General features: G+C 71.3%; 51 protein-coding genes (2 of these 51 cut by a window edge). 25 read left to right on the top strand and 26 right to left on the bottom strand.

The genetic code is table 11. The features are described 5' to 3' along the window. The 4 genes from G4D86_RS32175 to G4D86_RS32160 all read right to left on the bottom strand — a co-directional run. Positions 1-129 carry the start of a DUF2381 family protein gene (locus G4D86_RS32175; RefSeq protein ID WP_163997913.1) on the bottom strand. 786 nt of this gene lie to the left of the window's left edge, so only the first 129 of its 915 coding nucleotides appear in the window; the start codon lies at positions 127-129; the stop codon falls past the left edge of the window. 55 nt (positions 130-184) lie between these two features. After that, on the bottom strand, positions 185-2,200 hold the full coding sequence (locus G4D86_RS32170; RefSeq protein WP_163997912.1) for a serine/threonine protein kinase: 2,016 nt from the start codon (positions 2,198-2,200) through the stop codon (positions 185-187). Between the two features lie 231 nt (positions 2,201-2,431). Beyond that, positions 2,432-3,613: a TfuA-like protein gene (locus tag G4D86_RS32165; RefSeq protein WP_163997911.1), complete on the bottom strand. Its 1,182-nt coding sequence runs from the start codon at positions 3,611-3,613 to the stop codon at positions 2,432-2,434. Then, a complete protein-coding gene (locus G4D86_RS32160; protein ID WP_205519918.1) occupies positions 3,610-4,719 on the bottom strand; it encodes a YcaO-like family protein in 1,110 nt (369 codons plus the stop codon). Before G4D86_RS32160 ends, G4D86_RS32165 begins: the two co-directional genes overlap by 4 nt. A gap of 808 nt (positions 4,720-5,527) precedes the next feature. On the opposite strand from G4D86_RS32160, the gene G4D86_RS32150 reads away from it, so the two are divergent. Further along, positions 5,528-5,986: a peroxiredoxin gene (locus G4D86_RS32150; RefSeq protein ID WP_163997909.1), complete on the top strand. Its 459-nt coding sequence runs from the start codon at positions 5,528-5,530 to the stop codon at positions 5,984-5,986. An 18-nt stretch (positions 5,987-6,004) separates the two neighbouring features. Here G4D86_RS32150 and G4D86_RS32145 read toward each other — a convergent pair whose 3' ends face one another. Continuing rightward, positions 6,005-6,583, bottom strand: a complete 579-nt coding sequence (locus G4D86_RS32145; RefSeq protein WP_163997908.1) for a TIGR02265 family protein — start codon at positions 6,581-6,583, stop codon at positions 6,005-6,007. Positions 6,584-6,756: 173 nt separating this feature from the next. Here G4D86_RS32145 and G4D86_RS32140 point away from each other — a divergent pair, with 173 nt between their 5' ends. The 3 genes from G4D86_RS32140 to G4D86_RS32130 are packed head-to-tail and all read left to right on the top strand — an operon-like array spanning position 6,757 to position 8,455. Beyond that, complete coding sequence (locus G4D86_RS32140) at positions 6,757-7,398, top strand: RNA polymerase sigma factor (protein ID WP_163997907.1); 642 nt, start codon at positions 6,757-6,759, stop codon at positions 7,396-7,398. After that, positions 7,398-7,928, top strand: a complete 531-nt coding sequence (locus G4D86_RS32135) for a zf-HC2 domain-containing protein (protein ID WP_163997906.1) — start codon at positions 7,398-7,400, stop codon at positions 7,926-7,928. The genes G4D86_RS32140 and G4D86_RS32135 overlap by 1 nt, the downstream gene beginning before the upstream one ends. A 5-nt stretch (positions 7,929-7,933) precedes the next feature. Then, entirely contained in the window at positions 7,934-8,455 is a 522-nt protein-coding gene (locus tag G4D86_RS32130; RefSeq protein ID WP_240360586.1) for a hypothetical protein, read from the top strand. A gap of 8 nt (positions 8,456-8,463) precedes the next feature. On the opposite strand, the gene G4D86_RS32125 is transcribed toward G4D86_RS32130, so the two are convergent. The 3 genes from G4D86_RS32125 to uvrA all read right to left on the bottom strand — a co-directional run bounded on the left by G4D86_RS32125 (position 8,464) and on the right by uvrA (position 15,571). Further along, positions 8,464-9,444: a DUF5996 family protein gene (locus tag G4D86_RS32125; protein WP_163997904.1), complete on the bottom strand. Its 981-nt coding sequence runs from the start codon at positions 9,442-9,444 to the stop codon at positions 8,464-8,466. A 183-nt stretch (positions 9,445-9,627) separates the two neighbouring features. Continuing rightward, positions 9,628-10,236, bottom strand: coding sequence for a glutathione peroxidase (locus tag G4D86_RS32120; protein WP_163997903.1), 609 nt, complete (start codon positions 10,234-10,236; stop codon positions 9,628-9,630). 34 nt (positions 10,237-10,270) lie between these two features. Beyond that, positions 10,271-15,571 (bottom strand): excinuclease ABC subunit UvrA, encoded by a 5,301-nt coding sequence (uvrA, locus tag G4D86_RS32115; protein ID WP_163997902.1) that lies wholly within the window; start codon positions 15,569-15,571, stop codon positions 10,271-10,273. A gap of 136 nt (positions 15,572-15,707) precedes the next feature. On the opposite strand from uvrA, the gene G4D86_RS32110 reads away from it, so the two are divergent. Then, a complete protein-coding gene (locus tag G4D86_RS32110; RefSeq protein WP_163997901.1) occupies positions 15,708-16,706 on the top strand; it encodes a S1 family peptidase in 999 nt (332 codons plus the stop codon). A 9-nt stretch (positions 16,707-16,715) separates the two neighbouring features. Here the strand turns inward: G4D86_RS32110 and G4D86_RS32105 are convergent, their stop codons facing one another. Further along, a complete protein-coding gene (locus G4D86_RS32105; protein ID WP_163997900.1) occupies positions 16,716-17,303 on the bottom strand; it encodes a DUF2378 family protein in 588 nt (195 codons plus the stop codon). A 160-nt stretch (positions 17,304-17,463) separates the two neighbouring features. Here G4D86_RS32105 and G4D86_RS32100 point away from each other — a divergent pair, with 160 nt between their 5' ends. The 4 genes from G4D86_RS32100 to mdoH all read left to right on the top strand — a co-directional run bounded on the left by G4D86_RS32100 (position 17,464) and on the right by mdoH (position 24,177). Further along, entirely contained in the window at positions 17,464-19,758 is a 2,295-nt protein-coding gene (locus G4D86_RS32100; RefSeq protein ID WP_163997899.1) for a PAS domain S-box protein, read from the top strand. Positions 19,759-20,102: 344 nt separating this feature from the next. Beyond that, entirely contained in the window at positions 20,103-21,641 is a 1,539-nt protein-coding gene (locus tag G4D86_RS32095; protein WP_240360584.1) for an OpgD/OpgG family glucan biosynthesis protein, read from the top strand. A gap of 2 nt (positions 21,642-21,643) precedes the next feature. Then, positions 21,644-22,129, top strand: coding sequence for a hypothetical protein (locus tag G4D86_RS32090; protein WP_240360583.1), 486 nt, complete (start codon positions 21,644-21,646; stop codon positions 22,127-22,129). A 26-nt stretch (positions 22,130-22,155) separates the two neighbouring features. Then, complete coding sequence (mdoH, locus tag G4D86_RS32085; protein WP_163997896.1) at positions 22,156-24,177, top strand: glucans biosynthesis glucosyltransferase MdoH; 2,022 nt, start codon at positions 22,156-22,158, stop codon at positions 24,175-24,177. A 101-nt stretch (positions 24,178-24,278) separates the two neighbouring features. Here mdoH and G4D86_RS32080 read toward each other — a convergent pair whose 3' ends face one another. Beyond that, positions 24,279-25,589, bottom strand: coding sequence for a M18 family aminopeptidase (locus G4D86_RS32080; protein ID WP_205519904.1), 1,311 nt, complete (start codon positions 25,587-25,589; stop codon positions 24,279-24,281). 13 nt (positions 25,590-25,602) lie between these two features. Next, positions 25,603-26,445, bottom strand: coding sequence for a hypothetical protein (locus G4D86_RS32075; protein ID WP_205519903.1), 843 nt, complete (start codon positions 26,443-26,445; stop codon positions 25,603-25,605). Positions 26,446-26,563: 118 nt separating this feature from the next. Between G4D86_RS32075 and G4D86_RS32070 the strand changes: the two genes are divergently transcribed. Then, on the top strand, positions 26,564-27,274 hold the full coding sequence (locus tag G4D86_RS32070; protein WP_205519902.1) for a hypothetical protein: 711 nt from the start codon (positions 26,564-26,566) through the stop codon (positions 27,272-27,274). Between the two features lie 45 nt (positions 27,275-27,319). Here the strand turns inward: G4D86_RS32070 and G4D86_RS32065 are convergent, their stop codons facing one another. From G4D86_RS32065 to G4D86_RS32055, 3 genes are all read right to left on the bottom strand, one after another. Further along, on the bottom strand, positions 27,320-28,258 hold the full coding sequence (locus tag G4D86_RS32065) for an acyl-CoA dehydrogenase family protein (RefSeq protein ID WP_163997894.1): 939 nt from the start codon (positions 28,256-28,258) through the stop codon (positions 27,320-27,322). Positions 28,259-28,298: 40 nt separating this feature from the next. Beyond that, positions 28,299-28,607: a hypothetical protein gene (locus G4D86_RS32060; RefSeq protein ID WP_163997893.1), complete on the bottom strand. Its 309-nt coding sequence runs from the start codon at positions 28,605-28,607 to the stop codon at positions 28,299-28,301. Between the two features lie 69 nt (positions 28,608-28,676). Beyond that, entirely contained in the window at positions 28,677-29,321 is a 645-nt protein-coding gene (locus G4D86_RS32055) for an SET domain-containing protein (protein ID WP_163997892.1), read from the bottom strand. Between the two features lie 96 nt (positions 29,322-29,417). Here G4D86_RS32055 and G4D86_RS32050 point away from each other — a divergent pair, with 96 nt between their 5' ends. Beyond that, positions 29,418-29,792, top strand: a complete 375-nt coding sequence (locus G4D86_RS32050) for a DUF423 domain-containing protein (RefSeq protein WP_163997891.1) — start codon at positions 29,418-29,420, stop codon at positions 29,790-29,792. A gap of 8 nt (positions 29,793-29,800) precedes the next feature. Here the strand turns inward: G4D86_RS32050 and G4D86_RS32045 are convergent, their stop codons facing one another. Continuing rightward, positions 29,801-30,109, bottom strand: a complete 309-nt coding sequence (locus G4D86_RS32045; protein WP_163997890.1) for a hypothetical protein — start codon at positions 30,107-30,109, stop codon at positions 29,801-29,803. 116 nt (positions 30,110-30,225) lie between these two features. Between G4D86_RS32045 and G4D86_RS32040 the strand changes: the two genes are divergently transcribed. After that, positions 30,226-31,512, top strand: coding sequence for a metal-dependent hydrolase family protein (locus G4D86_RS32040; protein ID WP_163997889.1), 1,287 nt, complete (start codon positions 30,226-30,228; stop codon positions 31,510-31,512). A 149-nt stretch (positions 31,513-31,661) separates the two neighbouring features. Here the strand turns inward: G4D86_RS32040 and G4D86_RS32035 are convergent, their stop codons facing one another. Both G4D86_RS32035 and G4D86_RS32030 read right to left on the bottom strand, forming a co-directional pair. Further along, positions 31,662-32,915 (bottom strand): glycosyltransferase family 87 protein, encoded by a 1,254-nt coding sequence (locus tag G4D86_RS32035; RefSeq protein ID WP_163997888.1) that lies wholly within the window; start codon positions 32,913-32,915, stop codon positions 31,662-31,664. A gap of 23 nt (positions 32,916-32,938) precedes the next feature. Continuing rightward, positions 32,939-33,886: a 1-phosphofructokinase family hexose kinase gene (locus G4D86_RS32030; RefSeq protein WP_163997887.1), complete on the bottom strand. Its 948-nt coding sequence runs from the start codon at positions 33,884-33,886 to the stop codon at positions 32,939-32,941. 256 nt (positions 33,887-34,142) lie between these two features. Between G4D86_RS32030 and mug the strand changes: the two genes are divergently transcribed. Next, positions 34,143-34,643 (top strand): G/U mismatch-specific DNA glycosylase, encoded by a 501-nt coding sequence (mug, locus tag G4D86_RS32025; protein WP_163997950.1) that lies wholly within the window; start codon positions 34,143-34,145, stop codon positions 34,641-34,643. Positions 34,644-34,691: 48 nt separating this feature from the next. On the opposite strand, the gene G4D86_RS32020 is transcribed toward mug, so the two are convergent. After that, complete coding sequence (locus G4D86_RS32020) at positions 34,692-35,522, bottom strand: 3'(2'),5'-bisphosphate nucleotidase CysQ family protein (RefSeq protein ID WP_163997886.1); 831 nt, start codon at positions 35,520-35,522, stop codon at positions 34,692-34,694. 224 nt (positions 35,523-35,746) lie between these two features. Here G4D86_RS32020 and G4D86_RS32015 point away from each other — a divergent pair, with 224 nt between their 5' ends. Next, on the top strand, positions 35,747-36,244 hold the full coding sequence (locus G4D86_RS32015) for a DUF3592 domain-containing protein (RefSeq protein WP_163997885.1): 498 nt from the start codon (positions 35,747-35,749) through the stop codon (positions 36,242-36,244). 24 nt (positions 36,245-36,268) lie between these two features. On the opposite strand, the gene G4D86_RS32010 is transcribed toward G4D86_RS32015, so the two are convergent. After that, a complete protein-coding gene (locus G4D86_RS32010) occupies positions 36,269-36,556 on the bottom strand; it encodes a hypothetical protein (protein WP_163997884.1) in 288 nt (95 codons plus the stop codon). A 142-nt stretch (positions 36,557-36,698) separates the two neighbouring features. Here G4D86_RS32010 and G4D86_RS32005 point away from each other — a divergent pair, with 142 nt between their 5' ends. Then, the gene (locus G4D86_RS32005; protein ID WP_163997883.1) at positions 36,699-37,196 is read left to right on the top strand and encodes a GNAT family N-acetyltransferase; all 498 of its coding nucleotides are present in this window, start codon (positions 36,699-36,701) and stop codon (positions 37,194-37,196) included. Here G4D86_RS32005 and G4D86_RS32000 read toward each other — a convergent pair. Further along, positions 37,191-38,360, bottom strand: a complete 1,170-nt coding sequence (locus G4D86_RS32000) for a hypothetical protein (RefSeq protein WP_163997882.1) — start codon at positions 38,358-38,360, stop codon at positions 37,191-37,193. The two genes, G4D86_RS32005 and G4D86_RS32000, sit on opposite strands and share 6 nt — an antisense overlap. 152 nt (positions 38,361-38,512) lie before the next feature. On the opposite strand from G4D86_RS32000, the gene G4D86_RS31995 reads away from it, so the two are divergent. Further along, entirely contained in the window at positions 38,513-38,731 is a 219-nt protein-coding gene (locus G4D86_RS31995) for a hypothetical protein (protein ID WP_163997881.1), read from the top strand. 9 nt (positions 38,732-38,740) lie between these two features. Beyond that, a complete protein-coding gene (locus tag G4D86_RS31990; RefSeq protein ID WP_163997880.1) occupies positions 38,741-38,902 on the top strand; it encodes a hypothetical protein in 162 nt (53 codons plus the stop codon). Positions 38,903-38,912: 10 nt separating this feature from the next. On the opposite strand, the gene G4D86_RS31985 is transcribed toward G4D86_RS31990, so the two are convergent. Both G4D86_RS31985 and G4D86_RS31980 read right to left on the bottom strand, forming a co-directional pair. Continuing rightward, complete coding sequence (locus G4D86_RS31985; protein WP_163997879.1) at positions 38,913-40,601, bottom strand: glutamine--tRNA ligase/YqeY domain fusion protein; 1,689 nt, start codon at positions 40,599-40,601, stop codon at positions 38,913-38,915. Positions 40,602-40,707: 106 nt separating this feature from the next. Next, entirely contained in the window at positions 40,708-41,865 is a 1,158-nt protein-coding gene (locus G4D86_RS31980) for a glycosyltransferase (RefSeq protein ID WP_163997878.1), read from the bottom strand. A 145-nt stretch (positions 41,866-42,010) separates the two neighbouring features. Here G4D86_RS31980 and G4D86_RS31975 point away from each other — a divergent pair, with 145 nt between their 5' ends. Next, entirely contained in the window at positions 42,011-42,910 is a 900-nt protein-coding gene (locus G4D86_RS31975; protein ID WP_163997877.1) for an alpha/beta hydrolase, read from the top strand. 3 nt (positions 42,911-42,913) lie between these two features. Here the strand turns inward: G4D86_RS31975 and G4D86_RS31970 are convergent, their stop codons facing one another. Continuing rightward, complete coding sequence (locus tag G4D86_RS31970) at positions 42,914-43,666, bottom strand: arginyltransferase (RefSeq protein WP_163997876.1); 753 nt, start codon at positions 43,664-43,666, stop codon at positions 42,914-42,916. Between the two features lie 202 nt (positions 43,667-43,868). Between G4D86_RS31970 and G4D86_RS31965 the strand changes: the two genes are divergently transcribed. The 3 genes from G4D86_RS31965 (at position 43,869) to G4D86_RS31955 (ending at position 46,640) form a co-directional block, all read left to right on the top strand. Further along, positions 43,869-44,120, top strand: coding sequence for a hypothetical protein (locus G4D86_RS31965; RefSeq protein WP_163997875.1), 252 nt, complete (start codon positions 43,869-43,871; stop codon positions 44,118-44,120). A 226-nt stretch (positions 44,121-44,346) separates the two neighbouring features. Further along, the gene (locus G4D86_RS31960; protein WP_163997874.1) at positions 44,347-45,198 is read left to right on the top strand and encodes a glycosyltransferase family 2 protein; all 852 of its coding nucleotides are present in this window, start codon (positions 44,347-44,349) and stop codon (positions 45,196-45,198) included. Further along, on the top strand, positions 45,195-46,640 hold the full coding sequence (locus G4D86_RS31955; RefSeq protein WP_163997873.1) for a type III PLP-dependent enzyme domain-containing protein: 1,446 nt from the start codon (positions 45,195-45,197) through the stop codon (positions 46,638-46,640). Before G4D86_RS31960 ends, G4D86_RS31955 begins: the two co-directional genes overlap by 4 nt. On the opposite strand, the gene G4D86_RS31950 is transcribed toward G4D86_RS31955, so the two are convergent. Both G4D86_RS31950 and G4D86_RS31945 read right to left on the bottom strand, forming a co-directional pair. After that, the gene (locus G4D86_RS31950; RefSeq protein WP_420821875.1) at positions 46,630-48,120 is read right to left on the bottom strand and encodes a carboxylate--amine ligase; all 1,491 of its coding nucleotides are present in this window, start codon (positions 48,118-48,120) and stop codon (positions 46,630-46,632) included. The two genes, G4D86_RS31955 and G4D86_RS31950, sit on opposite strands and share 11 nt — an antisense overlap. Positions 48,121-48,299: 179 nt before the next feature. Continuing rightward, positions 48,300-49,115 carry a methylase gene (locus G4D86_RS31945; protein ID WP_163997872.1) on the bottom strand — a complete coding sequence of 272 codons (816 nt, stop codon included), beginning with the start codon at positions 49,113-49,115 and terminating at the stop codon, positions 48,300-48,302. An 80-nt stretch (positions 49,116-49,195) separates the two neighbouring features. On the opposite strand from G4D86_RS31945, the gene G4D86_RS31940 reads away from it, so the two are divergent. Both G4D86_RS31940 and G4D86_RS31935 read left to right on the top strand, forming a co-directional pair. Further along, positions 49,196-50,200 carry a hypothetical protein gene (locus tag G4D86_RS31940; protein WP_163997871.1) on the top strand — a complete coding sequence of 335 codons (1,005 nt, stop codon included), beginning with the start codon at positions 49,196-49,198 and terminating at the stop codon, positions 50,198-50,200. 97 nt (positions 50,201-50,297) lie between these two features. Next, a complete protein-coding gene (locus tag G4D86_RS31935; protein WP_163997870.1) occupies positions 50,298-50,780 on the top strand; it encodes a hypothetical protein in 483 nt (160 codons plus the stop codon). Between the two features lie 3 nt (positions 50,781-50,783). On the opposite strand, the gene G4D86_RS31930 is transcribed toward G4D86_RS31935, so the two are convergent. Continuing rightward, entirely contained in the window at positions 50,784-52,322 is a 1,539-nt protein-coding gene (locus G4D86_RS31930; protein WP_163997869.1) for an MBL fold metallo-hydrolase, read from the bottom strand. A gap of 110 nt (positions 52,323-52,432) precedes the next feature. On the opposite strand from G4D86_RS31930, the gene G4D86_RS31925 reads away from it, so the two are divergent. Both G4D86_RS31925 and thrS read left to right on the top strand, forming a co-directional pair. Beyond that, positions 52,433-54,298: an OPT/YSL family transporter gene (locus G4D86_RS31925; protein WP_163997868.1), complete on the top strand. Its 1,866-nt coding sequence runs from the start codon at positions 52,433-52,435 to the stop codon at positions 54,296-54,298. Positions 54,299-54,593: 295 nt separating this feature from the next. Beyond that, on the top strand, positions 54,594-55,274 hold the 5' portion of the coding sequence (gene thrS / locus G4D86_RS31920; RefSeq protein WP_163997867.1) for a threonine--tRNA ligase. 522 nt of this gene lie beyond the right edge of the window; only the first 681 of its 1,203 coding nucleotides appear in the window; its start codon is at positions 54,594-54,596; its stop codon lies off the right edge, out of view.

The following is a 55,274-nucleotide window of genomic DNA, read 5'->3' as shown; positions in this document are numbered from 1 at the left end:
CCCCGTTTCCTTGAAGTCGATGCGGCGGACGCCAGCAAGCGTCTCTGTGGCTCCAGGGTCGGCGGCGTCCGCGACAGGCGCCAGCAATAGCCCCCACGCGAGCACGATGAAGGAGTACGAAGCGAACAAGTCCGGAAGACCTCCTGGTGGGAGCATCCATATCCCATCGGGCTCGCTGCTCTCGCTACTTGCCGAGCCTTCCGAGGGACTTCGCCACCGCCAGGTTCACGAACGGAGACACCAGCAGCTTCTCGGGTGTACTCGAGGGCAAATAGAGATGTCCCAGCTCATCTCTCCTGGAGTTGCGCACGAGGTTGGCACAGACGGGGTAATGCTTGCCGTCCGGCATTTCCATGTCCGTTACCCAGCCATAGAGCCGGTCCGTCCCGCGAAAGACCTGTCCGTGAAGGCGGGTTCCCTCCAGGATCTTGAAATTCGGCCTGTCGCCACGGAACTCTTTATACACGGTGATGGTGAAGGGTCCTTCCGGCGGCGCGGGCATCATGTCGGTATCTTCCGGCAGCCCGTCGGTGAGCCAGAGTTCCGCGTCGTTCCCGAGTTTGTAGCCCACCGGCAAGCCCATCATCTTATCCATCCCCTCGACGACCTTCGGGTCGCACGGCTTCTCCGGAGATGCAGTCCGCACCTGAGGCCCGCTCGCACAGGCCGCAGTGATGCAGGCTGCGGCTGCCGCCTTCGCGGCGCGGCTCATGGCGGGACGCTTCGGCGCTGACGGCGCGGGAGCTCCACTGTCGGGAGATTCCGTCACCTGCGCGGAGGCCAGCAGGCCCGCGTCCAGGGGGGCACCGGCATCGGCGGAGGGCGGCACCACCGCCAGGGGGGTTGTAGCGGGAAGACTCGGAGGACGGCTCGTCACAGCGGGGTTTCCTTTCTCGGTAGAGGGCGGAGGAGCAGGCGCCGCCGCGCCTCCAGGGGATTGCGAGAGGCGTGGCAGCGCGAAGGCCACGAAGCCAACGACAAGGAGCACGCCCAACCCGAACCCCACCACTGCCCGATTCCTCCTCCGCGGCGAGGACGACGACGTCACCTCCTCGCCCTTCATGGCTTGAGGCAGAAACTCGGAGCCGCTCATGGGTGCGGGCGCTTGCGGCTCCAGCGTGGCGGGCATGGGAGCTGGCTCGGGCTCCGTCGTTGCGGAGGACTCCGGCGGCTTCAGCGCCTCCAGCGGCGCGCGTCCCAATTCCGGCATCATCCGCACGCGCGGCGTCTCCGAGCCCGCGCTCTGTGAGTCCATCTCGGGAGGCCGGTCCAGCGACACCCGCCATGCGGGCTGCCGCTTCTCCTTGGCCACATCCCAGAGCGCCTGCAGCAGCGCCTCCGTGCCCGGATAGCGGTCCTCGGGACGCTTCTCCAGGAGCCGCATGGCCACGTCGCTCAGGGCGCGCGGCACCTTCGGATTCACGACGTGCGGCGCTCGCGGCGTCACCGTCTCGATGGCGGGCAGCAGCCGGTCGTACGGGAGCTTCGGGTCGAACGCGTAGCCGTCCGTGAGCGCCTCGTACAGCAGCGCGCCCAGCGCGTAGAGGTCTCCCGGCACACCCGCGTCGAAGTGCGCGCCCTGCTGCCACGTGCCCTCACGGAGGAAGGCCACGCACTCGGGCGGCAGCAGGTGCGGCGAGGCCGGTGCCACCCCCACCGTCAGCGTCGTCGCCCCCGGCATCCGCACGGTGCCCAGGTCGATGAGGAAGGGACGCTCGTCCTCGCGGCGGATGAGCAGGTTGTCGCCCTTCAAGTCCCGGTGGTGCATGCCGCGCCGGTGCAGGTCCGCCACCACGCGCACCACCTCCGTGAACACGGAGAGCAGGTGCGCCGCCGTGGGCTTCACGCGCCAGCGCCACTCGTGGAACGTCTCGCCGTCCACGTAGTCGGTGACGAAGTACAGGTAGCCGTCGGGCGGCTCCGGCCAGCGGTCCACCGCGTGGAGCCGGGGAAGGTTCGGGTGCGGCGCGCAGGCCAGCAGCGAGGCCACCTCGTGCGCCAGCCGGCCGTTGACGTCCTCCTCCTCGGCGGCGTGCGACCCCGCCGGACGGAGCGCCATCTTCAGCGAATAGAACCGTCCGCCCCGCTCCACCTTGAAGACCCGCCCGAAGCCTCCGGCCCCCAGCGACGCCACCACGCGCCACGGGCCGACCTCGCTGTCGGGGACCAGTTGGTCCGGGTGGAAGGGCGGCGACCTCATCGACAGGCCTCCACCACCCACCCCACCCGCCAGGTTGTTCCAGGCCCCGCCCCCGGACCACCCACGCGCACGGCACCACGTGACGGCGAGGCCATCACCGGCGCGTGCTGCACGAGAGGCTCGAGAACCACCCAGGGAGCGGGGCTGAACAAGGGAAACCTCCAGGGTTGACCTTACCCTCTCCCGCGGGTCTGTCACAGAATTTCCCACCCGCGAGGTGGGTGCCCCGCTTCACTCCGACCCGACGTCCCCCGTCGGGTCCTCGGAGTCCTCCCGCGCCACGTCCCTGGCGGCCCGGACCCAGCGCCCGCGCAGACGGGCCTCGGCGGCCAGGGCTTCGTCCCAGGACGGTCCGTCAGGCAGCAGGCGCGGCGCATGAGCCAGGACGAGCCGCTCCAGCGCCAGCTCCTCGCACAGCCTTCGCAGCCCTACCGTGTCGAGCCCGCACGCGGAGAGGTACGCCTCACGTCGTCCGGGCGCGATGCCGCGCGCGTCCCACCATGCGGCCTCCTCCGCGTCCACTTCGTCGGAAGTCGCCGTCAGCCCCAGCGTCCGCGCCTGGCCCGCGAGCAGCGACCGGCGCAGGCCCGCCTCGGCCAGCTCCACTGCATCGGGCGCCTCGCGCAGCGCCTCCAGCACGCGCCCCGAGGGCACCGCGCCGCCGCGCACCTGCGTCACGTCATCCACCAACCGGCGGCGACGCACGAGCGACGAGGGCGACTGCCGCGCCCCCACCGGAGCCGGAGTGCCCGAAGCCACCCACTCCGCCGCGGCCTGGACGCAGGCGATGGCATCCAGCCGCTTCAAGTCCTCACCGCCGTTGGGGAACCACTTCTCCCACGCGGCGCGCGTGGACTCCGTCCAGCTTGGACGCACGCGCTCCAGCACGCGGGGCCAGGTGCGCTCCTGGTAGAAGAGGTCGTCCGCCGCCTGCACCAGCGCACTCGCCGCGTCGCGCCCGAGCACCCGCGCCGCCCTCGCGCGCTCCGCCACGTGCCGCACGTTGACGAGCGGCACGGTGAGCGGCCGCCAGCCGTGCTCTTCATCGGCGTGCAGCAGGGCGACCTCGGAGTCGTCCACCACCACGCCGTCCCGATACCACGCGAAGATGCGCCCCACGCCCACCATGCCGTGCGGTGCCAGCTCGGCGGCGCGCAGCGCTCCCATGCTCGCGCCGCCGAAGACGGCGACGCCCGCCTCCAGCGCCGCCAGGATTTCGTGGTGCCACACCGAAGGCTGCGCCTCGAAGACGCCGTCCACCAGGGCGATGGCTCGGGGCCGAAGGCTCAGCGCGCGCCACACGTCCCCCTGCCTCGCCGGAGGCAGCACCGTGCACGGCGCCAGCCGCCGCGCCTCGTCCGCCGGCAGCGAGGGCCCCAGGAAGACCACCAGCGCGTCCGCTCGCCGCGTCATAGGAGCTCCGAGATGTGCATGCCCGGCACCACCACCCGCCGCACGTGCAGGCCCGGCACGGGCGAATCCAGCTCCACCGCGGCCGCTCGCGCGAAGCCTGCGCGCTTCAGCAATTCCAGCACGCGCCGCACCCTTCGCGCCGCCGTGGCCTTCGCGTGAGCGCCGAGGTCCGGCATGTCCTCGGCCCTCCGTCTCGGGCGCACCTGCGCGCAGGCGTCCGCGAAGCCGCGCGCCGCCTCGCGGTCCGCCGAGGCCACGTCCTCGCGCGCACCGTGGATGTCCGTCAGCCGCGACTGGGCCGCCTCCAGCAGGGCCTTCAGCAGCGCCTCGTCCCTGCTCAGTGCACAGGCATAGCCCGCGGTGAGGGGGACGGGCCCTTCCTCCAGGTCCACCAGCACCGCTGCGCCCACCGGCAGGCCCACCGCGCCGGGCGTGCGCTTGGAAGGGGTGACGTCGAAGAGATACACGCCGAAGCCCCGCTCCCGGAGCGTGTCCGCCAGCTTCGACGTGCGAGGCGCCGCCTCCAGCAGCTCCGAGGGCCGCAGCAGGCGTTGCCGCACGCCTTCCTCCGTCCACCCCTCGGGCAGTGTCCGGGAGAGCTGGTCCCGCTCCGTCGCCTCCAGCAGCGCGTGCAGCAGGGCCAGCCCCGCGTCCGGGTGCGCCCCGGAGCCGTTGCTCGTCCACGCCGCCGCCACCGGCCCCAACGAGGGCCCCTCCGGAGGGGGCACGTGGATGCCCTGCGCGGGCACCCACACCGAGCGCCCCGAGTTCAGCTCGGTGGCTTCACGCCAGGCGCAGCGCACTCCGTCTCCCCACAGACGCGGAGCCACGAGCGCGCCCGCGGAACCGAGCGACTCCGCGCCCCACAGGGAGCCCAGCCGGCCGTCCAGCTCCGCCCGAGAGCCCCACATGAGTCGGCCCGGCATCACCGTCTCCGCCGCCCACAGCTCCGCCGTCTCCAGCAGCGCGCCCCACGAGGCGTCGGAGTACGTGAGGCCCTTGCCATTGCACACCTGGAGCACGTGGCCTCCGGGCCGCACGGCGCACGCCACTTCGACTCCGGTCCTGTCCAGCCCGGTGACACGCGCCACCCGTGTCACGCCCATGGCCCGGGCCAGCCGTCGTGGGAATTCCTGCGAGGAAAAGACGTCCTGGGTCGACCGCACGGGCGCGGACCTTACCTTGAAACGCGCTCAAACCACGGGCTTGCGCCATGAGCGCGACAGGTGCGGCGCGTCGCTCTCCTGGGTGAAGCGGCGTGCCAGCTCGGCCGGCCCACCGCGTCCCTGTGCGAGCATGAACTCGAGCTCCGACGGCAGGAGGGCCTTGATGGTGACGAGCGTTGGTTTCGATGGCCAGCTCGAGACCGAACCCCGTCGTGAGCTCGTCACGGTCGATGAAGGGGTCAGACAGGCCGTCGGTGACGAGGAGTGTGCTCCCCGACTCGCGATGGATGACCCGCCAGGCCTGGCGATGCCCCGGCCAGTCCGGGCCACTCGGGATGATGGGAATGATGGGAACGGCAGCTCCAGCCGCGGAGAAGCCCAAGGCCTGTCCCTGAACCGTGACGGGAATCCTGATGGCTCCATCAATGTCAGCGCGCTCTCCTCGCCTGAAGGTCCAGGTCCGGAGCTTCTGCCCCTGTGCATCGAGCGGTACTCCCTGCTCCCATCGTCCCGGGATGTAGACGTCGTCTGACAGGTCGAAGTACCGCGTAGACATCAAGCGCTCCTCACATCACCGACTCGCGGTGCAGTCCTGTTGGCCCCAGGCGGGACAGGCGGCGCACCATCCGCCAGCCCAGCGAGCACTGCCAGACAGGCCCTCACGCGGAGCAACCGGGGCAGCAGCGCGCCCATCGAAACGTGGTAGGGGTGGAACGAGCCTGGCTCACCAGGAAGAGGACCTACCGGAATGCTTGCCGTCGGAGACTCCGCTCCGGACTTCACCGCCACCGACTGTCACGGTGCGTCCCTGCGCCTGTCCGCGCTGCGCGGCCGGCGCGTGGTCCTCTTCTTCTTCCCCAAGGCCTTCACCGTCGGCTGCACCATCGAGAACCGGGCGTTCCGGGACAATCACCAGCTCGTCAAGTCACTCGGCGCGGAGCTGGTGGGCGTGTCCGTGGACACCCAGCGCACGCAGTGCGAGTTCGCCGCGAAGGAGGACATCCACTTCGCCCTGCTCGGTGACGAGAACCGGGACATCAGCCGCGCCTATGACGTGCTCTGGCCCGTGCTCAACATCGACCGGCGCGTCACCTTCATCATCGCCGCCGACGGCCGCATCGAGCACATCATCCGCCACGAGGTGCGCGTCTACCGCCACCTCGACGACGTGCTCCGCTACCTGCGCGCCAACCCGGCCGCCAGCTGAGCGCCGGGACGCGGCGCCTCACTGCCAGGCGAAGTGGTACTCGCAATGCGGCGCGCCCCGGGCTCGACACAGCGGGTGCGTGGTGTTCACCGCGTGGCCGCCGGACAGCTCGATGGCCCGCTCGTGCCAGCCGATAATCGTGAGGCAGTCCGTCTCCGTGACGTTCTCCGCCCCGAAGGTGCGCAGCACCGCGCCGTGAGCCCCCACCTGCTCGTACGTGCGCGAGCCCACCGCGTAATAGAAGCGGTAGATCTGCGGCGCCTGGCTGAGCAGGAACTGCGGGTCTCCGGGCCGCACGAAGACGTGCTGCGCCCCGTGGAGCGCCTCCTCGGCGGACGCGCGGCCCATGTCGATGAAGGCCCGGCGCTTGTCCTCCGGCGACATCACCTCCGCGATGGCCGAGTCCAGCCGCAGGTTCAGCTCCAGCGGATACCAGGCGATGGGAAGAATCATCTTCCGCAACAGCGCCTGGTCCTCCGGCGGAAGCCGCCGCAGCACCTCGTCCACCCGAACCTGCCCGCCGTGGTGGCGCAGCATGTTCAGCCGGGAGATGAGCACTCCACCCTTGATGCGAGAGCTAGAGCCTTCCGTCACCATGCCCCGTCCGTGGTTACGAGCAGCCAGGCATTCTGTCAGCGGGCAAGCGTCACCAGCAACCCGGCACGGAACGATTGACCCACCCAACGTGCTGCAATTCCTGCACAATCCGTAAACTCTGGCACCCAACCGTATCGAAAATAACCTTCTGGGGCCTCGGGGGTTGGAGGGGTGTGAGTCCGGGAGACACAGGCGGGCGGGTGGTGGCGATGCCCTCGCGCGGGGCCCGGCCGGGACTGGAGCGGGCCTCGGACGAGGAGCTGTGCCGCGCCTTCCTGGAGGGCGAGGCGGCGGCCTTCGAGGTGCTGGTGAAGCGGCACCGCTCGCTCGTCTTCTCGCTGGTGCGGCGCTACGTGTCGCGCCCCGAGGACGCGGCGGACCTGACGCAGGCGGCCTTCCTGCGCGCGCTGGAGGCGTCGCGCCGCGTCTTCTCGCGCTTCACGCCCGTGGGCTCCGCGCCCTTCCGCGCGTGGCTGGTGCGCATTGCCCTCAACCTGGCGAAGAACCATGCGCGCCAGGGCCAGCGGTGGCGACCGGTGCTGGTAGAGGCGGGGCCGGAAGCGGTGGCGGTGGACCCGACGGAGTCGGCGCAGGAGGGCCTGGAGCGGGGTGAGCGCGAGCGCCAGGTGCGCGCCGCGGTGCTGGCACTGCCCCGCCGCCAGCGCGAGGTGTTGACGCTGCGAATCGACGGCGGACTGTCCTTCAAGGACATCGCCCAGACGCTGCGAATCACGGAGAACAACGCGAAGGTGCAGTTCCACCACGCAGTGAAGCGGTTGAAGGCGCAGGTGGGCGTGCCCGAGGAGAAGAGCTGATGGCCGCGTGCCCTGAATACGAGGTGCTGCTGGACGTGCACGCCACGGGAGGCCTGGAGACGGACGAGGCCGCCCGCGTCCACGCCCATGTGAAGACGTGCGACGGGTGCCGCGAGGCCCTCGCATCCACAGTGGGCGTGCTCATGCTGGCGGACATGCCGCCCCTCTCGGCCGAGGAGAAGGCCGAGGTGGAGGAGCTGCCCCGGCGCACCCTGTCCGCCTGGCGGCGGGACGCGCAGCACCGGGGGCTGCGGCGGCGGACGCTCGGCTCGGTGGCGGCCGCGGCGGCGGTGGTGGCGCTGATGCTGCTGGTGCCCGGCAGGCTTCAGGGCACCCGGAGCGGCACCGACACCGTGACGACTCCGAGCTCCCCCGCGGCGACCGTGGACGGAGAAGAGGTGGACGCGGAGACGATGGCCGCCATCGAGGCCTGGGCCGGCCTGGAGCCGCTCGACGAGGACCCGGACGCGCCGGACGACGGCGACGTCGTGGACGAGGACATGGACTTCGACCTGGGAGAGACGCTGTGAGGACGATGAAGCGGACGCGGAGGGCGGCGCTGGCGCTGGTGCTGCTGCCCTGGGTGGCGCTGGCGCAGCCCCACCGAGACGACAAGGGCAAGGACGGGGGCGCCCGCGACGCGGAGCGCATCGAGCGCGTGGAGAAGCGACAGCGGCTGCGGCAGGTGCTGGAGTTGTCCGACGCGCTGGAATTGGACAACGCGCAGGCGCTGAAGCTGGAGGAGACACTGCGCCGGTTCGACGAGCGCCGCCGCCCGCTGCGAGAGCAGGTGCGCGACGCCGCGCGCACCCTCCACCAGGCCGCCCGGGGAGACGCCGCGGCCCAGCCGCAGGTGGACGCGGCCGCCCAGCGCGCCTTCGAGGCGCGCGAGCGCATCGCCGCGCTCGACAAGGAGATGTACCTGGCCCTGGCGAAGGAGCTGCCGCCGGCGAAGCGCGCGCTGCTCGCCCTCACCCTCGCGCGCAGCGAGGGGAAGCTGAAGCTCGGCAAGTGGAAGCGGAACGGCGTCGTCCCGGAGCTGCCACCCATCGACTGAGCCGCCCCTCAGGGCGAGGGCTGCTCCGGGAGCATCGTCGACGCTTCCGGGGCGCGGCCCTCGCGCGGATGCTCGGGCAGGTACAGGGGCCGCTCCAGCGCCGCCCGGTCCCACCCGCCAAGGTCCGCGCAGGCGTCGTAGGTGCTCTGGAAGAAGTCGAGCAGGAAGGCCCTCGGATTCCCGGCGCGCCGGACGTCGTCGTAGGTCAGCAGGTACTCATTGAAGCCGCCCTTGTCATAGCGGGCCGCGGCGGGACGGACGCTCGCGGTGGAGAAGCCTTCCGGCTCCGGCGCGGCGTAGGAGTAGAAGGCGGCCCCGTTCGTCTCCGGAGTGCCCGGCCAGAAGCCGGCGCTGCACACCTCATCGCAGTACGACTCGCGGGTGATGATGTCCGCGCCGGGGCGCTCCGGCGCGGGGCGACCGGAGAAGCGCGTCACCGCCAGGTCGAAGCCCCCCCAGAAGAAGTGGACCGGGCTGCACTTGCCGGTGAAGCGCGTCCGGAACTCCTCGAGGATGAGCGACGACTGGAGCAGCGCCTGGAACCAGCGCTGTACGTACTCGGGCTGGTAGGTGGCGTGGTGCCGGTCCTCGCTGAAGCGGGTGGTGTCGTCGGGAATCTCGACGGGCACGTCCCAGATGCGCACCTCGACGCCGAGCGAGCGCAGCGTCGCCATGACGTCCCGGTAGAACTCCGCGACGGGCCGGGACTCCAGCCCGAGCACCCGCGTCTCTCCCCCGCTCGTGCGGAAGAGCAATTCGTGCCCGAGGAAGTCGAAGTCCACCTCGAAGCCGCCGCTACCGTAGGGAATGAGCCCCGTCGTCAGCCCGCGCGCAGTCACCCGGAACGTGACGTTCCACCAGTGGTTCTGCGGCGGCGTGAGCGCGAGCTTCACCTTCCCCAGGATTTGCGTGTACCGATGCAGCGTGGCCTGGCTGTCGCGCCAGGCCTCCAGCGGCAGTTCCGGCCACGCCGCTTCCCGCGTGTCCATGGAGCCCCTCCACAGGCCAGGTTCGCCTTGAGGATGGTGGCGGGGCCCGCGCGGGTGCCACGCGGCCGGCGCAGGCCGCACGGCATGAGGACGGGAAGCGGAGCGACAGGCCCCGTGAGCCCCCATGCGTGCGGCCGGGTGCAGCCAGCGGACGGCTCCTCGCCGCCCGTGTCCGGCAACCGGCTACTTCTGCGAGAGCGCGCCGTCGAGGGCCGACTTCAGCTCGGCGCTGTCGGGCGTCACCGAGCTCGGGAAGGCGGCCTTCACCTGGCCGTCCTTGCCCACCACGTACTTGTGGAAGTTCCACTTGGGCGCGGGGTGGTTGCGCGAGAGGAACTCGTAGACGGGGGACTGGCCCTCGCCCTTCGTCTTCACCTTCTCGAACATGGGGAAGGTGATCTTGTAGCGCAGCTCGCAGAACTTCTTGATCTCCGCCGCGCTGCCCGGCTCCTGGCCTCCGAAGTCGTTGGAGGGGAAGCCCACCACCACGACGCCCTTGTCCTTGTACTCCTGGTACAGCTTCTCCAGGCCCGCGTACTGCGGCGTGTAGCCGCACTCGGAGGCGGTGTTCACCACCAGGACGACCTTGCCCTGGAAGTCGGACAGCTTCTCGGACGTGCCGTCCAGGCGGTTGGCGGAGAGTTCATGGAGGGACATGGGCTTCTTCTCGCTCTGCGGCTCGGCCTTGGCGGCCGGAGGCGGCGTAGGGGTGGACTTCGCGGGCTTGTTCGCGGCGAGCGCCGGGGTGACGGCGAGCGCGGCGACAAGGGACAGGGTGTGGAGGGTTCGCATGCGTCCGCAAGGATGCCGGAACCCCGCACGGGTTTCACGCCCTCCGTGCCGTAGCCCTCGGACGGGTGTCCTCACCGGAAAAGAGTGACTTGAGCACCCGCCCGGTGGGCGTCTTCAGCTTCGCCACCTCACGAGGCGTGCCGGTCGCCACGATGTGGCCGCCCTCCTCGCCACCCTCGGGCCCCAATTCCACCACGTGTTCCGCCGCGCCGATGACCGACGGGTGGTGCTCGATGACCACCAGCGTGTCGCCGCGGTCCACCAGCCGGCCCATGAAGGTAATCAGCTTCTCCACGTCACCCAGGTGCAGGCCCGTGGTGGGCTCGTCCAGCACGTACAGCGTGGGCTCGTGCCGCGCGGTGGCGGTCAGCTCCGCGGCCAGCTTCAGCCGCTGTGCCTCGCCGCCGGACAGGGTGTTGGAGCCCTGGCCGAGCTGCAGGTAGCCGACGCCCAGGTCCGCCAGGCACTCCAGCGGCGCGGACACCCGGGGCAGCGCGCGGAAGACGTCCTTCGCCTCGTCGGCGGACAGCCGGAGCACGTCGCCGATGGACAGCCCGTTGTAGCGGACCTCCAGCGTGGCCGCGTCGAAGCGCGCGCCGTTGCACGCCTCGCACGGCGTCACCACGTCCGGGAGGAAGGACATCTCGTGGGAGATGGCACCCTGCCCCTCGCACGCGGTGCACCGGCCGCCCTGGGCCGAGTTGAAGGAGAAGCGCGTGGCCGTGAAGCCGCGAATCTTCGCCTCGGGCGTGGCCGCGAACACACGGCGCAATTCGTCCCAGATGCCCAGGAAGGTCGCCGGCACCGAGCGCGGCGTGCGGCCGATGGGCGACTGGTCCACCGACAGCACGCGCTTGATGGACTCCACCCCGCGCAGCGAGTCGAACGCCCCCGGCTTCGTGGTGACGAGCTCGAGCTTCTCGCGCAGCGCCGGGTACAGCACCTGTCGAATCAGCGTGCTCTTCCCCGAGCCGGACACGCCCGAGACGACGTTGAGCCGACCCACCGGCAGCTTCAGGTCCACGCGCTTGAGGTTGTTGGCTCGCGCGCCCTTCAGCTCCAGCCACTGCTTGGGCTCGCCGCGTCCGGAGGGAGGCCGCACCTGTGCCGCCTTCAGCGCACGGGCCGTGGGCGAGTCACCCTCCAGCACCACGTCCGGCGCGCCCTCCGCGAGGATGTGCCCGCCGCCGCGCCCGCCCGTGGGCCCGAGGTCCAACAGGTGGTCCGCCGCGCGGATGGTGTCCGAGTCGTGCTCCACCACCAGCACCGTGGAGCCCGTGGCCACCAGGGCGCGCAGGTTGTCCAGCAGCCGGTGCGTGTCGCGCGGGTGCAGGCCGATGGTGGGCTCGTCCAGCACGTACATCGCGCCGGTGAGGCCCGCGCCCAGCTGCGCGGACAGGCGCAGTCGCTGCATCTCCCCGCCCGACAGCGAGGCCGCGTTGCGGTCCAGCGAGAGGTAGCCCAGGCCCACGCGCTCCAGGAACTCCAGGCGCCGCAGCAGCTCCTGGCGGGACTGCTCGCCAATCAGCGCCCGGTCTCCCTTGAACTTCCACGTGCGCACGCGCGCCAGCGCCGAGGCGACGGACTGCTGCACCACCTCGTGATAGCGCGCGGACTCCAGCCGCACGCCGCGCGGTACCGGAGCCAGCCGGCTGCCGTCGCAGGTGCTGCACGGCGCCACCTCGCCCTCGGCCATGGCCTCCGCGCCGCCCTCCACGCCGGTGCCCTCGCACGACTCGCAGCGGCCCTGCTTGGTGTTGAAGGAGAACCAGCGCGGGTCCAGCTCCGGCACGGCGGTGCCGCACTTCGGGCAGGTGCGCTCGGTGGACAGCAGCGTCTCACCCTTCCCGCCGCCCACCTTCAGCGCACCCTGGCCCCAGCCCAGCGCCTTGTCGAAGACTTCGCGCGGCAGCTTCGACAGCTTGCCCTCGTACATGACGAGGTCGATGTCGTGCTCACGCGTCTTCGTCAGGCGCGGCGGGTCATCCGTCGAGGACAGCTTCCCGTCGACAATCGCCTGGGCAATCCCCCCGCGCGCCGCGGCGGCGAAGACGTCCAGGTAGGTGCCCTTGCGCGCGCGCACCGCCGGCGCCAGCACCGTGCCCTCGCCCTTCATCGCCGTGAGCTGCGCGTAGAGCACGTCCGGCGTGGTGGAGGCGATGGGCGAGTCGTCGCGCGGGCAGTGCGGCTCGCCCAGCTTGGCGAAGAGGAGGCGCAGGTAGTGCGCCACCTCGGTGACGGTGGCCACGGTGCTGGTGGCGCCCGCGCGCGAGGTGCGCTGCTCCAGCGCCACGGAGGGCGGCAGCGAGCCGATGCGCTCCACGTCCGGGCGCGGCATGGTGGGAAGGAACTGGCGCGCGTACGGGCTCAGCGTCTCCAGGAAGCGCCGCTGCCCTTCCGCGAACACCACGTCGAACACCAGCGAGCTCTTGCCCGAGCCACTGGGCCCCGTCACCACCGTCATCTTCCCGAGGGGAATCCGGCAGGACACGTCCTGCAGGTTGTGCTCGCGCGCGTGCTCCACCTCAATCGCGGGCACCGCGTCCTTCCCCGGCCGGCGCAGCTTCACCGAGCGGCCCAGGGGCTTGTGCTCGCCGCGCAGCGCCTTCGCGGTGGCGCCGTCCGCGCTGGCCACGTCGTCGGGGGTGCCCTCGGCCACGAGCCGGCCGCCGTCGCGCCCGCCCACCGGGCCCAGGTCGATGACCCAGTCCGAGCCCTTCATCACCGACACGTCGTGGTCCACGACGATGACGCTCGCGCCCCGGTCCACCAACTCGTGCAGCGCGGCGATGACGTGGCGCACGTCCTCCGCGTGCAGGCCGGCGCTGGGCTCGTCGATGAGGAAGAGCGTGCCCTTCGCGTTGCTGGCCAGCGCGCGCGCCAGCTTCAGCCGCTGCGCCTCGCCGCCGGACAGCGTGGACAGAGGCTGGCCCAGCGGCAGGTAGCCCAGGCCCAGCCGCGCCGCCGGCCCCAGCGTGCGCTGGAGGGCAGCGTCGCTGCCGAAGTGCTGGAGCACCTCCGCCACCGTCATCTCCAGCACCTGCGCCACGCTGAAGCCCTGGTGGCGCACGGCGAGCACGTCCTCCTTGAAGCGCCGGCCCCGGCACGCCGCGCACAGGAGCGCCACGTCCGCGAGGAACTGCATCTCCACCGTCTCGTAGCCCTCGCCCGAGCACGCCTCGCACCGGCCCTTGTCCACGTTGAAGGAGAAGTGCGCCGCGGTGAGGCCACGCACCTCCGCGTCCGGCTCCGCGGCGAAGCGCTCGCGCAGCCGGTCCCACGCCTTGGTGTACGTGGCCGCGTTGCCGCGCGACGTGCGCCCCAGCGGGGACTGGTCCACGAAGGTGACGTCCTCCACCGCCTCCATCCCCTCCAGCGCCGCCACCGCGCCCGGGGCCTCCACGTCCTTCATGCCCAGCCGCCGCGCCAGGTGCCGGTAGAGCACCTCGTCCATCAACGTGCTCTTGCCCGAGCCGCTCGGCCCCGTAATCGCGCACATCACGCCCAGCGGCACGTGCACGGACAGGTCCTTCAGGTTGTGCTCACGTGCGCCCTTCACCACCAGCTCGCCCTTGCGCTGGCGCGGCGTGCGCTTCGTCTCGCCGACTCCCGCGAGCATCCGGCCGGTGGGCAATTCGGACTTCTTCGCCAGCGCCTCGGGGGTGCCGTCGAAGCACAGCGTCCCGCCCTGCTTCCCGGCCCCAGGGCCCAACTCCAGCACGCGGTGCGCGGAGCGGATGACCAGCGGGTCATGCTCGATGACCAGCGCGATGTTGCCCCGCTCCGCCAGCTCGGCGATGGCCTCCGTCAGCGGCGGCACGTCTCCCGGGTGCAGGCCCACGGTGGGCTCGTCCAGCACGAAGAGCGCGCCCGTCAGCGACGTACCCAGCGCCGCGGTGAGGGACACCCGCTGGGCCTCGCCGCCCGACAGCGTGCGTGCCTGCCGGTCCAACGTGAGGTAGCCCAGGCCCACGCGCTGCAGGTAGCGCAGGCGCCCCGCCAGCTCGCGCCGCGCGAGGTCGCCCTGGCCGGTGGTGGTCTTCAGCGCCTCCAGCCGCGCCAGCGCGTCCGTCAGCTCCAGCCCGTGCCACGAGGGTAGATCGAGCCCACCCACGCGGTACGCGCGGGCCTGCTCGTTGAGCCGCGCGCCGCCGCAGTCCTTGCACAGCGAGTAGGCGCGGTAGCGGGCCAGCAGCACGCGCACGTGCATCTTGTACGTGCGGCCCTCCATCCACCGGAACCACGCGCGCACGCCCGGGTAGGCGCGGCCGTCGCGGTAGTCACCCTCGCCCTCCAGCACCAGCTCCTGCTGCTCCGGCGTCAGCTCTCCCCAGGGCTTGTCCATGGAGATGCCCCGCGCCTTGCACCAGCGCTGGAGCATGCCGCGCTCCCACGACGTGGACTGGCCGGACCAGGGGCGGATGGCGCCCTTCGACAGGCTCAGCGCCGGGTTGGGAATCACCTTGTCCCAGTCGATGCCGATGGTCCGCCCGAAGCCTCGGCACGCCGCGCACGCGCCCACCGGGGACTGGTAGCTGAAGAGGCCGGGCCGCGCGGGCTCGAACTCCTTCGCGCACTTGGGACACACCAGGCCGCGCCGCAGCCGGTGCGGGGACTGGCCGGGGATGAAGGCCAGCGCCTCGCCGTCCGCGCGCGCCCACGCGTCCTCCAGCGCCTGCGTCACGCGCGACAGTTGCGCGTCCGTCAGCTTCACCCGGTCCACCACCACGCGCGCCACGCCCGCCGGGTCCGTGGCCTCGGAGGGCTTCAGGGTCTCCAGCTCCTTCACCTCGCCCTGCACCATCAGCCGGTGGTAGCCGTCCTTCAACAGCCGCACCCGCGCGTCGAGGAACGCCGACGTGTCGGGGATGCGCACCGGGAAGGTGATGACGGCCTGCGCGTCCGGGTGCTCGCGAATGACGGCGGCCGCCGCCACGCGCGCGTCCGTGCGCACCGCCTCCACGCCGCACGTGGGGCACACCGGCACCGCCTCGCGCGTGAAGAGCGCGGAGAGGTACGGCTCCACGTCCGCCAGCGTCGCCACCGTCGAGCGCGAGCTCTTCACCGGGGCCCGCCGGTCCACCGCCACCCCAGCAGCCACGGGCTCGAGCGCATCCATGGGCGGCCGCTCCAGCCGCTCGAGGAACTGCCGGGCGTACGGGCTGAAGCTCTCCACGAAGCGCCGCTGCCCCTCGGCGTACAGGGTATCCAGCGCCAGGCTGGACTTTCCCGCCCCGGACACGCCGGTGATGCAGACGAACTCCCCTTCCGCCAGGTCCACGGAGAGGTCCTTCAGGTTGTGCGTGCGCGCGCCTACGAGGTGGGTCTTATGCATGGAGGTCGCAGGTTTAACGAGCGGACACTTCGGCGCCAACGACAAGTAGGACCTTGGTCCAGTCGGCCCTCTCCCGGGTTGGGTGCCAGGCGAGCGGCTGCTAGAAGTAGCGCTTCATGTGACACCGGAGGTCCCCATGTCCGAAGGCACCGATAGGACGCCTCCCCGGGATGCGCTGGTCGAGGCCTCCCCGTCCCTGGTGATGTTGGAGGTGGACGGCCGCACCGCGTCCGGCTTCGTGGCCACGGCGGAAGGGCACCTCGTCACCAGCCTCCACGCGGTGGCCGGCGCGCGCAGCATCGGCGCGGTGATGTCGGATGGCGTGCGCGCCCAGGTGGTGCAGGTGGTGGCCCTGGACGAGCGACGAGACCTGGCCATCCTCCGCCTGCCCCTGCCGGACATGGTGCCCGCGCTCGCGCTGTCCCCGCACCCGCTGCCCGCCGAGGGAGAGAATGTCTACGTCCTGCGCGCGGTGGGCGGTCCCGCACCGGAGGTGCGGACGCTGGAGGTGCGCGCGGTGCAGGTGCTGGGCGACTGGCTCACCCTGCTGGAGCTGACGCGCACCCTCGCCGAGGAGTCCTCGGGCGGCCCGGTGCTGGACGCGCGTGGCGCCGTGGTGGGCGTGGCCACCGCGGCCCTGGCCAATGGCCGCTCGCTGGGGCTCGTCATCCCCACCCGCTACGTGACGCCCCTCTTGCGCGGCACCGCGTCGGCGCCGCTGTCCGCGCTGGAGGCCCCCCGCCGACGGGCGGGCCGCGTGCGCCAGGTGCCCCAGCATCCGCTGAGCATGCTGGAGGGCGCCTCCTCGGGCGCGGTGGAGTCCATCGCCAGCACCCTGGGCCAGGCCATCAACGTGGGCGCCCCTGCCTACAACCGCGGCGACATCGAGGGCTGCTACCGGCTCTACGCCCGCACCGCCGAGCAGCTCATCGACGAGCGCGGCGACTGCCCCGGCGCCCAGCGCGCCCTGCGCGACGGGCTGTTGCGCTGCGTGGACCTGAGTGACGCGGATGACCGGGCCTGGGCCCTGCGCGACACCTTCGACGGGCTCCTGGACGTCATCCAGCGCTGGCTCGCGGCCCGGCCCACGGCGGCTCCGGGGCGCAAGCCGCCCCCGAAGCGGTTCCTCAACTGAAGGGCGCGCTCACCGCTCGTCCCACCCCACGCGCAGGACGTAGCCGGTGGACTGGCGCTCCAGCACCTCCACCCGTGGCGACACCCGGGTGCGGCGCAGCACGCCCTCCACCACGCCCGCCACGAAGTCCGGCAGCGGGTCCGGGTCCACCACGCGCACCCGCCACTCGCGAGCCTGCACGGGCTCCAGCAGCATCCGCATGTCCTCGCGCCCCGCCTTGAGGTACGTGGGCAGCCGCGTCAGGCACCGCTCCGTGCCCAGCAGCGGCGCCGCCGTGGCGAAGATGCGCCCCACCAGCGTCTGCGCAAAGCCCTCCACGTACTTGTGCCCCAGCGCCCGGTTGGCGACCTCGGGCGGCTCCCCGGCGAAGGCGTAGCGCCGGGCCACCCCGAGCGCCGCCCGCCACACCGACAGCGGGTAGTATTCCTGCGCCGCCTCCCCGTCGTAGCCGATGTCACGCAGCGACTGGGCGAAGCCCCCCGTGGGCTTCAGTGCGTGAACGAACAGCCCCTCGAAATTGCGCCGTGGCACCTGCACGGGCATGGGAAGAGGCCTCCTCGGCTCCAGGGCCGGCTCGCTCAGTCCCCTCCGTTCCATCCGTGTCCCCCCTCCATCTGCACCGGGATGACCCGGTCCGTCCCGCAGTGTACCAGCCGGGTGACCCCGTGCCCTCCAGTCCCCGGCTAAAGCTAAGGACACCACACTTTTACAACCCGAAGGCTCGTGCAACGATGAATGTTTGTTTGCGAGGAGTCCGATGCGGGTCCTGATCGTCACCCATGCCGGGGTGGACCTGGCGCCACTGGAGTCCCGGCTGCGGGCACGAGGCCATACGGTGGTCACCGCCGCGCGTGACGCCGAGGTGCCGGGCGTCTGGCGCTCGGGCGCCTGTGCGCTCGTGGTGGTGGACGCCCACGGTCCGGCGTCGCCCGTCCCCCTCCTGCGCGCCCTGCGCAGCCTCCCCGGCGGCGTGGAGGCGGTGGTGCTGCTGCTGGGGCCGCGCTCGGCGATGGGCACGCTGCACGCCGCCGTCGAGGCCGGCGCGGACGAGGTGCTGACGTGGCCGGCCGACGCGGCGGAGCTGGAGCTGCGGCTGGAGCTGGCCGAACGGCGCTTCGCCCGGCGCCAGAGCCGCACGAGCGTGCCGTACGGGGACGAACTGCGCGACAGCCTGCTGTCGGTGTCCCCCGTCCCCACGTCCATCACCACGCTGACGGACGGACGCATCGTCGCGGCGAACGACGCGTACTTCCAGGCCTTCGGATACTCGCGCGACGAGGTCATCGGCCGCACCACGGTGGACCTGCGCCTGTGGGAGCGCCCCTTCGACCGGTCCCAGGTGGTGGAGCGGCTGAGGCGGCACGGCTCGGTGCGCGGGGTGGACGCGCAGTACCACACGCGCTCGGGCGAGGTGCGGCACACGCTGCTGTTCATGGGGCTGGTGCCCTACGCGGGCTCGCCACACATCATCTCCTTCTTCCCGGACATCACCCCGCTGAAGCGGGCCGAGGAGGAGCTGCGCCGCTCCGAGGTGAGCTTCCGCACCCTCATCGAGAGCCTGCCGGACCTGATGGCCGTCTTCGACAAGGATGCGCGCGTGCGCTACGCCAACCTCAAGGTGGCCGCGGCGCTGGGCTACTCGGACGTGCGCGAGCTGATTGGCAAGCACATCTCCGACATCATCCCCGCGGAGGACTTCAAGTCGGCGGACGCGCGCATGCACGAGGCGCTGCGCACCGGCCGCGCCGCGCTCCAGGAGCGGCGGCTGCTGCGCAAGGACGGCACCATCCTCCACGTGGAGTCCACCACCTTCCCCCTGCCCTTCGACGGAGAGGACGCCATCGTCTCCGTCTCGCACGACCTCACCGAGCGCCACCAGATGCAGGCGCGGCTGATGCTCGCGGAGCGGATGGCGTCGGTGGGCACGCTCGCGGCCGGCGTGGCGCATGAAATCAACAACCCGCTGGCCTACCTCACGGCGAACCTCGCCTTCGCGCGCGAGGAGCTGAGCAAGCTGCTGGCGAACGGGGCGGACGAGCTGGAGCCGAAGGTGGCGGGCTCGGTGGCGGACGCGCGGTCCGCGCTCGCCGAGGCGCAGCAGGGCGCGGAGCGGGTGCGCACCATCGTCCGGGACTTGAAGACCTTCAGCCGGGTGGACTCGGCGGACAACTCGGACGTGGACGTGCGGCAGGTGCTGGAGTCCACGCTGAACCTGGCGACCACCGAAATCCGCCACCGCGCGCGGCTCTCGAAGCAGTTCGACGAGGTGCCCCGGGTGCGCGCCAACGAGTCGCGCCTGGGCCAGGTGTTCCTCAACCTGCTCGTCAACGCCGCGCAGGCCATTCCCGGCGGCACGCCCGAGCGGCACGAAATCCGCGTGGCCACGCGCCTGGGCAGCGGCGGCCGGGTGGTGGTGGAGGTGGCGGACACCGGCATGGGCATCGCCTCCGAGCACCTGTCGCGCCTGTTCGACCCCTTCTTCACGACGAAGGAGCCGGGCGTGGGCACCGGGCTCGGGCTGTCCATCTGTCACAGCCTCGTCGCGTCGCTGGGCGGCGAAATCCACGTGGAGAGCGAGCCGGGCAAGGGCTCCATCTTCCGCGTCCTCCTGCCCGCGTCGACGCCGGCGGAAGCGGCCCAGGAAGCCCCGCCGCCCCTACCACCCTCCACGGAGAAGCGGGGCCGGCTGCTGGTGGTGGATGACGAGCCGCTCGTCTGCACCGCGCTGGGGCGCACGCTGCGGCCCCACCATGACGTGACGCTGTCCACGCGCGCGCAGGAGGCGCTGGAGCGAATCGAGGCCGGGGAGCGCTTCGACGTCGTCTTCTGTGACTTGATGATGCCGGGCATGAGCGGCATGGAGTTCTACTCGGCCCTGCAGGAGCGCTACCCGGAGCAGGCCCGGTGCGTGGTGTTCCTCACCGGCGGCGCCGTGACGCAGCAGGCCCGCGCCTTCCTGGAGACCGTCCCCAGCCCCCACATCGAGAAGCCCTTCGCCGGGAGGGAGCTGCTCTCCCTGGTGCAGGAGCGCCTGGGCCGCGCGGCGTCGTAGCACCCGCCGTCACCCGGAGTCCGTGTCCGCTTGTGGAAGATTTGGACAGCCCTGTTCCCGGGCTGCCCCTCTTCTCCCCAGGCCCCTCGCCTGGCGACCGGGGAGTTCGCCCCTCATTCCTCTTCAATCCTGAGACTCTTTGGAGTCGCAACTGGATTGCGCCTTCAGATCCTGGGAATCCGGTGGGTTCGGCCCCGGACAGGCCGGGTCATGACGCGCTGGTACGCGGGTTGCTCAGGCCCTGACGCGCTGCACCGCCAGTGTGGTGCGGCATGAGGTCGGGCGAAGTGTCCGAAGGACCGGGGGGTCGTTCGACGTACCGGTTCATTCGGAGGCATCGGGTCGTGAAGTCGTCGGGGCGCAAGACATGGAGCGCGTGGCTGTGCGCGGCGGTGGTGGCCTCCAGTGGGGCCGCCAGCGCGCGAGAGCCCTCCGCCCCCGCGAAGTCCGGCACCGTGGCGCGAGCCTTCACCGCCGCCACCGTGGTGGAGCGGGCCCGCGCCCTGGCGGCGCGTCCCTACCAAGAGCCCCGCCAGTCCCTGCCCGAGGCGTACGCGCACCTCTCCTATGACGCGTACCGGGACATCCGCTACCGCAACGACCAGGCCCTGTGGCGCGAGGCCGGCCTGCCCTTCCAGGCGCAGTTCTTCCACCCCGGCTTCCTCTACCCCGTGCCCGTCGTGGTGAATGTGGTGGAGGGCGGCCGCGCGGAGCCGGTGCGCTTCTCGCCAGACCTCTACACGTACGGCGCGCTGGTGCCGGCCCCGCCGCTGGCGAACGCAGCCGGCTTCGCGGGCCTGCGGCTCACCCACCCGCTCAACCGGAAGGACCACTTCGACGAGGTGGTGTCCTTCCTCGGCGCCAGCTACTTCCGCGCGCTGGGCCAGGGCAACGTGTACGGGCTGTCCGCGCGAGGGCTGGCCATCGACACCGCGCTGCCTCGCCCCGAGGAGTTCCCTTCGTTCCGCGAGCTGTGGCTGGAGCGTCCGGCCCCCGGCGCGGACCGCGTGGTGGTGCACGCGCTGCTGGACGGGCCGAGCGTCACCGGCGCGTATCGCTTCACGCTCATTCCCGGCGCGCGCACGGTGATGGAGGTGGAAGTCACGCTCTTCGCGCGCAAGGCCGTGGGGCAGCTCGGCCTCGCCCCGCTGACGAGCATGTACCTGTTCGGGGAGAACGACCGGGGCACCTTCGACGACTTCCGCCCCGAGGTGCACGACTCGGACGGCCTCTTCGTCTGGTCCCAGGACGGCGAGCAGCTCTGGCGCCCCCTGCAGAACCCCGCCCGGCTGAACGTCTCCGGCTTCCGCGTCCAGGGCCTGCGCGCCTTCGCGCTCTTGCAGCGGGACACCGACTTCCACAGCTACGAGGACCTGGAAGCCCGCTACGAGCGCCGCCCCAGCGCGTGGGTGGAGCCCGTGGGCAGCTGGGGCCCGGGCACCGTGAAGCTGGTGGAGATTCCGACGGCGCAGGAGGTGCACGACAACATCGTCGCCCTCTGGGTGCCGGACGCGCCGCTGACGCCGGCCGCGCCGCTGCGCGTGGCGTACCGCCTGCACTGGGGCTCCGAGTCGCCGTGGGCCGCGACGGGCTCCGTCGTCACCGCCACGCGCGTGGCCGCGGGCGACACGGCGGGCGCGCGGCGCTTCGTGCTCGACTTCTCGCGCTCCCCCAAGGCGGGCGACGGGCCGGTGGAGGCCGTCATCACCGCCTCGAGCGGGCAGGTGCTGCGCACCACCGTGCGTGCCCATGAGCCCTCCGGCGGCTGGCGCGCCACCTTCGAGCTGCTGCCCGACGGCACCGCTCCCACCGAACTTCGCGCGTACCTGAGACGCGGTTCAGAGACCCTCACCGAGACCTGGAGCTACCTGTGGACACCGTGACGATGCCGACCTCCCGCCCCTCCGTCCCGCCCTCCACCTGGGTGCGCCCCGAGACGTGCGCGGCGATGGACACCTTCTTCCACGGCTTCGGCTTCACCGCCCGCGAGGACCTGGACGTGCTGGCCGCCTGGGTGCTGGAGGGCTCCACCGCGCACCGCGAGGAGCCCCGGGCCGCGCTGTCCCTGGCGCGCGCGCGGATGGAGCAGTGGTTCTCGAAGGCGCTCGGCCAGGAGCTGGAGGGCTCGCTGCTGGCCCGGGGCCGCGCGGCCTTCGTGCTGTGCGACGGCGCGCGCCTGGGTGCCCGCGCGCTGACGCGCGAGCCGCTGTCGCAGGACTTCGCGCGGATGCTGCGCGCGGCGGTGCCCGTGCCGGCCCCGGTGCAGGTGGCCTCGGTGATGCCCGAGCAGCAGCTGGTGCTCTGGCCCTTCGGTGAGGTGCTCCGCCGCTGGTGGCGCGGAGCGCAGGCCGACGTGTCCATCTCTGGCTGAGCACGACGTCCCCATCGGAGCCTGACATGCACGCCCATTCGTTCTCACCCGAGAGCGCCGGGCCGAGGCGCGCTTGCGTCCTGGGCCTGGCCGCCGCGTCCACCGTGCTGGGGACGTGGGAGATGCACCGCCTGCTGAGCGTGCGCGGCACCACCGCGCCGGAGGTGGTGCTGGTGGCCCTCTTCACCCTGTGCTTCGGGTGGATTGCCCTGTCCTTCTGGACGGCGGTGGCGGGCTTCCTCCAGCTCGCCGTCGGTGGGCGGATGCCGGGCCTGCGCTGGCCCACGGCGGAGGAAGAGTCCACGCGGCTGACGTCGCGCACCTCGGTGGTGATGCCCATCCACAACGAGGACCCGGCCGCCGTGTTCGCCAACGTGCAGGCCACCTACGAGTCGGTGGCGGCCACGGGGCACCTGGAGTCCTTCGACTTCTACGTGCTGAGCGACTCCACGCGCCCCGAGGCGTGGGTGGCCGAGGAGCTGGCGTGGGCGGACCTGTGCCGCCGGGTGGGCGGCCAGGGGCGCATCTTCTACCGGCGCCGCACGGACAACACGGGGAAGAAGGCCGGCAACCTCCAGGATTTCTGCGAGCGCTGGGGCCGGCACTACGACTTCACGGTGGTGCTGGACGCGGACAGCCTGATGGACGGCCGCACGCTGGTGAAGATGGCGCGGCTGATGGAGCTGAACCCGCGCACGGGCATCATCCAGGCGCCGCCCCTGTGTGTGGGCCGCAGCACGCTGTTCGCGCGCCTGCAGCAGTTCGCGGGCCGGGTGTACGGGCCGGTGGTGGCGGCGGGCGCGGCGGCGTGGCAGCTGGGCGAGTCCAACTACTGGGGACACAACGCCATCATCCGCACCGAAGCGTTCATCGAGCACTGCGGGCTGCCGGTGCTGCCGGGACAACAGCCCTTCGGCGGACACATCCTCAGCCATGACTTCGTGGAGGCCGCGCTGATGCGCCGCGCGGGATACACGGTGTGGCTGGTGCCGGAACTGGGAGGCAGCTTCGAGCAGCCGCCGCCGAACCTGCTGGCCTACGCGCAGCGAGACAGGCGCTGGTGCCAGGGCAACCTCCAGCACCTGAGCCTCGTGATGGCGGGCGGGCTGCACCCCATCAGCCGGGGTCACTTCCTGATGGGCGTGATGTCCTACGTGGCGTCGCCACTGTGGCTGCTGTTCCTGCTGGCAGGGTTGGTAGCGGCGCTGCATGACGGGTGGCTGTCGCTGACGCACCTGCCCGAGCAGGCAGCGGGGCTCGGGTTCGACTCCGACGGCGCGCTGCGGCTGTTCAGCGTGTCCATGGGGATGCTGTTCGCGCCGAAGGTGCTGGGCCTGACGCTGGCCCTGGCGCGCGGACAGGACGCGGTGCGCATGGGAGGCCGGGCGCGACTGGTGGCGAGCGTACTGGTGGAGAGCGTGCTGGCCTCGCTGCTCGCGCCGGTGATGATGCTGTTCCAATCGCACTTCGTCTTCGGGACGCTGCTGGGCTACCGGGTGACGTGGTCCAGCCAGCAGCGTGAGGACGCGGACCTGCCCTGGTCCGAGGCCGCGCGCCGGCACGCGGTGCACACGGCCTTCGGCGTGGCACTGGCGGTGGGCGCGTTCCTGCTGTCGCCGGGCCTGCTGGCGTGGCTGTCGCCGGTGGTGGCGGGGCTGCTGCTGTCCATTCCCCTCTCCGTCTTCACCGCGCGCGCGTCGCTGGGCCTGTGGGCGGAGCGCATGGGCCTGTTCCTCATGCCCGAGGAGACGGAGCCTCCCGCGGTGCTGTCGAGGGCGCGGGAAGTCACGGAGGAGCACGCGGTGGCACCGGTGGCGGACGCGGTGGACCACGTGCTCACGGATGCACGGGCGCACGCGCTGCACCTGGCGCTGCTGGAGTCACAGCCGGGCCTGGAGACGGCGCCGGTGGCGCTGGCGTCCGCGAGGCAGAAGCTGCTGGGCGGTGTGACGGAGCCGCTGTCCGCACCGGAGAAGACGGCCGTGCTGCTGGACGCTGGCACGCTGGCGGAGGCGCGGGAGCGGCGGCTGTCCCGGGCCCTTTCCTGAGCCACGCGCGGTGCGCTTGACGCGCTCCGAGCGCGACGCCCGGGTGCCAGCAACAGTGCCCGGCCCCGTGCCTCACGGCGGGGGCCGGGCCTCTTGCGTGACTACTTGAACAGCTGCCGCAACACCGCGACCATCTGCCCCACGTCCGTCGCGCAGGCCATCTCGCGAATCGAGTGCATGGACAGCATGGGGTTGCCCACGTCCACCGTGCGAATCCCGAGCTGCCCCGCCGAAATCGGCCCAATCGTGCTGCCGCAACCCAGGTCCGTGCGGGTGACGAAGTGCTGCGGCGTGACGCCAGCCTCGCGGCACAGCGAGGTGAAGAACGCCCACGACTCGCCGTCCGTCGCGTACGACTGGTTCACGTTGGACTTGATGACCGGACCCGCGCCCATGTGCGGCTGGTGCTTCGGCTCGTGCAGCGACGAATAGTTGGGGTGCACCGCGTGCGCCATGTCCGCGCTCACCAGGAACGAATGGGCAATCGCCCGGTGGAACGCGTCCGGCCGCCCGTCCGAGTGCGCCAGCGTGAAGCGCTCCAGCAGCGTGCGCAGGAACGGCGACGCCGCGCCCTGCGCGCTCCGGCTGCCCACTTCCTCGTGGTCGAACAGGATGACGCCGCTGGTGGCCTCGCGCGGCTCACTGCTCGACAGCAGCGCGGACAGCGCCGCGTGACAGCTCGCCAGGTTGTCCAGGCGCGGCGCGTGGAGGAACTCCCCGTGCGCCCCCGAGCGGATGGACGGCTGCAAGTCGTAGAGGCACAAGTCGTAGCCGAGGATGTCCGCCGCCTCCGCCTTCACGCCGCCGCGCGCCAGCTCCTGCAACAGCAGCGTTCGCAGCTCCACCGGACCCGCGCTCTCCAGGCCCAGCACCGGCACCATGTGGTCCTGCGCGTTCAGCTTGAGCCCGTCCGAGTTCACACTCCGGTTCAGGTGGATGGCCAGGTTGGGCACGCGCAGCAGCGGCCGGGCGAAGTCCACCAGGTACCCCTGCGGCTTGCCCCCCACCATCACCATCACGCGGCCGGCGAGCGACAAGTCGCGGTCCGTCCACGTGTGCAGCAGCACGCCGCCATAAATCTCGACGCCGAGCTGCTGGTAGCCGTTCTTCGTTACCGCCGCGTTCGGCTTCAGCCGCAGGTTGGGCGAGTCCGTGTGGGAGCCGACCAGCCGGAAGCCCGCCCGGTCCACCGGCGTGGTGCCGAGCTGGAAGGCGGCGATGCTGGTGTCCCCGCGGGTGACGAAGACGCGCTCGCCGGGCTTCAGCGTCCAGGACTCGCGCTCGTCCAGCACGCGGTAGCCCGCCTGCGTCAGGCGGCGGGCCGTCTCGCGCACCGCATGGTACGGCGTGGGCGAGGCGTCGATGTACTCCAGGAGGTCTCGGGCCAGGGCGTCTGTGTCGATGGGGCTCATAGGGCGCCCCAAGCTAACGCCGTCCGGCCCCTCCGCCACTCCCGAAAGTCGCATCCCGGGCAGGCGGGCGTCCCCCCGGAGCCCCCGCCGGAAGCACCGTGGAGCCGGCCCTCGCCCCCGGCGCCGCGTCCAGGAACGTGCCCAGCAGCACCCAGCGGCGGGACGTGTCCTCCGCGCCCTTCTTCGCCAACAGCGGCGTCGTGTAGTGCCAGAAGGGCAGCCGGTACACGGTGATGCCGCCCACGGTGCTCACCCGCGTCATCTCGGTGAAGTGGCCGTCCTTCGCGTAGACGAGGTACTGGTGGTCCACGCCCGGCATCGTGAGGCTGACGTGCATGTCCACGTAGCCGTCGCGAGCCTCGGGCTCCTCGGGGTGGTGGTCGTTGTGCGGCCCCGAGTAGTCCCCCGGGCCGTAGCACAGCACCTGGATGCCCCACCGACGCCGCAGGGCGCGCCCCGTCACCGCGGCGGCGAAGGCGGCGAAGCTGTCCGAGCGCATCATGTCCGTCAGGCCCACCGCCTCGGCCGCGCGGTAGGAGCGGGAGCGGCGGTTCTCCAGGAGCGCCGTGCGGTTGCGCACCGTCTTGGGCAGCAGCTCCATGTAGTTCATCGTCATGCCGGAGATGGAGTCATGGGGGATGGGGTCCTCCATGGGCACCAGCGTGTCCCGCAGCGCGGCGTCCAGGGCATCCCGGCAGGCGGCGGCCCGGCGCGCGTCGATGACGCCCTGGAGCGCCACGAAGGGCCGCTCCGGGTCCAGCAGGGCCCCCGTCACCTCCCGGTCCTTCCCCTCGAGGATGCGGCGGCCCTTGGGGGTGAGCAGATCGGCGAAGTCGGCGGGAAAGGTCTTCTTCATGGGCGGGAACATAGCGGCCCCGCCCGGGAGTGCACGGGCCTTGGGAGCGGCCGGACGCAACCTTCGCCTGGGCACTTGCGATAATCCTTTAATCAGCCGAATTGCCGGAGCCTCGTCCATGGACCCCATCCGCAGCCGCCCCCGAGCCCTCTCCACCCCGACCCCGGCCGCCCAGCCCCAGACGACGCAGCAGGCCGCCCGCACGGCGAAGGCCAACGAGGTCGGGCACACCGGGCTGAGCACCTTCAAGGGCACGGCGCCGGTCCGCGTGGCGGCCCAGCCGACGCCGGGCTCGTGGCGCGGCGGCCCGGACACCGAGGTGGGCAAGGCCGTCCAGTCCATGTGGGCGCGGATGCAGCAGATGCCGGGCAAGGACATCAGCATCAAGGGTGACACGCCGGCGAGCCTGTTCGGCCGCGCCATCCTCGACAGCAAGCACATCACCAACGAGCAGCTCATCGCGATGTCCAAGGTGACGCTGGACCAGCTCGCCACGGACCCGGCGACGCGGCAGAAGGTGCTGGACAAGGTGCCCAACGCGCGCGAGCTGCCGGTGCACAAATTCACCGTGGCCATGCTGGCGTCGGCCACGGGCATCGACCCGCAGAAGCTCTCCGAGGCCTGCCCCGACCTGGGCCTGACGGGCGCGCCCAACACGCCGCTGCTCTATGCCGCCAAGGGCGAGGGCATGCAGCGCTCCACCGCGCTGCACGACTTCACGGACTACCTGCGCGGAGCCGGCGTCAAGGGTGTGAACAAGGCCGTGTGGGGCGTGGAGAACCGCATCCTCTCCGCCATCGTCTCCGCCGTGGGCGGCGGGCGTTACTGAGCGACACTCCGCTGTGAGACCTGGGGCCGTGACCTTCCAGTGGGGTCACGGCCCTTCGCTTTTCGAGCCCGAGGTCCGCTGCCGCGCCGCTTCCAGTCGCTTCGCGCGCACCTTGCCGGCAACGTCCAGCAGTCTGCGGTCCCGCGCCCATCGCTCGCGAGTCGGCGCATCCGTCTGGGCCCACAGCGGCTCGCACTTCTCCACGGTCCGCTTCGCCAGCTCCAGTGCACCGCCGAGCGCCAGGTGCGTGGTGGCCTCCGACGGGTCCGCCTGGGCCAGCCCGCGCATCATCACCGCCAGGGCGAGCAGCTCCTCGCGCACGGGCTCCGGCCAGCCGCTCCGGCGCGCCACCTGGAGGAGCCACCCGAGCAGCGCCAGGTGGACGTGGCAGTCCTCCACCGTGCGGAACGGCTTGAGGTAACGCGAGTAACCATCACCGGGCAGCACCTCGTCCGGGGCCACGGCCACGTCCTCGAGTGCCAATTCCGCATGCGGCACCTCGGGCATGAAGTGCAATTCTGGCAGTGCCGTGACGCGGACACCCGGCCGCTTCGCATCGAGAGCGACCATGCGCAGCCGATTGCGGCCCTGGGCGTCCTGGCCCTCGGTGGCGACCACCAGCAGCAATTCCGCGCGAGTTCCGAGCGTGACGAACGTCTTCTCGCCGCGGAGCTTCAGCCCCGAGACCGAGTCCGTCAGCCGCGTCTGGATGGAGGACGGGTGCGCGCCGCCCGGCTCGGTGGCACACAGCGCGCACGGCCTGTCCGCGGGGAGCATGGGGAACAGTGAGCGGTGCGCGGCGTGGTAGCCGGAGGCAAACGCATACCCAAGCCTGTCCGCGCGAAAGCCTCCGGCCAGCGCCAGGTCCGCGGGCGCCGGGAAGCGTGGCAGCAGCTCCAGGTGGCGCTTCCACCACGCGTCGACGGAGTCGAGGGGGAGCGGCTCGGGGGACTCGGAGAGCAGGAAGCGGAGGACGTCGTTCACGTCCCCCACTCTACGTCAGGAGCAATGCCAACCCACCGCCTCAGGCGGCGGGCGAAGGCGCCGTCTCGGGGGTGGCCGGAGCGGCCTCCTGCTGGGCCCTGTCGGCGGGAGGCTCCTTGCAGGCGGCAATCTTGCCGACACCACTGCAGTAGAAGCGGTGCCCGTTGCACACCGCCTCCCAGGTGACGCCCTCGACCCCCACCTGGTCATTGGCAATCTGGATCTGGCCGGGCGCACAACCCACCAGTCCGGACGACAGGCTCTGGTACTGCCCATGGGTGGGCAGACAACCCGCGGCCATCAGTGACAGCGGGAAGAGCGCGAGGGACGCGAGGACACGGGAACGCATGGGCAGGACTCCGGGGCGGGCGTGAGAGCTGCCGTGAGCCCGTTTGCAAAGCCCCTGCCGTGAGACGCTTCACCCCGCGCGCTTGCGGCTCGCGGTCTTCGTCCGCTGCGTCGACTTGCTGGACGAGGCGCCCTTCTTCCCCGCGCCCTTCTTGCCGCGCGAGTCCGAGCCCCGGGCCTTCGACTTGGACTTCGTCTTCGCCTTAGAGGCCGCCTTCTTCGGCGCGCGCTCCTTCTTCAGCGGAGCGAGGATGGTGCCCCGGCACTTCGGCGAGCCGCACTTGCAGACGTAGAGCGACTCGGAGTCCGGGCCCATGCCCTCGGTGCGCTCGTAGGCGTAGTCGTAGACCAGCTCCTCGCCGGGCTCGATGTTGCGCAGGGCGTAGATGTAGATGTGGCCCTTGTCGATGAGGGCCTCGCAGTTCGGGTCGCACGAGTGGTTGATGTAGCGCGACTCGTTGTGGACGGTGCCCGCGTCCAGCACGTTCTTGCCCTTGTCGTCCAGGTTGAACAGGAACGTGTGGTGGCGCTCCATGGCCTCGTCGTCGTAGCGGCGGTCGGCCTCTTCCTGGGTGATGCGCTCGCCGATGTACTCGATGATGCGAGCCCCCTTGCGGATGCGGCGCGTGGCGAAGGCACCCTGGCCCTGGATGGAGGACGGGCGCAGCTCGAAGGGAATCGGCTTCGGGGAGGGAATCAGTGTGGGTGAGGTCATTCGAATGGGTGCGTCCCCGGGAGTTCACGTCGGCCAGGACGCTCCGTCAGCGGCGGTGTAGCGTGCCCCAGACGAGTTTGCGATGAAAGGCACTCGATGATGCGGATGTGGCTGGTCCTTGGTGCGGTGAACGCTTTCCTGTCCGTGGCGGCGGGAGCCTTCGGCGCGCATGCGCTCAAGGCCCGGCTTCCCCAGGACCTCCTGGTCATCTTCGAGACCGGAGCGCGTTACCACATGTACCACGCGCTCGGACTCGTGGCCGTGGGTCTGCTGGGGCACTTCCGCCCCTCCCCGCTGCTGTCCGGCGCGGGCTGGGCGATGCTCGCGGGCATCGTCCTCTTCTCCGGCAGCCTCTACGCGCTCGCCCTGTCCGGCGTCCGCGTGCTGGGCGCCATCACCCCGCTGGGCGGACTGGGCTTCCTCGCCGGGTGGCTGCTCCTCGCCATCGCAGCGTGGCGCGACACGGCCTGAGGCCGGTGTCACTCCTTCAACGGGGGCGGCATCGGGTAGAGGAAGTCGAGTTCCTTGTGGTTGCGCAGGCCACAGGCCTCGCGCTGCACCATGAGATTCCACCGCTGCTTCTCGGCCTCCAGGCGCGCCGCCCGGTAGCGGGTGAAGAGCGCCGCGCGGCCGGGGCCCGAGTGCGCGCGCACCTCGCGCTCGGCCCGGGCCAGCTCCGCCAGCAACTCCTCCAGCTTGTCGCCCGTCCGGCGCAGCCCGGAGGCCTTCTCCTTCTGGAACTCGACCTCGACGGGCAGCAGGGCATTCACGCGGTCATCGCGAGCCATGGCCTCGAATTAACAACCGTGCCCGCGCCGTGCTCGCCTGGAGAGTGTGGCCTGCCTCCCTGCTCCTGAAACGACGGAGTGGCCGCCGCGCCGCCCGCGCGCCATCATCCGCCGCCATGCGCGTCCTGCTCCTCCTCGCCGCCCTGGCGTTCTCATCCGCTTCCGCACAAACCGCCGCTCCGGCGCCCGCTGCGCCGAAGTCGTACCTGCTGCGCCCCGCGCGAGTCTTCGACGGCGTCACCGCGAAGCCCCAGGCGGGCTGGGTGGTGCTCGTCACGGGAGACCGAATCATCGCGGCCGGTCCGGAGGCGCAGGTGAAGGCGCCGGCGGACGCGGAGGTGGTGGACCTGTCCGGTGCCACGCTGCTGCCGGGCCTCATCGAGGGCCACTCGCACCTGCTGCTGCACCCGTACAACGAGACGTCGTGGAACGACCAGGTGCTGAAGGAGTCGCTCACGCTGCGAGTCGCCCGCGCCACGAACCATGCGCGCGCCACGCTGCTGGCGGGCTTCACCACCGCGAGAGACCTCGGTACCGAGGGCGCAGCGGACGCGGACGTGGGGCTCAAGCAGGCCATCGACCAGGGCATCATCCCCGGCCCCCGGCTGGTGGTGACGACGCGAGCCATCGTGGCCACCGGAAGCTACGGGCCCAAGGGCTTCGCCGCCGAGTGGACGGTGCCGCAGGGCGCCGAGGAGGCGGACGGCGTGGACTCGCTGGTGCGCGTGGTGCGCAGCCAGATTGGCCACGGCGCGGATTGGATCAAGGTCTACGGCGACTACCGCTGGGGTCCCAATGGCGAGGCGCGCCCCACCTTCTCCCAGGAGGAGATGAAGCTCATCGTCGACACGGCGAAGGGCAGCGGCCGTCCGGTGGTGGTCCACGCCAGCACGGAGGAAGGCATGCGCCGCGCGGTGCTGGCGGGCGCGGAGAGCATCGAGCACGGCGACGACGGCACGCCCGCGGTCTTCAAGCTCATGGCCGAGCGGCGCGTCTTCTTCTGCCCCACCCTGGCCGCGGGGGACGCCGTCCTCCAGTACCGAGGATGGAAGAAGGGCGTGGACCCGGAGCCCGCCTCCGTCACCGCGAAGCGCGCCAGCTTCCGTGCGGCGCTGGCCGCGGGCGTGCCCATGTGCGTGGGCGGTGACTCGGGCGTCTTCGCGCACGGGGAGAACGCGCGCGAGCTGGAGCTGATGGTGGAGTACGGGATGAAGCCCGCGCAGGTGCTCCAGGCAGCGACGTCCGGCAACGCGCGCATGCTGCACCGCGAGGACCGCCTCGGTCAGGTAAAGGCGGGGCTGCTCGCGGACCTCGTCGCGGTGGACGGGGACCCGACGCAGGACATCACCGCGCTGCGCAAGGTGCGGTTCGTGATGAAGGGCGGCACCGTCCACCGTCGCTGAAGCATGAGGGGACGCGGGGGCGGCCTGCATGGCATGAACCGGCAGGAGCCGCCCGCCCGGAGGCCGCCCGCCGCGGAAGGAACGCTCATTCCGCGAGTCCACCGCCCGACCGGGGGCGGACGGAGTGCAGCGGCTTGCCGCGTCCCTCCTCAGCTCCGCGCTTCGGGGCTCACGGTGGCCTGCTCCGCCCCGGCCGCACTCCGCCAGGCCTCGTGCACCAGCGCGATGCCCGCGAACAACAGCAGGCCATTGCGCACCAGCAGCAGCACCTCGTGCGGAGCACCGATGCCCGTGTTGTACGTGCTGCCCGCGAAGATGCCCCGGGTCATGACCGCGGCGATGAACACGGCAACGGGCGCCGCACGCGGGCCGGACAGCAGCGCGAGCCCCGCCGCGCCCGTGAGCCAGACGAGGTACTGCGGGCTGAGCACCGGGTTGAGGACCACGAAGGCAATGAGCGGCCCCAGCGCCAGCCGCGCCAGGTCCTCCACCCGCTCGGGCGTACGGCGGCGCACGGCCCACAAGCCCACCGCCGCGGACGCCAGCGAGCCCGCCACCCACACCCACCGCGACACGCCCTTCACCCACTCCGCCGCCGCGCCGTGCAATTCATACGCGGCCGGCGCATGCACCCACGTCACGTCCGGCACCTGGCCCAGCAGGTGCGCGCCCCAGAGCAGTGATGCCCCGAGCGACTCCACCTGGAGGCCCCGCGCGACATGGAAGGACGCGAAGCCCCACCAGGGCCAGAAGGCGCTCAGCGGCAGCAGCGGCAGCGCGCCCAGCACCAGTCCCAGCACCAGCCGCCGAGCCGAAGTCCACGAGCCCCGCCGCCAGCACAGAGCCAGCGCGAGCGGCACCAGCACCACGGGGTACAGCTTGGTGACGATGCCCACCGACAGCGCCAGCCCCGCGAGCACGTCACGCCGACGCGACAGCGCCACCAGCGCGGCGAGCGTGAAGGTGGCGGGGATGAGGTCATACCGCTTGAGGTAGTGGACGCTCATCACCCAGCTCGCCACCGAGTACGCCGCGAAGGGCACCCAGGCCCGGAGCGAGTGCCCCCAACGCCGCACGCCCTCGTACAGCAGCAGCCACTTGCTGGCGGCATCGAAGAGCGTGAGCTGCAATCCGAAGAGGAGGACGAAGGCCTTCAGCGTCCCGCCCAGCCACGCCGCGGGGACGAACCACAGCAGCGCATAGGGCGGGTACTCGAAGCGGAAGTCCTGGTTGGGAGTGGCCCCGCCGAGGAAGGCGTGCGCCGTGTTGAAGTACAGCTCCAGGTCCTTCACCCGGGACGAGAAGGCATAGAGCGCCAGGGGCGCCACGCTCACCGCCAGCCCAAGCCAGTGCCAGGGCGTGAAGCGGGGCGGAGAGGACGGGGAAGGACTCGAAGCAGACACGCGCGGGGACTCTCGAAGACAGGCTACGCCGGGGACACGGGCACCGTCTGGACCTGGGCGAACAGGCGCTCGACGTCCGCGCGGTGGCACAGGTCGGTGCCCTGCGAGAGGAGCGCGCCCGTGCCGGAGGCGATGCCCCAGCGCAGGGCCTCCTCGGGCGACTTGCCCCGGGCCAGGGCCAGCGTCAGGCCGGCCACGAAGCTGTCACCCGCGCCCACGGAGCTGTGCGTCTCCACTGGCGGCGGCGTCGCGCGGAACTGGCCCTCGCGCGTCGTCAGCAGCGCACCGTCCGCGCCCATGGACACGGCGAGCACTTCGGCGCGGCCCCTGGCCACCAGCTCGCGGGCGGCGGTGGCCTGGGTGGCCAGGTCCTCCACCTTCATGCCGGTGAGGTCCCTCAGCTCGCGGCGGTTGGGCTTCGCCAGGAACACGCCCTCCTCCAGGGCGGCGCGGAGCGGAGGCCCGTTGGTGTCCACCACCACGCGCACGCCCTGCTTCTTTCCCAGGCGCGCCACGCGGGCATAGAAGTCCTCGGGGACGCCCGGCGGGAGGCTACCGCTGGCCACGATGAAGGCGGCGCCGACGGCCACCTCGGACACGGCGTCCAGGCAGCGCTGCCACTCGCGCTCGGACAGCGAGGGGCCCGGGAGGATGAAGCGGTACTCGCGCGCGCTGGTGCCCTCGGCCACCGTGAAGCTCTCGCGGGTGTAGCCCTCGATGGGGATGGAGCGGCGCAGCAGGCCCTTCTCCTCCAGCAGGTGCTCCAGCATGAGCCCGGTGGGGCCGCCGCGGGTGTAGACAGCGATGGACTCTCCGCCCATCTCGCGGACGACGCGGGCCACGTTGATGCCGCCGCCGCCCGGGTCTCGACGGGAGGGGCCGCAGCGCAGCTTGTGCTCGGGCGTCACCTCCGGCACCGACGTGGCCACGTCGATGGCCGGGTTGAGCGTCAGCGTCACGATGTGGGGCATCTCGAGCGTCCTCCGGGGCGGTGTGCGCCGTCAGGGTGAATGACAGCGGGAGCGCGCGGAGACTGCCCCACCCGGCGCCGCGCCGCCAGCCGGGCGAGCGTTCGTGGCGCTTCACGCCCGGCGGGCGACGCCCCAACCCGAGGCGTCACGTCGGTTCTCGTTGCCTTCCCGGGTAGGCCCGCGAATATCCCTCCTGCACATGACACCGCCCCGCAAGCCCACGCGCGAGGAACTGGACGCCGCCACCGGCCGGACGATGCCGGACCTCATCCAGCGCGGACTGCGCGTCCTCTTCTGCGGCATCAACCCCAGCCTCTACTCGGTGGTGGTGGGGGTCCACTTCGCGCGGCCGGGCAACCGCTTCTGGCCCACGCTGCACGCCGCGGGCATCACCCCGCGCCGGCTGCAGCCCTTCGAGCAGGAGGAGCTGCTCACGCTGGGCTACGGCATCACCAACGTGGTGGACCGGGCCACGGCCACCGCGGACCTGCTGGAGGACGCGGAGCTGCGCGAGGGCGCGAAGTCGCTGGAGGCCAGGGTGCGGCGCTACCGGCCGCGTTTCCTCGCGGTGCTGGGCGTGAGCGCGTACCGCACCGCCTTCGGCCGGCCCAAGGCCCAACCCGGACTCCAGCCCGAGACACTGGGCACAGCGCGCCTGTGGGTGCTGCCCAACCCGAGCGGGCTCAACGCGCACTATCAACTCGCGGACCTGGCACGCCTGTTCTCCGAGCTGCGCCGCGCGGCGGATGCGGGCTGACGCGGGAAGGGCGGCTCCGCGCATCGAGCACGAAGCCGCGCCGTCAGCTCAGCCGAGGATGCCGGCCTCGCGCGCGAAGCGGGCCACCACCGGCTGCACGTGCGGGAAGGCCGCGGCATTGCACGCCAGAAGGCCGCGGTGGTTCTGCAGCTCCGAGCCGTCGTACGAGTACGGCGTACCACCCAGGTCCGTGAGGATGCCCCCGGCCGAGCGCAGCACGGCCTCCGGCGCGCAGTTGTCCCAGCGGTAGCTCTTGCCGCTGGTGTGGATGTAGATGTCGGCGGTGGCCTCGGCGAGCAGGCCGCACTTGAGGCCCACCGAGCCGGACTCCTTCTCGCGGGTGATGCCGAGCTGCTTTGCCACCGCGTCCGTCAGCTTCGAGCGGTGCGAGCGCGATACCACGAGTCGCAGCGACGCCGGCTCCGCCACGTCCGAGACGCGCAGCGCCCGGCGCCCGCCCTCGTCCTCCACGAAGCCGCCCTGCCCCACCACGCCCGAGAACAACTTGTTGCCCACGGGGCGGAAGACGACGCCCACCGTCGCCTGCCCGCCCACGGCGAGGCCGATGTGGATGGCGAACTCGCCGTTGCGGTTGACGAACTCCTGGGTGCCGTCGAGCGGGTCCACGTACCAGCAGCGCTCGCGCTTGCCCTCGGAGCCGTTGTCGGACTCCTCGGCCACCACGCCGTCACCGGGGAAGGCCTTGCGCAGCTCGGCCACGATGAACGCGTTGGCCTGCTCGTCGGCCTCGGTGACGGGCCCCATGCCGCCGGCCTTGTCCTGGACGGAGAAGTCGGTGGCGTAGATGCGCAGGAGGATGTCGCCAGCCTGGCGGGCGATGCGGCGGGCGGTGTCGAGCTCGGTGTCGAAGGAGGACATGGTGTGGGAACAGTCTGCCCCGCCCCCGCCTGCCCCGGGAGGCCAAAGTGGGGCGGCGCTGAGGCGAAATGCCCCATCCGGGGCGGATTGCCCCACGGGGACGGCGTTCTGGGGAGTCCTCCCAGGGGCGGCCCCTGGCGTGTCCCGTGCAATGCACGACACGAACCACGCGCGGCGCCGGGGGGCTCGCGCGGCGGGCCACCGAGCAGACGAGGGCAACCGAGATGATGAAGGTGATGATGGCGGGACTGATGATGCTGGTGGGGGCGACGCTGGCCTTCGGAGGCGCGCGGACGGTGGTGCGTGCGCACCAGAGCGCGAGCTGGCCTACGACGGAGGCCACCATCACCTCCTCGTCGGTGGAGACGATTCGCAGCCGTCGCGCGGGCGTAAGGTTCCACCCGGAGGTGCGCTACCAGTACACGGTGGCCGGCACGCCCTACTCGGCCAGCACGATTTCGTTCGCCGGCGGTGACGCGGGCTCGCTGACGGATGCGCAGCGCGTGACGCACCACTACGCCTCGGGCAGCCACGTGCCCGTGCACTACGAGCCGGCGGACCCGTCGGTGGCCACCATCGAGGTGGGGAATGCCGGCATCGCCAGCTACGTGCTGGCGCTCGCCGGGGCGATGCTGGCGGTCATCGGCGGCTGGGGCATGTGGGACATGCTCCGCGCCGAGCGCCGCGAGAAGCAGCGGCGCCAGCGCCCGCAGCCGGCGTGACGGGGGCGCGCGGTCCGAGGCGCTTCAACTTCCCTGCTCCCCACTGAAGTCCTTGTCGAACTCGGTGATGGCCTCCTCGAGGGTGGGGTGAAGTCCGCCACGTTCCCTGGGATCTACCTCACAGAAGAGCTCCCAGAACTGGCGTTCGTGCTGCTCCATCACTCCACGATCAAACGGCGGCCTGACGCGATCGGCACTCTGCACGACATATCCGCCATCAGGAATCCGCTCGACACACCGGTAGATGACGGCCTCACCGCTCTCGAGCCTGCGAACGACGTCATGACGTCTGTACAGCCATTGCCTGCTCACCGAGTGACTCCCAACCCTCACGCCAAAGACATGCCCTGAACCCTTCGGAACTGCGGGCTTGTTGCGCGCGCATACGGAGCATATCCAGTCGGGCTCGTCAGGCCCATGCGGAGTTTCTTTCGCACGCCTCAGGAGCCCGTCCATGCCCGTCACCCTCCGCCCCGCAAAGCCTTCCGACGAACCGGCCCTGGGCCGCATGGGCGCGGCGCTCGCGCGCCTGCACCATGACTTCGACCCCCAGCGCTTCATGCTCCCGGACGATGTGGAGTCCGGCTACCGCTGGTGGCTGGGCAAGGAGGCCAGGAACAAGAAAGCCGTCGTCATCGTCGCCGAGCTGGACGGTGAAGTCGTCGGCTACGCATACGGCCGCGTGGAAGACGTGGACTGGAATGCCCTGCTGGACCGCAGCGGCGGCTTCCACGACATCTGGGTGGACGAGAAGGCCCGCCGCGCCGGCGCGGGCGTCCTGCTCGCCGAGGAGCTCATGAAGCGCCTCACCGCCCTCGGCGTCCCCCGTGTCGTCCTGCACGTCGCCGCGAAGAACGAGGCAGCCCAGCGCATGTTCGCGAAGCTCGGCTGGCGCCCCACCATGGTGGAGATGACGCGCGAGGCTTCTACCAGGCCCGGTGAGCCCTCATAGCCTTCCGTGCGGCACCCGCCCCTGCTGGAACGCGTCCACCTGGAGGAAGGTGAAGGGCTGGTCATACAGGAGCCGGTCCTGCTGCCGCGTGCGGAACAGGTCCACGATGAGGTTCATCCTGTCCCCCAGGCTCCCCCAGTCCCGCGCCGCGCTGCCCGCCGTGTCGTCCGGCGTGCGGTCCAGCTCGGCCATCAGCGCCACCAGTTCCGGGTGCTCCAGCCGCGTCAGCAGCGGGGGGAAGTCCCGCTCCGAGGTGAGCGCGGGGATGTCCTCGCCCAGCCGCAGCGTCATGTCCGGCAGCTCCATCCGCATCAGCGTGCGCGTCTCCAGCTCGCGCCAGATACGCTCCAGCCGCGTGGCCAGCGGGGTGAAGGCCCCGCGCAGGCCCCACTCGGGCATGCCCCGCATGCGCCGGTCCGGCTCCGCGCGGACGAACTCCACCAGGTTGTCCAGGAACACCTCGCGCAGCGGCGCGTTCAGCGCGGCGCGCACGGGCCCCTGCAGCCGCGTCTGCTCGTGGTAGCCCACCAGCGCGTTGCCCAGGAACATCAGCTCCGCGCGGGCCTTCCGGTCCTGGGTGAAGATGGCCGCGTAGTACGCCTTCACCGCGCGGATGAGCAGGTCCTGCCCACCCTCCTCCACCGGCCCCGGCGCCAGCCGTGACAGCACCTGCTCCAGCCGCGACGGGTCCGGCCCGTCCAGGCCCGCGAACGTCTCCAGCAGGTCCACGTAGAGCGGGCCCAGCTCCTCGAAGACGATGAAGTTGCCGCGCGCCGCGTGGCGCGCCACCTCATCGGTGATGTCCTCCAGCGTCCGCGCCAGCACGAACTGGACGCCCACCGACGCGCCCCACGCGCCGAGCAGCCTGTCTTGGAGCTCGGCGATGCTGCGCGTCACCGCGTCCGCGCGGTCCAACAAATCCGCCAGCAGCCCGGGCAGCACGTCCTTGCGGATGAAGGCGCCCGCCGTCTTGGATGCCCAGGTGGCGAAGCCGCACCAGTTGACGTCCTCCTCGCCGAGGACGTCGGTGAGGGCCACCTTCAGCACGTGGTACGTCTGGGTGATGTGCAGGTTGCGGAGGACCGGGTCCTCCATGCGGATGATGGCGTCCACCTCGGCCTGCGTCGGCGGCGGCCACAAGCGTGGGAGCGTGCCGCAGGCCATGACGCGCGAGCCTCCTCGAAAGTCCGCGCGGAATGTCGCGGACCCCATGGGAGGAGTGGCCTTCAGGGGGCTGTGATTCAACCGCCCCTCGCATGCCTGCCCTACCCCTCGGTCCGAGGCAGGCGCCCGGCCGGCCGCGCTATGCTGCCGCCATGGTGCCCCTGAGCGACTTGTCCGGACTGCCCGCCGAGCAGCGCGCCGCGCTGGAGCGGGAGCTCGCGCCACTCACCCTGCTCCAGGACGTGGTGCGCTGGGGCTTCGCGCACACGCCGCCTCGCGACGTGGCGGAAGTCGTGGTCCAGGACGAGTTCACCCACGACGTCGTCGTGCCATGGAAGGACGGGCGCTACCTCGTCTTCGACACCACGTGACTGGGCGGCGTGAATGCGGTCTCCGTGTGGGACCACCAACCGAAGGCCGATGAGCTCCTCGACGCCCGGCTCGCCGCGGGGTGGACACCCACGCCGACGAGCACCGTCGACGGGGACGTCATCCTCGGCCATGCCGCGTGCCGGGTGCCGCCGAAGCCGGCGGCACCCTGAGGCCCTGCGACTACTTCCCCTTCGCCTGCTCCTTCACCCACGAGTCCTTCAGCGTCACCGTGCGGTTGAAGACAGGCTTGCCGGGCTTCGAGTCCTTCGGGTCCACGTAGAAGTAGCCCTGGCGCTCGAACTGGAAGCGTGAGTCCGCGGCGGCGTCCGCCAGCATCGGCTCCACGCGCGCGTCGCGCAGGACCTGGAGGCTGCTCGGGTTGAGGAAGGTGGTGAAGTCCTTCTCGTCGTCCGCGCCCGGGTTCTCCACGGAGAAGAGCCGGTCATACAGGCGCACCTCGGCGGTGGGCGCGTTGCCCGGCACCCAGTGCAGCGTGCCCTTCACCTTGCGGCCGTCCGGCGCATTGCCACCGCGCGTCGCGGCGTCATAGGTGCAGCGCAATTCCACCACGTTGCCCGCGGCGTCCTTGATGACCTTCTCGCACTTGATGAAGTACGCCGAGCGCAGGCGCACCTCCTTGCCGGGCGCGAGCCGGAAGAAGCCCTTCGGCGGGTCCTCCATGAAGTCGTCCGCCTCGATGTACAGCTCGCGCATGAAGGGCACCTGGCGCGTCCCCATCTCCGGCTTCTGCGGATGGTTCTGCACCTCCAGGCTCTCCACCTGGCCCTCCGGGTAGTTCTCCAGCACCACCTTCAGCGGGCGCAGCACGCCCATGGCGCGGGGGGACGACTCGTTGAGGTCCTCGCGGACGCACAGCTCCAGGAGCCCCATGTCGATGAGCTGCTCGTTCTTGCTCACGCCCACGCGCGTCGCGAAGTCGCGGATGGACGACGGGGTGAAGCCGCGTCGGCGCAGACCGGAGATGGTCATCATGCGCGGGTCGTCCCAGCCGGACACCATGCCCTCAGTCACCAGCTTGAGCAGCTTGCGCTTGCTCATCACCGTGTAGTTGAGGTTCAGCCGGGAGAACTCGTACTGGTACGGCCGGTCCCCCTTGATGAGGGCATCCACAATCCAGTCGTACAGCACGCGCCGGTTCTCGAACTCCAGCGTGCAGACGGAGTGCGTAATCCCCTCAATCGCATCCGACAGGCAGTGCGCGAAGTCGTAGAGCGGGTAGATGGGCCACGCGTCGCCGGTGCGGTGGTGGTGCGCGTGACGGATGCGGTAGATGGGCGGATCCCGCAGCACCGGGTTGGGCGACGTCATGTCGATCTTCGCCCGCAGGGTGTGCTTGCCGTCGGGGAACTCGCCCGAGCGCATGCGGTGGAAGAGGTCCAGGTTCTCATCCACGGAGCGGTTGCGGTACGGGCTGTCACGGCCCGGCGTGGTGAAGTCGCCGCGGTACTCGCGAATCTCGTCCGCCGTCAGGCTGCACACGTACGCCTTGCCCTGCTTGATGAGCTCCACGGCGAAGTCGTACAGCTTCGGGAAGTAGTCGGACGCGAAGTACTTGCGGTCCTCCCAGTCGAAGCCCAACCACTTCACGTCCTTCTGGATGGACTCGACGTAGTCGGTGTCCTCGGTGACGGGGTTGGTGTCGTCGAAGCGCAGGTTGCACTTGCCCCCGTACTGCTGCGCCAGCCCGAAGTTGAGGCAGATGGACTTGGCGTGGCCGATGTGGAGGTAGCCGTTGGGCTCGGGCGGGAAGCGGGTGTGCACGCGTCCGCCGTGCTTCCCGGTGCGCCGGTCTTCCTCGATGATTTCCTGGAGGAAGTTCAGGCCCTGCGTCTCGTTCGTCGTCGTCATGATGGGGGCGAATCCTGTTGAAGCCGCCCGGGGCCGGCAAGGGTTTCCTTGCGCCTCGGAGCCGTTCAACACGGCGGGAGGCCCCATTCCATCCCCCGCCCAGGGGTCAGACGGACGAGAGCAGGCTCTCCCAGGCGCTCAGGGCCCTCTCGGCGGAGAGCTCCTCCGCGCGCCTGCGGGCCCGGGCGGACAGCTCCTGCCGGAAGTCGGCGTCGCCCACGACGCGGTCCAGCGCGTTCGCCAGGGCCTGGGGGTCCTCCATGGGCACCATCAGGCCGTGCTTGCCGTGCTCCAGCACCTCCGCCGGCCCGGAGGGGCAGTCCGTGCTGACGACGGGGCAGCCCAGGGCGAGCGCCTCCAGCATCACCATGGGAAGCCCCTCGAAGCGCGAGGACATGGCGAAGACGGCCGCCCGGCGCATCAGCGCGTGGGGGTTGGCGACGAAGCCCGGAAAGAAGACGGACGACTCCACGCCCAGCGACTTCACCAGCGCCTTCAGCTCGCCCGCGAGCGAGCCGTCCCCCACGATGAGCAGGTGGTGGTCCGAGCCCGCCGCGCGCTGGAGCGCGTGGGCGCGGATGAGCACGTCGAAGGCCTTCTGGTTCTCCAGCCGCCCCACCCCGACGACCACGGGCTTCTGGAAGATGGGCTCGAGCTCGTCGGGCAGCGGCGCCTCGCCGGCGGCCCGCACCGTGTCGCCGTCCACGAAGTTGGGGATGACCTGGAGCTGCCCGGGCCGCATGGGCACCAGCGCCTGGAAGGCCTTCGCCGTGTCATGGCCGCACGCGACGACGCGCTGCATGCGCGGGTAGAGCAGGCGCAGGCCCCAGAGCTGCCGCCGGGGCTGCTCGTGGCTGAAGGCGCCCCAGTCGAAGTGGATCATCCCCACCACGGGCTTGCGCAGGAGCTTCCCGGCGAGCCAGGCGATCAGCGCGGCCCGACCCTCCTGGCCGGCGACGATGACGTCCGCGTCGCGGGCCTCCTGCATGAGCCGCCAGAAGAAGCGCGGGAGCATCGTCCGCTGATACGAAAAGGCTTCCGTACCCCAGACCACCTCGGTGTGCTTGGGGATGCGGTCCGACGGGCTCGTCGGATGCGGCTGATGGTGGAAGAACATCTTGGTGGCGAACCGCTTCGGGTTCAGCCCCGCCAGCACGTTGCACACCGAGCGCTCGATGCCACCGCCCGCCAGGAACACCAGCGTGAAGAGCACACGCTTCGGGGCGGAGGCTCCGATTGCTTCGACCTGTCGCTGAACGAGCATCAGCCTCACTCCCAAAGGCAGCGGCACGCTAGCCCAAGGAAATTGGGGCGCCAAGGTAACCCCTAGCGTCCGTCCCCTCGTGAAGCAACCGGGCTGACGGAAGGAATCACGGTCCCGCTCGGCTAGTCTCCCTCCCGACCCCATCGTGAAAACGCGCCTTCGCCCCTTTCTCCTCGTCCTCCTGGTGCCCCTGCTGGGGGCGCTCGCCGCCGGCGGCTACCTCGCCTTCCACGGGTACCGCATCGGCCAGGGCCTGCTGCACCCACCCCACGTGCCGGCCGAGCGCCCGGCGGCCACGGATGAGCTGGCGGGGCTTTCGGACGTGGCCTTCACCACGGCGGACGGCTTGACGCTGCGCGGCTGGTACGTGCCGTCGCGCAACCGGGCGGCGGTGGTGCTCGTGCACGGCTTCGCGGGCAACCGCGCGCAGCTGCTCTTCGAGGCCCGAGCGCTGGCCCGGGCGGGCTTCGGCGTCCTCGCCTTCGACCTGCGGGCGCACGGCAAGAGTGACGGGGACCGCGTGACGTGGGGCGACGGCGAGCGGCGCGACGTGACGGCGGCGCTGGACTTCGTCTCCGCGCGTCCGGACGTGGACCCGGCCCGGGTGGGGCTGTTCGGCTTCTCCATGGGCGGCACCACCGCGCTGCTGGTGGCCAGCGCGGACGCGCGCGTGAAGGCGGTGGCGGCGGCGGGGGCCTTTCCCGCGCTCGAGGCGGACGTGTACTCCGGCTATGGCCGCTGGGGCGCGCTGAGCGCGGAGCCGGTGCTGTGGACGCTGCGCCACGCGGGCGTGGACGTGAAGGCGGTGCGCCCCATCGACGGCATGTGCCGGCTCCAGGGGCGCCCCCTGCTGCTCATCAACGGGGACGTGGACCCGGACGCGCCGGCCAAGCTCCAGGCCAGCCTCTTCCGCGCGGCCTGCGAGCCCAAGGCCCTGTGGGTGGTGCAGGGCGCCGGCCACGGGCAGTACGCGAAGGTGGCCCCCGAGGAGTACGAGCGGCGGCTGCGCCAGCACTTCACCCAGGCGCTGCTGCCCGCGGGCTGAGCCTCACGGCTCGTCGGGAGGCGCCGGCTCCCAAAGGGGCGGCGCATCCAGCGCGGGCCGCTCCCGCAGCAACTCATGGGGGCGGAAGCCGCCCTTGTAGCGCAGCGACGCGCACGCCTGCACGCGGTAGCCCAGGTACACGTGGGGGATGCCGCGCTCCCGGGCCAACTCCACCTGGCGCACCACGTTGGCGGTGCCGAGCGACAGGTGCGCATAGGCCGGGTCATAGAAGAAGTACACCGCGCTCCAGGCGCGCGGCGTCTCGTCGCACAGGCCCACGCCCACCAGCTTCGGGCCCCCTTCCGCGCCGTCGTCGTACCAGGTCACCTCGCGCGCGGACGGGTGCGGGAAGGAGAACTGGAGCGAGTAGTCGCGCGCGGTAATCGGCGACGGGTTCCACTCGCGCACGGCCTCGCGCTCCGCGTGCCACGCGCGGTACAGGGCCAGCCGGGACGGGTCCACCCGGGGCGTCCCCACCTCCACCCGCAGGTGGGCGCACGCGGCGCGCGCCCGGCGCTGGCTGCGGTTGGGGCGGAAGCCGTCCACGGGGATGCGCAGCGAGACGCACTCGTTGCAGGTCGAGCAGGCGGGCCGGAAGTACACCGGCCCGAAGCGGCGCCACCCGCGCACCAGCAGGTGCTCGTACTCCTCCGCCGTGACGTCCTGCATCAGTAGATTTTCCAGGGAGGCCTCCTGCTCCGGCAGGTAACTGCAGGGGCGGGGGGCCTCGACGTCGTGAGCCAGGAGGAGGGCCATGGGCGTCCTCGTTCCTGTCCGGCGGCCCTCCCGGCGTCAAGTCGCACACGCAGGCCCGGGTGCCGTGCGTCCGGAGGGCCTCGCGTGGCCCACAAGCCACGACATCCCTGACGCGCTCCCCCGCGTCCCTCCCCGGAGGGCGGGCTGGCATGCCGTCTGCAGAACATCCACACGCCGCCCGTGGGGGGGCAGGAGGAAGCACATGGCCCGCGACAGCATGCAGCCCTGGCTGGACCGCCTCTCGTACGGGGAGCTCGAGGTATCGGGCCTCTCGGCACGCTCGGCGCTGGGCTCCCGGGACTGGGATGGCACCGACGCCTCCATCGTGTCCCGCTCGTACTCGCGCCCCGCAAACCCCGACATCTCTGCCCTACCTGTCACGATTTCCAGTCAGGTCGGGGATGACACCGAGGAGGGCTACGATGACCTCGACTTCACGGTGGCGAGCTACTGAGCGGCCCCGGCGACGCGTCCGCCCATGACGGCGGCGCGTCGGCAATGAACGCGCGCCCGCCTGCCCTGGACGCAGCTTCTGCGCGGGCAGCGGGACGTGGTGATTCCCAGAACATCATCATCCGAGCAGGCAGCCAGGAACGCGTGCGGAAGCAAACAGGCACGCGTGTTCCCAGGGTGGGAAGGCGTCTTCCCGGCCGTGGGCACCACCGCATATAAGTTCCGCCATGTCAGCGATTGATGTCTCGGTGGTGATGCCCACCCACAAGAGGGAAAAGGAAGTGGTGGAGGCCATCCGCTCCGTGCTCCGCCAGGAGGGGGTGAGCGTGGAGGTCATCGTCCTGGATGACACGCCCGAGGGCACGGCGCGCGCGACGGTGGAGGGGCTGGGGGACGCGCGGGTGCGCTACCTCGTGAATGACCCGCCCTCCAAGGGCCGCCCGGCGGTGGTGCGCAACCACGGGGCCACGCTCGCGAAGGGCCGCTACCTGCACTTCCTCGACGACGACGACATGCTCGCGGAGGGCTCGCTGCACGCCATGGTGAGCGCGCTGGACGCCCGGCCTGACGCCGGTGTCGCGGTGGGCTGGGTGGTGCCCTTCGGCGACGACGCGGACTGGCTGAAGGACAAGAGCGAGTACTTCGAGTGGGCCGCCAAGGTGGGCGCCAGCACGCCCAACAGCGCGTGGACGGTGGCGCACATCCTCTTCCGCGGCACGCTGTATGTGAATTCCGCGTGCATGGTGCGCCGCGAGCACTTCGCGCCGCTGGGCGGCTTCGACGCCTCCATCCCCGTCTACGAGGACGTGGACTTCTACCTGCGCGGCATCCGCGCCTACGGCCACGTGTACGTCGACCGTCCCATCCTGCACTACCGCACGGGCCGGCCCTCGCTGATGCACAACCTGGGCAAGGACGGCACGCTGGTCATGCAGTCCAACGAGATGATTCACGGCAAGTACCGCAAGACGAACGGCATGCTGGAATACCGCGCCCTGCAATTGCTGATGCGCGCCCTGCCCTTCGACGTCGCCAAGAAGCTGCCGCTGCGGCTGCCGAAGCAGGGGCGGGCCTCGTGAGCCTCAAGAGCCGCATCCTCGGCACCGCCAGGCGCCAGGTGAAGGACACGCTGCGCCCGGTGCTGCAGAGGGCCATGGCGCCCTCGCGCACCGCCATCCCCGCCTCGCACTGGGGGCTGGAGCACCGCCCCGGCCAGGGGCTGTGCCTGGAGGGCGTGCCCCTCAAGGAGTTGACGGTCCGCTGGGGCTCGCCGCTGCACGTGGTGCACCTGGCCGCGCTCGGCCGCAACGTGGAGCGCTTCCTCGCGGTGCCTCCCGGCCGCGCGGGCGGCGCCGAGGTCTATTACTCGTACAAGACGAACCCCATCCCGGGCGTGCTGTCCTTCATGCACGAGCGCGGCGTGGGCGCGGAGGTCATCTCCGCCTATGAATTGTGGCTGGCGCTGAAGCTGGGCGTGGCCCCGGAGCGCATCGTCTACAATGGCCCGGCCAAGTCCGAGGCCTCCGTGCGCGAGGCGATTTCCCGCGGCATCCAGCTGCTCGCCGCCAACCACGCCGAGGAATTGGCCGTCTTCTCGCGCCTCGCCGCGGAGGTGGGCCGCCGCCCGCGCGTCGCGGTGCGGGTGAGCACGGACAGCGGCTGGTCCGCGCAGTTCGGCACGCCCATCGCCGGAGGCGCCGCGCTGCGGGCCTACCAGCAGGCGCGCGACTCCAAGCACCTGGACCTGGTGGGGCTGCATGCCCACCGCGGCGCCACCATCCGCACCGAGGGCGAGCTCACCGGCTTCGTCGAATCGGTGCTCGCCTTCACGGACACCCTGCACCAGGAGCTGGGGTTGGATTTGGAGGTGCTCGACCTCGGCGGCAGCCTGTGCACGCCGACGACGGAGCACATCGCCGAGCGCGACTGGCGCCTCAACCTCACCTTCTTCCGCGACGTGCCGGCGCCGGACCCGGCGGCGTCGCTCTCCATCGAGCGCTACGTGGCGCTGGTGGTGGAGCTGGTGGAGTCGCACTACGCGCGCCGGGGCCGCCAGCGCCCGCGCATCTTCCTGGAGCCGGGCCGCGCCATGACGGGCGACACGCAGCTGCTCCTGGCCAACGTCCACGCCCTCAAGCAGGGCGAAGACAGGACCTGGGCCGTCATGGACGCCGGCGTCAACCATGCCGAGTGCGTGCGCAACGAGTACCACCAGCTCTTCCACGTGGAGCGGCCGGACGCGGAGGCCTCGCGCATGTACACGGTGGTGGGCCCCATCTGCACGCCGGGCGACACGCTCTACTACGCGAAGCGGCTGCCGGAGCTGAGCGTGGGAGACACGCTGGCCATCATGGACGCGGGGGCGTACTTCGTGCCCTTCGCCACGTCCTTCTCCTTCCCGCAGCCGGCCATCATCGCCCTGGACGGCGGCAAGGAGCGGCTCTTGCGCCGCGCCGAGACGTTCGATGACCTGGTGACGTTCGACGCGCCGCCCGCCGAGCCCGCCCGGCTCAGCGGTTGAACACCATGGAGCGCAGGAAGGCGCGGGGGTGGCGCGCGGAGACGTAGAGAATCTGCGCCAGCTCCACCGCGGTGGGCACCAGGTCATCCGAGTCGATGAGGGGGTCCACCGACACGCCCCGGTGTGACTCCAGCCACTGCCGCCACTGGCGCGCCTCTTCCCCCGGGAGCGCGCCGGACAGCCGCTGGAGGTTGAGCAGCATCTCCAGCGCAATCCGGTTGCAGAACACCTCGCCCCGCCCCTGCCACTCGCGCGCGGCCTTCACCTCGCGCATGAGCGAGTCCCTGTCACCGACCGCCGCGTGGTACGCGAGCAGCGGCAGCGGCAGGCCCCGGGCGATGTCGAAGCCCATCTGCCCGTAGTAGCGGGGGTTGAAGTCGATGAGGAGGAAGTCGTCCTTCGTCTGGATGAACTCCACCTCGAAGACGCCGTGGTAGCCCAGGCGCTTGCACAGCCGCTTCAGCCCGTCGGCCAGCTCCTCGCGCACCGGGGCGGACTCGAAGCACACGCCCACGCCCAGGCGCCTGGGGCGCTGGAGCACCTTCATGGCGCCGCGCACCTCGAACAGCTCGCCCGTCTCGTCCACGAAGCCGGACAGGCTGTAGATGCCCTGCGCCGCCTCGGGGTGGAACTCCTGCACCATGGGGCGGGCCACCGCCGGGTCGAACTTCACCAGCATGTCCGCGTACCCGTCGCGCGAGAAGGCGCGGTACTCCTCCGCCAGCTGCGAGGGCTCGGAGACGGGGTGGCCCTTGCGGTGGGTGGAGTAGAGAATCTGGGTGGTGGGCTTGATGAGGACGGGGAAGCGCGCCTCGCGGGAAATCGCGTCGAGGTCCGCCTCGGACTCGGGGAACCAGGTGCGCGGCAGCCGCAGGCCCTCCTCCTGGCCCACCTCGAAGAGCTTGCGCTTGTTGAGCAGGCCGTAGACGGCGTCCACGCCCGGGTCATAGAGGTGGAAGTACTGCGAGAGCGCCTCGCGGTGGACGGACACCAGCCACGCCAGCTCGTCGCTCGTCGGGTAGAGCACGTGCCGCATCGGCTCGCGCCGGCCGAAGTCGAGCAGCCACGCGACGAAGTCCTCGGCGCGAGACTCGGGGGGACACTGGACGCGGCGCCCGACGTAGCGGGACCAGCTCGCGGGCCCCAGCTTCGCGGGGTCCGCCACCGTGACGTCGATACCGTTGCGCCCGAAGCAGCGCGCGGCCGCGAGCGTGCCGTAGAAGCTCGCGGAGAAGAGCAGCACGGACGGCCGGCCCTCCACGCGCGCCTGGGGTGCCTGCTCCACCATGGAGTCCTCGATCTCCTGCTGCGATTCCGGCGCCCCCGACTCCCCACCCCGCCGCGAGCGCGGCGTCCCCGCGCGGACCGAGGAGAGCACCTGCGAGGCCAGCCCGGAGGACGTGCCTCGCGGGGGCATGCTGGCGCCAGAGGTGGCCGCGGCGAGCGTCGCGGTGATGAGGGAGACGAAGTGCCGTTTCATGAAGGTCTGGGGGCCTGCTCCCCCGGGAAATTTCAGGGGCGCAGGATAGCCGTCCGCGCCGCACTTTACCCCTCCCCCTTGTCATTCATCTTCTCTCAGCGAGGGAGAAACGTGCGGCCCGGCTGCCTGCCCGCCGTGAATGACGGGGGTGCGTCGCGTCATCGCTGGTGCTCCACAGTTCACGAGCTGACGCCACCCTCGGCCTTCCATACGAGGAAGCCCTGCTCGAGGAGCCACGCGTCGGTCTCCACCCCACCGGTGCGGGCGGCGAGTCGCGGGGCCGCCTCACGGAAGGCATCCCGGGGCGCGGAGTGGCCGGCGGCACGGGCCTCGCGCCATGCGGCGTCCCACTCGGAGAAGAAGGCGTGGATGGGCTCGCCCGGGCGCACGCGGCGGCGCAAATCTCGTGGCAGCCAGTCGCGGAACAGCAGCGGCGCGAAGCCGTGGCGGAAGTCCGTATGGAAGAGGAGGGCCTCGCGAAGGGGCGGCGCCTCGGCGTCGGGCCCACGGCGCAGCAGGTGCGCGGAGAGAATCGCCCCCTCCGGGTCCGCGCTGCCCTCCACCAGCAGGCCGGATGGCCGCAGGTAGCGGGCGAGTGTCCGGTGGACCTCGGGGACGCGCTCGGGCGGGCCCTGCCGCAGCAGGTTCATGGCGCGCACGAGGCGGGCGGGCTCGTCCTCACCGAGCGGCAGCTCGAAGCCTCCCTCGCGGAAATGCGTGCGGGCGTCCGCGTGGGCCTGCGCGGCACGGGCGCGCTCCTCGTCCAGCTCCACGCCGATGACGGTCAGCTCCGGCTGGAGGGCCCGGAAGGCCTCGGCGCTCTCCAGCGTCGTCCACGGGTGTTCGCCGAAGCCCACGTCGACGAAGACGGCGCGCGCCCACGGTCCGTCGCGGCGGGAGAGCAGCTCGCGCTCGGCGTGGCACAGGTACGCGTCCAGCGCGCGCAGGCGGCCGCGCGAGGTCCGTCCGCGCGTCTGGGTATCCAGCGACGACATGGCCTCGCTCATGCGGCGAGTGGCGCCCGCGCGTCAAGGCCCGCCCGGGTTTTCTCCCACGGACGGGACCGCTTAGGCTCATGGGCACCGTGGACTCCTCCCCTTCCTGTCCCCGCTGTCATGCGCCGCGCGCCCTGGGGCCGGAGTGCCCGCGCTGCGGCGTCATCTACGCCAAGGCGGATGCACGGGCCGCGCGTGACGCCGCCACGAAGGAGGCCGCCGCCCCTGCCACCGCCGCGGTGCTCGCGCCGGAGGAGCCGCCCCTCATAGACCCGGCGTGGCTGGTGCGGCCCGGGGAGCTGCGCTCGGACGTCCTCCCCGAGGCGACGCCCGACCTGGACGCCGATGCCGAGGCCTCCGCGTGGGAGCTGAAAATCCACACGTGGACCCTCCCCGTGGTGCTCCTCGTTTCGTACCTGGCCGCATCCGGGGGCAGCGGGTTCCTCGTCCGCATCTTCACCATGCCGGTCCATGAGCTGGGCCACGCCATCACCGGCTGGCTGTGTGGCTACGTGTCCATCCCCACGCTGTGGAAGACACTCAACCTCGGGCGCTCGTATTTCCTCGCGGCGCTGGCGGCCGCGGGGCTCGGGTACTGGACCTGGTGGGCCTGGAAGCAGCGCCGCATGTGGCAGGTCTACACGGCCGGAGGAATCCTCCTCACCCAGCTCATCGGAACGCTGTTCCTGTCCGAGCCGACGGCGCTGATGCTCATCCTCTTCAACGGCGATGCGGGGATGATGGTGCTGGGCAGCGCGCTGATGGCCACGATGTACGCGCGCCCCGGCAGCTACGTCCACGAGCACGGCCTCCGGTGGGGCTTCGCCGTCATCGGCGGCGCCAGCTTCATGGACGGCTTCATCACGTGGTGGCGCGCCCGCGGGGACTTCGCCGAAATCCCCTTCGGCCAGAACGAGGGCTCGGGCCCGAGCGACGCGTACCGCCTCGTGGAGGACCACGGCTGGCCTGAGGGAGACCTCATCCACCGCTACCTCACGGTGGGCGCGACGTGCCTCGTCCTCCTCGCCGTCCTCTACGCCGTGAAGCTCGTCCAGGGCCGGCGGCACCTCGCCGCGCGGGCGTAATATTCCGCCGATGTAGGTGCAATGGCGTAGTCAACGACGCACCGCTAGTCTCACCGGGCCGCTCACGGCGAAGCACCCTTCCGTCATGAGGAGCCACATGAGCCACGCCCACACCCCGACGCGTCAGCCCATGCAGTCCCGGAGTTCCTCCACCCTGCGCTTGCTCTCCCTGGGAGCCGCTCTGCTCGCAAGCGCCGGCTGCGGTGGCGCCGCGGACTTGGAGCAGGGCGAGCCCCCACAGCCCACGGTGGCGACGTCCGAGGCCGCGCTGACGGGCGGAACCGGGGGCTGCTACGTGGACACGCCGGCCTATGACTACCCGCGCCCAGGCGGCTGCTTCGGCTTCACGCGCAGCCTGACCGTCAAGAAGGCCATCGTGTTCGACATGATCAGCCCGGTCTCCGGCTACACGTACCAGTGGAGCGGCGCAGCCTCCTGCTCGGCGAGCAGTACCACCTGGTGCGTCATCCATGTCTTCCCAGGCGTCTATACGTCGACGGTCACCATCCGGGATGGCTCCGGCAACGTGGTGGACACCCAGAGCGTCACCGCCGAGCTCGAATACGAACCCGGAATGTAGCCCTCACCCCACCGCTCTGAAGGGCCACGTGAAGCCGGGGTAGCGCACCACCTCCGGCTTGCGCCGTCCCTTCCACGCCAGCGCTTCGCCGGGCCGCAGCAGCAGTGCCTGCGGCCCGTGCCCCACCGCGCGGCGCACCTCCGCGAGCCGCTCCGGGTACGGGTCCGCATCCGGATTCTCGTCCAGCTGGCTGGCGCCACTCACGGGCTGTCCGGGGTAGCCCTCGTAGCGGGGCCCCATGCCCTCGCGCCAGTACCAGGGCGCGCCGCCGTCCGCGCACGGCACCACGTAGCGCGTGCCCAGCAATTCACCGTAGTGCAGCGCCTCCTCCGGCCCGGCCATGAGCTGCTGCGGCTTCGTCAGCGCCCCGCGCGGCACGTTGACGAGGAAGGCATCCAGCGTGCTGAAGCCGAAGAAGATGGGCGCCAGCCGGAAGCCGCGCACGCCGCAGAAGAGCACGTCCACCGGCCCCTCCTCGCGCAGCACCCGCCGGCACACCTCGCCCATGTCCCCGCGCACGTCGTGTCCGGAGTCCGCGAAGAAGGCGGAGGAGAAGCCCGGTGCGCGCACCAGCCACGCGTTGCCCTCGTTGAAGAGGTCCGGGTATGGCCCCGCCTCGTCCGTGGGCTGCTCGCCGTGGAAGGGCAGCGCGCGCACGGTGACGTCGCCCACCTGCCGGGACTCGCCCCAGCGCAGCGGCTCCACGCGCGTGAAGCCGAGCTGTGAGAGCCGCAGCGCGCAGTCGGTGGAGAAGAGGCTCTCGCGCTCCACCGCGGGCACGAAGATGCGCGTGTCGCGAGGCAGCGGCAGCAGCGAGCCCAGGTGGAAGTGGTCCCCGTGCGAGTGGGTGATGACCACCGCGTCCACCCGCCCCACGTCCCTCGGCTGCATGGGCGCGTAGCCCCGCGAGTCCACCAGCCCCTGGGGCCGGAAGTACGGGTCCACCAGCACGCGCGCCTCGCGGCCGGACACCAGCACGGTGTTGTGCCCCACGAAGAGGGCACCGGGCGTGGGCACCTCCACGGGGGCCTCGTGCCGGACCAGCCAGCCGGCCTGCCCCAGGTCCGCCAGCAACCCCGCCACCACGGGGGCCACGGACAGCGCGCGCAGCTCCGCGCGGGTGGCGCCCCGGGCCAGCGTGGCGAAGAGGTCCGCGACGCGCGGCCACTCGGACGCGCGCACGGGGACGTCCAGGCCCAGCGACTCCTGGCGCAGGTGCAGCACGCGCGGGCGGTGCCGGGTGGCGTCCGGGAAGAGCACGTCGCGCCGCAGCACGCGCCGGCCCCGGCGCCGCCGGCCGTCCTCGCACAGGGCGGCATAGCGGGGCGTCTCCTCGAGCCAGCGCACCAGCGCGTCCGCCTCGCGCAGCGCACCCTCGCGGCCCAGCATGGCGATGTAGCGCTTGAGCGGCAGGTGGGCCCGGCGCACGGGGCGCGCGGTGGGGCCCTGGATGCTGCAGCCCAGGTCCTCGTGGTGGTCGGCCTCCGTCCTCGCCGACGCGAGCACGGCCAGGCTGACGCCCCGGTGCAGGGTGAATCGCATGGCGGGGATGTTAATGCCGCGCCGCGTGAGTGGGGGCTTCGATGACTCGGGGTGCGCGTGGGCCGTCCCCGCGCGACAGGCCTGGCGAACGCCGCTACCCTGCGGCTCGCATGGCACAACCCGCCCCCCAGCGTCCCCTGCCCCCCTCTTCTCCCGACGCGTCCCCCTCTTCGGAGCTCGTCCAGCCCCGCTTCGGCTGGCTGCCCGAGGTGGGCACGTGGAAGTACCACGCGCTGCTGAGCGCGGTGGCGCTCCTCATCCTCGGCCCGCTGGGCGGCATCGCCGCCTCGTACATGAACTTCAGCGTGGGCTTCTTCGTGGGCGGCCAGGTGCTGGCGGGAATCCTGGGCAGCGCCGTCACCTACGGCTACGGCGCGGAGGGCAAGCACGGCGCCAACTACATGCAGACGATGGCCGCGTCGGTGGCCTCGCTGTGCGCCATGTCCGTGCTCATCCAGGCCATGGTGTGGCTGGGCATGGAGATGCCGCCCGCCTGGCAGCTCATCCTCTTCGTCGGCTGCGTGGGCATGTTCGCCGTGGGCGTGGGCATGCTCTACACGCCGCTGCTCGTGGACAAGCTGCAGCTCGACTACCCGTCGGGCCTGGCCGTCGCGAACATCCTCCGCGCGCTCACCGACAAGCGGCTGCTCAAGGCGTCCATCTCCAAGCTGGGCGGCGGCACGCTGCTGGGCGCGGTGACGGCGTGGATGACGGAAAAGGTCGCCTTCGTGGCCTCCATCGGCACGAGCGCGGCCACGGTGGGCGCCGGCATGATTGTCGGCAGCCGCATCACCGTGCCCGCCATCGTCATGGCCGTCATCGGCGCGCGGGTGACGCCCTACCTGCGAGAGATTGGCTGGCTGGCGCCGAGCGATCCGTTCCGCAAGGTGGGCTTCCTGCTGGGGCTGGCCATGATTTGCGGCGCGGCGGCGGTGGACCTGTCGCTGCTCGCGGTGCAGGCCGCGGCACGCATCCGCTCGCGTGCCACGGCGGTGGCGGACGCCGAGGAAGAGTCCTGGAAGAAGGTCAACATGGGCCGGCTGGTGGCCTGGGTGTTGGGCTGGGGCGCGGCGACGTTGCTGGTGGGGACGCTGGTGCTGCATCAGCCGCTGGGCTGGCTCCTGCTGGGGCTCGCGCTGGCGCTGCTGTTCGTGCTCATCAACGGCATCTCCTACGGCATCACCGACCAGAACCCCATCTCCAGCGCGTTCGTCATCTCCGTCATGCTGATGTCGCTGATGGGGCTGAAGAACCCGCTGGTGGGGTTGATGGGCGCCACCATCCTGCTCATCTCCACGTCCGTGGGCTGTGACATGCAGCAGGACCGCTCCACCGGCTGGCGGCTGGGCACCAACCGCGTCATCCAGTTCCGCTACCAGGTGCTCGGCGTCATCATGGGCGCACTGCTGTGCGTGGGGCTGGCGCGCGTGTTCATGACGGCCTACCCCGCGCTCACCATCAACCAGCTCGACAACCCCAAGGCCGAGGTGGGCCAGTGGGGCTCCGCCATGACGTACAAGCTGGTGGGCGCCATCCGCGGGCTGGGCACGCTGTCGGACGCCACGGTGAAGCTGCTGCTCATCGGCCTGGCCATCGGCTTCGTCATCCAGGCGGTGCGCAAGGGCGTGCTGAGCCGCCCCGGCTACCAGCGCTTCATCAAGGGCTCCCGCCTGGGCTTCGCGGTGGGCTGGGCCATGGACTCGCTGCTGCTCTCCAGCCCCTACGCGTCGTCGTTCGGCGGCTTCGTGAACTTCCCGGCGGCGCTGTGGTTCGGCGCGGGCGGCATCTTCACCTCGCTGTGGAACACGCTGGCGCAGCGCGGTCAGAAGTCGCACGCCGCGGGCAGCCCCGGCGAGGGCGAGGCCCTCCCCGAGGACATGAGCAGCATGTCCCTGGTGGGCGGCGGCCTCATCGCCGGCGAGTCGCTCTTCTTCCTCATCGCCGGGATGATTGGCCTGCTGTCGCTGCTGGCGTGAGGCGGCGGGCCGCGCGCCCGCCTGCCTGTTTCACGACTGCATGAAAGCCCCCGCCCCGGAGGTCGACTTGACTTTCCGTGCGGAGGCTTGCACCTTGTTCAGCGTGAGCTTCGTCAATTTCACCACTGCGACCACCACCACGACTCGCTTCGGCGGGCGTGGAGCGGTGCGCGTCGCGTGGTGAGCTGACGAACGCACGGTTCCCTGCCCCGCCTTCTCCGGCCGGGGCAACCGTGCGCTCACTTCAGCGCTCCGTCCGGATGGGCCTTTCACCACTTCCGAAACGGAGTTGCACATGCTTGACGAACACGACCACCGCTCGCTGGGCCAGCGCCTGGACCTCTTCCACCTGCAGGAGGAGGCCCCGGGCATGGTGTTCTGGCACCCGCGCGGGTTGATGCTGTACCGGCTGCTGGAGGACCACGTCCGCCGGCGCATGCAGGCGGAGGGCTACAGCGAAGTCCGTACGCCGCAAGTCTACGCGCAGCCGCTGTGGGAGCGCAGCGGCCACTGGGAGAACTTCCGCGAGAACATGTTCCTGGTGGAGGACGGCGAGCGTCACCTCGCCTTGAAGCCGGTGAGCTGCCCGGGCCACATCGAGCTCGTGCAGCGCATGGCCCCCAGCTACCGGGATTTGCCCCTGCGGCTGGGGGAGTTCGGCCTCGTCCACCGCAGCGAGCCGGGCGGCGCGCTGCACGGCCTGTTCCGCCTGCGCCAGTTCACGCAGGACGACGGCCACATCTTCTGCGCCGAGGACCAGGTGCAGCAGGAGGTGGTCCGCTTCGCGCGCTCGCTGAAGGACTTCTACGCGGGCCTCGGCTTCGACGAGGTGCAGGTGGCCTTCTCCAGCCGTCCGGCCCAGCGCGCCGGCGGCGACGAGAGCTGGGACAAGGCCGAGTCCTGGCTGCTGGCCGCGGCGAAGGACGCCGGGCTGGAGTGCCTCATGCAGCCGGGCCAGGGCGCCTTCTACGGGCCC

It is taken from the genome of Pyxidicoccus caerfyrddinensis (genome assembly GCF_010894405.1).
Taxonomy (GTDB): domain Bacteria; phylum Myxococcota; class Myxococcia; order Myxococcales; family Myxococcaceae; genus Myxococcus; species Myxococcus caerfyrddinensis.
The sequence above is the reverse complement of the archived record's forward strand: the minus strand, read 5'-3'. Positions and strand labels throughout refer to the sequence as shown.

Coding starts and splice junctions, on each gene's coding strand:
- G4D86_RS31940 (WP_163997871.1), top strand. CDS start 49,196: ATGGGCACCGTGGACTCCTCCCCTTCCTGTCCCCGCTGTCATGCGCCG.
- G4D86_RS32135 (WP_163997906.1), top strand. CDS start 7,398: ATGGCCGCGTGCCCTGAATACGAGGTGCTGCTGGACGTGCACGCCACG.
- G4D86_RS32075 (WP_205519903.1), bottom strand. CDS start 26,445: ATGAAGAAGACCTTTCCCGCCGACTTCGCCGATCTGCTCACCCCCAAG.
- G4D86_RS32110 (WP_163997901.1), top strand. CDS start 15,708: ATGTCCGAAGGCACCGATAGGACGCCTCCCCGGGATGCGCTGGTCGAG.
- G4D86_RS32020 (WP_163997886.1), bottom strand. CDS start 35,522: ATGTCCTCCTTCGACACCGAGCTCGACACCGCCCGCCGCATCGCCCGC.
- G4D86_RS31950 (WP_420821875.1), bottom strand. CDS start 48,120: ATGAAACGGCACTTCGTCTCCCTCATCACCGCGACGCTCGCCGCGGCC.
- G4D86_RS31925 (WP_163997868.1), top strand. CDS start 52,433: ATGGCACAACCCGCCCCCCAGCGTCCCCTGCCCCCCTCTTCTCCCGAC.
- G4D86_RS31930 (WP_163997869.1), bottom strand. CDS start 52,322: ATGCGATTCACCCTGCACCGGGGCGTCAGCCTGGCCGTGCTCGCGTCG.
- G4D86_RS32150 (WP_163997909.1), top strand. CDS start 5,528: ATGCTTGCCGTCGGAGACTCCGCTCCGGACTTCACCGCCACCGACTGT.
- G4D86_RS32080 (WP_205519904.1), bottom strand. CDS start 25,589: ATGAGCCCCATCGACACAGACGCCCTGGCCCGAGACCTCCTGGAGTAC.
- G4D86_RS32120 (WP_163997903.1), bottom strand. CDS start 10,236: ATGCGAACCCTCCACACCCTGTCCCTTGTCGCCGCGCTCGCCGTCACC.
- G4D86_RS32000 (WP_163997882.1), bottom strand. CDS start 38,360: ATGGCCTGCGGCACGCTCCCACGCTTGTGGCCGCCGCCGACGCAGGCC.
- G4D86_RS32160 (WP_205519918.1), bottom strand. CDS start 4,719: ATGGGCGTGACACGGGTGGCGCGTGTCACCGGGCTGGACAGGACCGGA.
- G4D86_RS32005 (WP_163997883.1), top strand. CDS start 36,699: ATGCCCGTCACCCTCCGCCCCGCAAAGCCTTCCGACGAACCGGCCCTG.
- G4D86_RS32130 (WP_240360586.1), top strand. CDS start 7,934: ATGAAGCGGACGCGGAGGGCGGCGCTGGCGCTGGTGCTGCTGCCCTGG.
- G4D86_RS32170 (WP_163997912.1), bottom strand. CDS start 2,200: ATGAGGTCGCCGCCCTTCCACCCGGACCAACTGGTCCCCGACAGCGAG.
- mdoH (WP_163997896.1), top strand. CDS start 22,156: ATGCACGCCCATTCGTTCTCACCCGAGAGCGCCGGGCCGAGGCGCGCT.
- G4D86_RS32070 (WP_205519902.1), top strand. CDS start 26,564: ATGGACCCCATCCGCAGCCGCCCCCGAGCCCTCTCCACCCCGACCCCG.
- G4D86_RS32015 (WP_163997885.1), top strand. CDS start 35,747: ATGATGAAGGTGATGATGGCGGGACTGATGATGCTGGTGGGGGCGACG.
- G4D86_RS31985 (WP_163997879.1), bottom strand. CDS start 40,601: ATGACGACGACGAACGAGACGCAGGGCCTGAACTTCCTCCAGGAAATC.
- mug (WP_163997950.1), top strand. CDS start 34,143: ATGCCGGACCTCATCCAGCGCGGACTGCGCGTCCTCTTCTGCGGCATC.
- G4D86_RS32090 (WP_240360583.1), top strand. CDS start 21,644: ATGCCGACCTCCCGCCCCTCCGTCCCGCCCTCCACCTGGGTGCGCCCC.
- G4D86_RS31935 (WP_163997870.1), top strand. CDS start 50,298: ATGAGCCACGCCCACACCCCGACGCGTCAGCCCATGCAGTCCCGGAGT.
- G4D86_RS32100 (WP_163997899.1), top strand. CDS start 17,464: ATGCGGGTCCTGATCGTCACCCATGCCGGGGTGGACCTGGCGCCACTG.
- G4D86_RS32045 (WP_163997890.1), bottom strand. CDS start 30,109: ATGGCTCGCGATGACCGCGTGAATGCCCTGCTGCCCGTCGAGGTCGAG.
- G4D86_RS32060 (WP_163997893.1), bottom strand. CDS start 28,607: ATGCGTTCCCGTGTCCTCGCGTCCCTCGCGCTCTTCCCGCTGTCACTG.
- G4D86_RS32165 (WP_163997911.1), bottom strand. CDS start 3,613: ATGACGCGGCGAGCGGACGCGCTGGTGGTCTTCCTGGGGCCCTCGCTG.
- G4D86_RS32055 (WP_163997892.1), bottom strand. CDS start 29,321: ATGACCTCACCCACACTGATTCCCTCCCCGAAGCCGATTCCCTTCGAG.
- G4D86_RS32125 (WP_163997904.1), bottom strand. CDS start 9,444: ATGGACACGCGGGAAGCGGCGTGGCCGGAACTGCCGCTGGAGGCCTGG.
- G4D86_RS31965 (WP_163997875.1), top strand. CDS start 43,869: ATGGCCCGCGACAGCATGCAGCCCTGGCTGGACCGCCTCTCGTACGGG.
- G4D86_RS32040 (WP_163997889.1), top strand. CDS start 30,226: ATGCGCGTCCTGCTCCTCCTCGCCGCCCTGGCGTTCTCATCCGCTTCC.
- uvrA (WP_163997902.1), bottom strand. CDS start 15,571: ATGCATAAGACCCACCTCGTAGGCGCGCGCACGCACAACCTGAAGGAC.
- G4D86_RS31995 (WP_163997881.1), top strand. CDS start 38,513: ATGGTGCCCCTGAGCGACTTGTCCGGACTGCCCGCCGAGCAGCGCGCC.
- G4D86_RS32050 (WP_163997891.1), top strand. CDS start 29,418: ATGATGCGGATGTGGCTGGTCCTTGGTGCGGTGAACGCTTTCCTGTCC.
- G4D86_RS31970 (WP_163997876.1), bottom strand. CDS start 43,666: ATGGCCCTCCTCCTGGCTCACGACGTCGAGGCCCCCCGCCCCTGCAGT.
- G4D86_RS32145 (WP_163997908.1), bottom strand. CDS start 6,583: ATGGTGACGGAAGGCTCTAGCTCTCGCATCAAGGGTGGAGTGCTCATC.
- G4D86_RS31960 (WP_163997874.1), top strand. CDS start 44,347: ATGTCAGCGATTGATGTCTCGGTGGTGATGCCCACCCACAAGAGGGAA.
- G4D86_RS32105 (WP_163997900.1), bottom strand. CDS start 17,303: ATGGAACGGAGGGGACTGAGCGAGCCGGCCCTGGAGCCGAGGAGGCCT.
- G4D86_RS31980 (WP_163997878.1), bottom strand. CDS start 41,865: ATGCTCGTTCAGCGACAGGTCGAAGCAATCGGAGCCTCCGCCCCGAAG.
- G4D86_RS31945 (WP_163997872.1), bottom strand. CDS start 49,115: ATGTCGTCGCTGGATACCCAGACGCGCGGACGGACCTCGCGCGGCCGC.
- G4D86_RS32030 (WP_163997887.1), bottom strand. CDS start 33,886: ATGCCCCACATCGTGACGCTGACGCTCAACCCGGCCATCGACGTGGCC.